Below are 57,671 nucleotides of genomic sequence, written 5' to 3' on the forward strand. Positions count from 1 at the left end.
CGAGGCCGAGCCGCCCGCGGCGCCCGCGGCGCCGTTCGCATTGCCGGAGCCGCCGCCCGCGCCGGTGCTGGCCGTGATGCCGCCGCCCGTGCCCGCTGCTCCGGCGCCGGCCGTGCCGGCGGCGCCGTTGGCGTTACCGGTGTTGGTGGCGACGTTGCCGATGTTCTGGATGGTGTTGCCGGAGACGCTGCCGCTCAGGTTCGCGGTGGCGTTGGCCGAGGAGGTGTTGAAGCTGTTCGAGAAGGTCGACGTGGCCGTGCCGCCGTTGTTCGCGGCAGTGCCGCCGATGGCGGAGGCCGTCGCGTTGCCGGAACTGTGGTTGCTGTTGTTCGTGCTCGTGCTGGTGCTCGTGTTGGTGCTGTTGTTGCTGCTGTCGTGCGTGCTGTTGTCGCTGTTGTCCGTGTTCGTCGTGGTAACGCTGTGGTCGCTGTTGTCGTGCGTGCTGTTGTCGTGCGTACTGTTGTCGTGTGTGCTGTTGTTGGTGTTCGTGGTCGTCGCGGTGCTGGTGTTGGTGGTGGTGTTCGTGCTGTTGTTGCTGTTGTCGTGCGTACTGTTATTGCTGTTGTCGTGGGTACTGTTGTCCGTCGAACGGGTCGTGGTCTGCGTGGCCGTGCTGCCGCCGCGCGCGAGGTTCGAGTCCTGCGCTTGTGCGCTCAACGAGAAAGCGAGCGAAATAGCAGTCACGAGCAAGGTCTTGTTCATTCGAGTTCCCCTCTGGGTTTGATGGTTGGTGATGGGTCGGCTGTGGCGCCGACATCCATCCCGTTGCACTTTCAGTGCCAGCCATACTGCAGAGTTCGCTAACCCATTGTTTTTGTTGACTTTGTGCGTATCTTCCTACACGTCTGTCAGAGAAAGTCCGGCACGATTTACCGAAAATATCGAAAAAGTGTTTCAGTTACGGTACAACTGTGTATCGCTGGGTACGGCAACGCACAAAAAAAAGTGGACACCTTGTCCACTTGTCCCCCACGCGGCCGGGCGCTCACGCGCGCATGCCGTGCTTGCTCAGCAAGCGGTACATCGTCGTGCGCGAGACGCCCAGGTCGCGCGCGGCCCGGCTCACGTTGTGGCCGCTGCGGTCGAGGCATTCGCGCAGGGCGCGCCGTTCCGAGCGCAGGCGCGTGTCGTCCAGCGCCGCGGGCGTCGGTGCGGCGATCCCGCGCGTCAGCCCCAGGTCTTCCGGCATGATCAGGCGCCCGTCCGACATGACGAGCGCGCGCCGCACCCGGTTGATCAATTCGCGCACATTGCCCGGCCAGTCGTGATCGAGGATCGCCTCGATCGCGCGGTTGGAAAACCCTTTCAGGCGCGGCGATTTTTCGCTCGCGTACACGTGGAAGAAGTGCTCGGCCAACGTGACGAGGTCGTCGCGCCGTTCGCGCAGCGGCGGCACCGTCACGGGCAGCACGGCGAGCCGGTAGTACAGGTCTTCGCGGAACGCGCCGCTCGCCACGGCCTGCTGCAGCTGCACGTGCGACGCGGCGATCACGCGCACGTCGACGCGGATGTTGCGCGTGCTGCCCAGGCGGCAGATCGTCTTCTCCTGCAAAAAGCGCAGCAGGTTCGCCTGCAGGTCCTTGGGCAGGTCGCCGATCTCGTCGAGGAACAGCGTGCCGCCGTCCGCCGATTCGATCAGGCCCGCCTTGCCGCGCGTGGCGCCCGTGAACGCGCCCCGTTCATAGCCGAACAGCTCGGAATGGATCAGGCTGGGCGCGATGGCGCCGCAGTTGATCGGCACGAACGGGCCGGCGGCGCGGTCCGACTGCGCGTGGATCGCCTGGGCCGTCAACTCCTTGCCGCTGCCGCTTTCGCCCCAGATCAGCACGGGCGCAGCGACCTTGGCCACGCGCGCGACCTGCGCCCGCAGGCGCGCGATCGCGTCGCAGGCGCCGATCAGCGGCGACGCCGGATCGTCCCCCGGCGCGTCGGCGTGGTTCGGGCGTCCGCGCAGCACCGCCCAGCCGTGCGCGTGGCCGAGGGTATGGGCCAGCCGCACCGGGTCGACGGGGGCCGTGTGGTAATCGCACAGGTGTTCCACGACGAGGTCGCGGCACGGACCGGATTCGAGGTCGCGCGGGTTGAACACGCCGACCCATTGCATGTGGCTGTGGCGGCGCAGGAAGGTGTCGACATCGGCCGGGCGGTGCTGCTCGCGGTCGTGCACGAGCAGGCCGACCAGGTAGCGGTCGTCGCGCAGTTCGCGCCCGGCGTCGCCGAGGTTGCAGAAACTGCGGATCTCCCAGTCGTGCATCGCCTCGTCCAGCAGGGCACGGGCGCCCTGGTCGTCCGGGGCAATGCACAGCAAGCGTTTTCGGGTCATCCATCCTCCTTCGGGCAGTCGGCCGGTTCACGCAGCGCGGCGGACGAACGGGAGAACCGGCAATCTTTACAAGTGTAACTATCCGCAAGAATTATGCCGCTCAGTAGCCTGTTGGCAATTTCTTACTATCAGTTGAACTTTGATCAACATTATGCCTCGTGCGAAACATTCGTGGCGGACGATACAAACTGGACGGCAGACGCATTCGAAGGGTGCGCACGACCGCGTGCGTGCCCGGCGCGCGTGTCGGCCGCGCGCACCGGCTCATGCAGCGGCCGTCCTATCCGACGCGGCAGTTTGTTACAGTGAGTTACAACTTTGTACTTTTCGGTTACATGTGTCAAGCTTGCCATAACGCCGCGTTGCTTTTTTGCGGCGCACAACAAGGCAGGATTCCACCCGAATACGGATTGGGATGCGTGCCGCCGGAAGGGCGGCAGCGTGAGGAGGATGGCGCGCCCGCTCGGCGGACGCGGCGGACCTTCAGGCGCGCGGCCGCTGGCGGTGGAACACGAGCGGGCTGTACGGAATGGCGGACGGCGGCGGCGAATTCAGGATGCCGGGCTTCATGGCGCCGACCACGTGCATCTCGCACGGCTTGCAATCGAATTTCAGCGTGTAGCGCTCGTCGCCGCTGACGAGGGTCATCGGCTCGGCGCGCACCTGGCCCTGCACGCCCTGTACGCCTTTCGCCTGCTTGGGGCACAGGTTGAACGAGAAGCGCAGGCAGTGCTTGGTGATCATCAGCGGCACTTCTCCCGGTTCCTCGTGCGATTCGTACGCGGCGGCGATCAGCTGCACGCCGTGCTTGTGATAGAACGCGCGCGCCTTTTCGTTGTACACATTGGCCAGGTAGCTCAAATGCGTTTCCGGATACGCGGCCGGCGGCTGCGCCGCTTGCGCGCGTTGCGGGCGCTGCCAGGCGGCCAGGCGCGCCGCTTCCTGGGCGGCGATGGCGTCGCGGCGCAGGCCGTTGATGGCGCTCGCGGGCACGAACCACGGTTGCGACAGCGCGACGTCGATCGCGCCCGCCTCGAACATCGTGTTCCCCAGCTTGCCCACGCTCGCGCGCAGGCCCGCCAGTGCCTGTTCGGCCTGCTGGGCCGGCTGCAGGGCCAGCGCCGCGTCGGTCGTCGTCGCGATGCCGTCCTCGTCCGTGACGGTCAGGCGCAGGCCGCCGGCGACGTCTTCCAGGCGCAGGTCCACGCGCACCTTGCGGTCCGACGATTTTTTCGACAGCGCGGCTTCCCACTGGTGGTCGCGGTTGCGGTGGACGACGGTGCCGACCTTCAGCCCCGGCAGCGTGGCGAGGCCCTCGTTCGGGAACACGCGCCAGCGCTGGCCGTCGCCATCCTCGCCGAGCTTTTGCACGGTATTGGCCTGGATGCCGACGGTGTCGCGCTTGTGCATGTAGTTCAGGCCGTCGCCGTTGGCCATCGCCTCGGTCGTGACGAGATCGAAATTGTCGCCGCCGATGCGCGCGACCGTGCCCAGTTCCACGCCGACGTATTTGGGCGAATCGAAGGCGCCGATGGCCTGCTGGCGGCCCTGGGCGAAATAATCCGTGTGGCCGCGGTGGAAATTCTTGTCGACGTCGGGCGTGAACATGACCTGCGTCCGGCCGCTCGACGCGCGCGCCAGTTCCGGGCGGCGCTCCAGGATCTCGTCCAGCAGCAGGCGGTAATGGGCCGTGATGTTCTTCACATAGCCCATGTCCTTGTAGCGGCCTTCGATCTTGAAGGAACGGATGCCGGCGTCGACGAGCGCTTCCAGGTTGCGGCTCTGGTCGTTGTCCTTCATCGACAGCAGGTGTTTTTCGTAGGCGACGACGCGGCCCTGGCCGTCGGACAGCGTGTACGGCAGGCGGCACGCCTGCGAGCAGTCGCCCCGGTTGGCGCTGCGGCCCGTGTCCGCGTGCGAGATATAGCACTGGCCGGAGAACGCGACGCACAGGGCGCCGTGGATGAAGTATTCGAGCGGCGTGTCGACCTGGGCGCGGATCGCCTTGATCTGCTCGATGGTCAGCTCGCGCGCCAGCACGAGTTGCGAGAACCCGACCTGCGACAGGAATTTCGCCTTTTCGACCGTGCGGATGTCGCACTGGGTGCTGGCGTGCAGCTGGATCGGCGGCAGGTCCAACTCGAACATGGCCATGTCCTGCACGATCAGCGCGTCGACGCCGGCGTCGTACAGTTGATGGATCTGGCTGCGCGCGGTCTCGAGTTCGGCATCGTGCAGGATCGTGTTCATCGTCACGAAAATACGCGCGCGGTAACGGTGCGCGAATTCGACGAGGGCCGCGATGTCTTCCAGCGTATTGCTCGCGTTGTGGCGCGCGCCGAACGCGGGGCCGCCGATGTAGACCGCGTCGGCGCCGTGCAGGATGGCTTCGCGGCCGATCTCGGCGGTTTTGGCGGGGGACAGCAGTTCGAGCTGGTGGGCGAGCAGTGACATGGCGGTTTCCTGGCGAGGCGCGAAAGGCGGAAATTATAGCCAGATCAACGGCTTATGTCACCGTTCCTCGTGCGCGACCCAGGCCGCGCCGTGCAGTGCCGCCTCGACGGCCGCGCGCAGGGCGTCGGGCGCCACCGGCCTGGGCAGGACGGGGATGTCGTCCGGCAATCCCATCGCCCGGATCGTCGTCGGATCGAGGCCGCTGATCACGACGATGGCCATGTCCCGGTATGCCTGGCTCGCGCGCAGCGTGCGGATCATGCGCAGGCCGTCCACGCCCGGCATGCTGAGGTCGCCGACGAGCAGGTTTGGCTGCGTCTCGCCGATGCGGATCAGCGCCTCGAAGCCGTTGCCGGCCCGGACGACGTCCAGCGGCAGATCGCCGCCCGAGAGCGTGGACTCATACAGCGCCAGCATCGCCGCGTCGTCGTCCACGAGCAGCACCTTGTAGCGGGCGGGCGCCGTGCGGTCGAGCATCGCCTGGCGGCGCCGCTCGACGTGGCGCTCGATCGACGCCACGGCGATGCGGCGGTGGCCCCCGGCAGTTTTCCACGCCGACAGCAGGCCGCTTTCCACCCACAATTGCACCGTCCGGTGCGACACGCCGAGCAGGGCTGCCGCCTGGCGGGTGGAGCAATAAGCGGCGGCGTCGAAATCTTGCTCGGGCGAGTTGGGGCTGAGTAGCGAGGTCATGGCTGTCGTATCACGTTATTATCGATTCCGCTGATGCACTCAGGAATCTATCAAATAATCACAACGTGTGACAGCAATATTTACGAGTTCGTCCACCGGGGCGCCCGCCGCAGCCCCGGAATGATGCCGCCAGTCAATGCAGCGGCCGCGCCGGACCGCCCGTGCGCTCGATGCGGATGGCGATCGATTTCGCCGCCGGCACCTTGCTTTCCTTGGCGTAATGCCAAAGCGGAATCAGCGGATTGCACTCCGGATAATAGCCGGCCACGCAGCCCGCCGGCACGCCGTATTCCTTCACGCTCAAACCTTCGACCTTGCGCTCGATGCCGTCGTCGACGGCCGTGCTGGCCGTCACGATGTCGCCGTCCGCGAGGCCCAGGCGGGCCATGTCGGCGCCGGCCATGAGGAGCACCTTGCGGTCGGTCGTGCCGCGGAAGCGGTCTTCCAGGCTGTAGATGGTGGTGTTGAACTGGCCGTCGCTGCGCACCGTGAAGAGGCGCAGGGCGTCGGCCGGCACCGGCATGTCCGGGTCGGTCGACAGGGTGTCCGGCACCGTGAAATTGGCCTTGCCGGTCGGCGTCTTCCATTCCCGCCTGGAGGCGGCCACCGGCTTGCGGAAGCCGCCCGGGGTCCACATACGGTCGTTGAAGTCGTGGAAGATCTTCGGATAGGTGGCGGCAATCGCGTCGCGCACCTTCGCGTAATCGGCCACCCAGCCGTCCCAGTCGACTTTCGGATTCGCATCCAGCGTCGCTTTCGCGATGCCGGCCACGATCGCCGGTTCGGACAGCAGCGTGTCCGCCACCGGCTCCGCGCGCCCGCGCGAGCCGTGCATGCAGCCGGTCGAATCCTCCATCGACACCGACTGCTCGCCGCCCGCCTGGCGGTCGATCTCGATGCGGCCCAGGCAAGGCAGGAGGTACGCCGTCCTGCCGTGCACGAGGTGGCTGCGGTTCAGCTTGGTCGAGATCTGCACGGTCAGCGGCAACGCGCGCCAGGCGGCGTCCATCACGCCGTGCTCCGGCACCGCGCGCACGAGGTTGCCGCCAAGGCTGATCAGGGCCTGTACCTTGCGGTCGCGGATCGCCTCGCAGGCCTCGACCGTGTTCATGCCCTTGTCGCGCGGCGGCTCGAAGCCGTACAGCTCCTGCAGCTTGTCGAGCGGCGCCAGCTCCGGTTTTTCCGTGATGCCGACGGTGCGCTGGCCCTGCACGTTCGAGTGGCCGCGCACGGGGCAGATGCCGGCGCCCGGCTTGCCGATATTCCCCCGCAGCAGCAGGAAATTGACGAGCATCTGCACGTTCTGCACGCCGTTGCGGTGCTGCGTGAGACCCATGCCGTACACGCCGATGACGCTTTTCGCGTGGATGTAGGTGCCTGCCGCCTGTTCGATCTGGGCGCGCGTGAGGCCGGCTTCGCGCTCGATCTCGTCCCAGCCGCAGGCGCGCGCGGCGGCCGCGAATTCGTCGAAGCCGTGGCAGTGCTCGGCGATGAACGCGGCGTCGACCGCGCGCGGACCGCCTTCCGCGACGGCGCGGTCGTCGGCCTCCAGCACGGCCTTGCACAGGCCCATCAGCGCGGCCGTGTCGCCGCCGGCCTTGACCTGGTGGTACTGGGTACTGATCACCGTCTCGTGGCCGGTGAGCATTTCGGTCGGCGATTGCGGGTTGACGAAGCTGACGAGGCCCCGCTCGCGCAGCGGATTGAACGTGACGATGGGCACGCCGCGCTTGCGGGCCTCCTGCAACTGGTGCAGCATGCGCGGGCTGTTCACGCCCACGTTCTGGCCGAAGAAGAAGATGCAATCGGTCTGGTCGAAGTCGTCCAGCACGACGGTCCCGATCGGCACGCCGATGGTCTTGGGCAGCGCGACCGACGTGCTCTCGTGGCACATGTTCGAGCTGTCCGGCAGGTTGTTGTTGCCGTACATGCGCGCCAGCAGCTGGTACATGTACGACGTTTCCAGCGATGCCCGGCCCGAGCTGTAGAACACGACGTTCTTCGGGTCCATCTTGCGCAGCTCGGCACCGATTTCGGCGAATGCCCGGTCCCAGGAGATCTCGACGTAGCGGTCGAGGGCGCCGTCGTAGCGCATGGGCACGGTCAGGCGGCCCGCTTCTTCCAGCTCGTGGTCGTGCCAGCCTTCGAGCTCGCGCAGCGTATGGCGCTTGAAGAAATCAGCGCCGATGTGCTTGCTCGTCACTTCCCACGCCGTCGCCTTGGCGCCGCTCTCGCAGAACTCGGCCGGGTGCGGATGCGCCGGCTTGGCCCAGGAACAGCTGACGCACATGAAGCCGTCCGGCTTGTTCTGGTGCATCAGCAACTGCGCGCCTTCGAACGGGACGCGCTCCCTGAACAGGATCGTGCCGACTTCCTTCAGCGAGCCCCAGCCGCCGGCCGGGACCTTGGGTTCATTGGGTTCGCCCGTCTTGCCGGGCTCCTTGCCGCCTTGCTTGCTCATGTCGGGACTCCGTGTCGGTCAAGAGACATATTGGCTCAATAGTTGTAGCTTGTGCCCAACCTTCGGGCTGTGTCTGTTCGACAGCGCACACGCGATTTCGGCAACGCGTCGTCGTGCGTACGGCCCTGCACAGAGCGCCGCAGGGAACCCGGCCATGATCTGCACATCATCATTCCAACCCAACCGGATCCCGCCATGAACCCGCCGATTCCTTACGAACCCGCCTTCGAGACCCCCGAGGACGACGAAGCGCAGACGGCCTTCGACCTGCAGACGACGATGCGCAGTATCTCCACGAAGACGTACGAGGATTCCGGCCGGGCGCTGCGCAGCGTGCACGCCAAGACGCACGGCCTGCTGCTGGGCGAGCTGACCGTGGAAGCCGGCCTGCCCGAGGCGTACGCGCAGGGCCTGTTCGCCGCGCCCGGCACGTATCCCGTCGTGATGCGCCTGTCGACGACGCCGGGCGACATCCTCGGCGACGACGTGTCCACGCCGCGCGGCATGGCGATCAAGATCGTCGGCGTGCCGGGCGCGCGGGTCGAGGGCAGCGAGAACGACGTCACGCAGGATTTCGTGCTCGTCAACGGCCCCGTGTTCAACGCGCCGACCGCGAAAAGATTCCTCGGCGGCGCCAGGCTGCTGGCCGCGACGACGGACAAGGCGCCGAACCTCAAGCGCCTGTTCTCGGCGGCGGCGCGCGGCACGGAGCACGCGCTGGAAGCCGTCGGCGCGGAAAGCGCAACGATCAAGGCGCTGGGCGGCCACCCGGAAACGCATCCGCTCGGCGACACCTATTACAGCCAGGCGCCGATCCTGTACGGCCGCTACATGGCGAAGGTGCAGGTGGCGCCCGTCGCGCCGGCGTTGACGGCGCTCGCGGGCAGCCCGGTCGACCTGGAGGACAGGCCGGACGGCCTGCGCGACGCCGTCGTGGGCCATTTCGCCGGCCAGGGCGGCGAATGGGAAGTGCGCGTGCAGCTGTGCACCGACCTGGATACGATGCCGATCGAGGACGCGTCCGTCGAATGGCCGCAGGCCGCGAGCCCCTACGTGACGGTGGCGCGCCTGCGCGCGCCGCCGCAGAAGGCGTACGGCGACACGCTGGCGCGCCGCATCGACGAGGGCATGCAGTTCAACCCGTGGCACGCACTGGCCGCGCACCGGCCGCTCGGGTCCATCATGCGCGTGCGCAAGGCCGTGTACGCGATGTCGAAGCGCTTCCGGGCCGAGCGCAACGGCATCGCGATCGCCGAGCCCCGCGACCTCGATGGGCTGCGCGAGGCGGGCGTCTGATATGATCGGCGCTCCCGTGTCGCGCATGGCTTGAACCGATGAATTCGCCCGATTACCCGCTGGAGCCCGCCCTCCCGCCGCCGGCACGCGCCCGCCGCGTGCTGCGCATGCGCGCGGGCGCGTGCGCGGAGGTGGACGACATGCTGGTCGACGAGGTGCCCGTCGCACTCGTCTACAACGGCATTTCACACGCCGTCATGATGGCGACGCCCGCCGACCTGGAAGAATTCGCGCTCGGCTTTTCGCTGTCCGAGGGCATCATCGCGGGGCCGGGCCAGTGCTACGGGATCGAGGTCGAGCCGGACGCCGGCGGCATCGCCGTGCAGATCGAGATCGCCGGCAGTGCCTTCATGGCGCTGAAGGAGCGCCGCCGCAGCCTGGCGGGGCGCACGGGCTGCGGCCTGTGCGGCGTCGACAGCCTGGACCAGGTCTGCCGCGCCTTGCCGGCGCTGCGGCCCGCGCAGGGCTTTAACGCGTCCGGCGTGCGCCGCGCGGTGGCCGCGATCGGCGCGGCGCAGACGCTCACCCGCCAGACCGGCGCCGCCCACGCGGCCGCCTGGTGCGGCATGGACGGCGCGGTGCGCATCGTGCGCGAGGACGTCGGCCGCCACAATGCGCTGGACAAGGTGATCGGCGCACTGGCGCGCGGCCAGGTGCACCCCGGCGACGGCTTCTTCCTGATCACGAGCCGGGTCAGTTTCGAAATGGCGCAGAAGGCGGCCATGGCGGGCGTTTCCGCGCTCGTCGGGATGTCCGCGCCGACGCTGGCGGCCGTCGACCTGGCCGACCGGGCGGGCATGACCTTGCTTGCGTTCGCGCGCGGGCCGGACTTCGTCTGCTATACCCACGCCGACCGGCTCGGGCTCGATCAGGGTCTATCCGACTGAAGGCCGGCGGCATCAATTTTTACGTCATTCCCGCGGAGGCGGGAACCCAAGTTCGAGAGGCCGCCCGCGCGACATCGGGTCCCCGTCAAGGAGGTCGGCTGGCCCCGAATCGATCAGCCCGAACCGATCAGCCCGAGACGAGCGCCAGCAACGCCGCCCGGTCGGCCGCCTGCTGGCGCTGGGCCGTCACGCGGTCCCACAGCAGGAACATCCCGTAGGCCCATTGCGCCACCAGTTCCGCCTCACCGGACGGACGCGCCGGCGCGCCGTGCACCAGCCGCTCGATTTCCGCGCGCGCGAGCGCCGTCACCTGGTCGTAGTTCCAGGCGCCTTTCGGCAGCATCTTCTGGCGCGCGCGGTAGCGGCGGGCCCGCTCCGCGTCGCTGAGCTTGTCGTCTTTCGGCGGACGGCCGCGCTTTTTCGCCTGCGCCGCGTCGAGCGGCAATTCGATCGTGCTGAGGTCTTCCGGTTGCTTCATGGTGCGGTCGGGAGTGGTCATGCCCCTATTATTCGTGACGCATTTCAATAAAGCAATAGACAGCAACCGATAGCAACCGATAGCAAATGCGGGATCGTTGCCGCCCCAGCCGGGAACCCGCCGCGCCGCCTCCTGCCTAACGGTGCGGGAGGAATGCGGGGCCGCGCCGACATGACGTCCGGGCGGCCGGATGCCGGTATGTCGGTTGCCAATGTGCGGCCGTCAAGGAGGTCATATGGCAACGAATCACATCGCAATCGCCTGCCAGGGCGGCGGCAGCCACGCCGCCTACACGGGCGGCGTCCTGCCCGTCCTGCTCGAACAATTCGACAACCTGCCGGCGGCGCATGCCGACGCCGGGGACGGGCCCGAGCGCACGGCGCTGGTCGCCATCAGCGGCACGTCGGGCGGCGCGATCAGCGCGCTGCTCGGCTGGTACGGCTTCATCACGGGCGGCGCAACGGACGCCGGGCGCCGGCTGGACGCCTTTTGGCAGGGCAATTCCGCGCTCGGCGTCGCGGAAGCGCCGGTCAACCGGTTCTGCCGCGGCCTGGCCGATATGGCCGCCATGGGCGGCTGGGACATCAAGTCGAGTCCCTACGTGCTGCCGCTGGCCGGACTGGAACTGCTGAACGCGACGGCCTGGCCGGCGCTCGCGCGCATGCTCGGCCCGGACAATCCGTGGATGCGCCCCGATTTCTTTTCGCTGCCCGCGCTGCTGCAACCCGGCGTGGACTGGCCGCTCGTCGCCTTGCTGGGCGAGTTCGCCAGCATTCCCGTCGAGGCGGAGCGCTGGCTGCGCAGCGACCTGGAAGCGGCCGTGTTCCCGGCCGGCGCGCCCTGCCAGGAGCGCTACCGCGCCGACCGCGGCGCGGTCGAAAGGCGGATCGCGGACAAGCTGGGCGCCGCCGACCGCCTGCGCGCGCGCATGGACCGGATCGGCGTCGGCGAGGGCAGCCTGCTGCACGCCGCGCTCACGGACTGGCATCCGCCGGCCGTCCGCTTCGACGCGGAGGCGCTGGGCGAACTGGCCACCGCCGTGCGGCGCGCGCTGCGGCCGATCCCGCGCCTGCTGCTGGGCGCCGTGGAGCTGCACGAGGGCGAGTTCGTCGCCTTTAGTTCAGAGCGGGCGCCGGGCGACGGCGGGATTTCGATCGATGCCGTGCTCGCGTCCGCCGCCGTGCCCTGGCTGTTCCGCGCCCACGAGATGGCGGGGACCGACGACCTGACCCTGGCGCAGCGGCCGCTGACGTTGTGGGACGGCCTGTTTTCGCAGAACCCGCCGATCCGCAACTTCCTGTCGGGCGTGACGGACGACGCGCGCAAACCGGACGAGATCTGGGTCGTGCAGATCAATCCGACCCAGGCGAAGGCCGAGGCGGACGGGCCGCACGCGCTGCCCCGCATCGCATTCTCCCGCGGCGAGATCTGGGACCTGCGCAATGCGCTGGCCGGCAACCTCGCGCTGAACCAGGAGCTCGGCTTCGTGGACGCCATCAACCGGCGCATGGAGGCCGCGCGCGGCGAGGACGAGGCGCCGGCCAGCGCGGCCGCGCAGCGCCGCGACAAGCTCGTGCAGGTCGACCGCATCGTCATGGACGGCACGGCCGTCGGGGCGGCGGCCGGCGTGCCGCTCGGGGCGAATTCGAAGCTGGACCGCGACCCTGGCCTGCGCGCCGCGCTGTGGGACCATGGCGCGCTGCAGGCGCGCCGCTACCTGGCGCTGCGGGGCCACGTGGACAGGCTGTTCGCCGGCCTGGACGGCACGCTGGCCGGCGCCTGCGCGTGCGCGGCGGGCCTGCCGCCCGACGGCGCTGGCGGCGGCTCCACCGGGACGGTCCGGCCGGACGGCGCGGCGCGCCTCGGCGAACTCGTCGTCTCCGGCGCCACCGTGCACGGCATCGCGCCGGATGTCCCGGACCTGCCGCAGGCGCTGGTGGAATGGCGCTCGGCCCACACGCGCATCAACGGCCGGCCCGTGCGCATCGAAGGCCGGTCCGAGCTCGCGGCCGGGGCCGGTGCGGGCACGGACTGGCGGCTGAAGGACGTGCGGATCACGGCCGTCGTGCCGACGGCGCCGGCGCAACCCGCGCCGACGCCGGCGCGCGTGAAGGCGCGGCGGCAGGCCGGGCAGGGCGTGCCCGCGCGGCCGCAGCCGGACGTGCGCCACTGAGTCCCGCCCGTAGGCATCCCGCGACGACACGGTTAGAATGACAAGCTTATATCTTCGCCAATTCTTGCTGGGGAGTCCGGGATCGTGGCATTACCATTCAAAAGGACGGCGGCGGCCGTGGTTGCGGCCTGCGCGCTCGTGGGCGGCACATGCGCGGCGGACGATGCCGGGCCGCAGAGTATCGTCGTCACGGGCCAGCGCGGCACGTCGCCGTGGATACGGGCCGAGAGCGCGCACGTGGTCGTCCTGTCGGACGCGCCGCGCGAGGACGTCGGCCGGCTCGTCGAGCATCTGGAGCGCCTCGACGGCCTGCTGCGCGTCTACACGGACGACTACCGCGCGGCGGGCCCCGGCGCGGAACCCAAGCTGAACCTCGTCTACCTGAACGACGTGCGGGACCTGGATCGCGTGGCGGCGGGCCGGCCGGCGGACGGCATCGCACTGTTCCGCGATTGCGCGGACGGTGCGCAGGGCTTCCTCGTGCGGACGGCGCCGCTGGCTGCGATCGCGGACGACCGGCTCGCCAAGGCGCCGCTGGACGAAGGGCTCTCGTACGTCTCGGAAGCGTACGCCCGTCACTTCCTGTACCGTCACACGGACGTGCGCGGCCCGTCGGCCTGGGTCGAGGGCTTCGCCAACTATTTTGCCGGCGTGCGTTTCGGCGCGAAGCAGATGGTGATCGGCCGGACGCCGCCCGGCGTGGGCCGCTACTTTGCCTTCCTCGACCAGGGCCATCGCTACAACCTCGACTACGACGACGTGCTGGGGCCGAACCCGCTGGGAGATCTCGGCGGCGCGCGGGCCGTGGCCGCGAGCGTGGAATTCGAGGCGCGGTCTTGGATCCTCGCGCACTACATCCTCGGCTCCAGCGCGCGCCGCCAGCGGCTCGGGACGTTCCTGAACGCCGTGTACAAGGGCGGCAATCCGGCCGCCGCGCTGCACGATGCGTTCGGGCTCAAGGTGGACGACGCGTCGTCCACGCTGTGGCGCTACCGGCTGCAGGCGGCCGAGGTGCTGCGCGTCGACCTGCCGCCGGGCGCGCCGCCGGAACCCGTGTTCTCGACCATGTCCGCGACGTCCGGCAGTTTCCTGCTGGCCGACGCCGCGCTCAAGGCCTGTCCCGCGCGGGCGCAGGGGGAAGCGCTGTTGCGCACGCTGACGGCGGATGCGGGCGCCGTGCCGAACGTCGACGCCGGACAGCTGGCGCTGAGCCGCGCCCGCGTCGACTGGGGCGATCCCGCCGCCGCGCTGCCGTGGCTGCAAGGCGCCGCGCGCCGCGCGGATGCCGGCGCCGACGTGCTCCTGTTGCTGGGCCGGGCCAACCTGAAACTGGCCGCCCGCGCGGCCCCCGGCGCGCGCGGGCCCTACCTCGACGCCGCCCGCGCCAGCCTCGCGCGGGCGCGCGAGCGCGACCCCGGTGCCGGCGCCGTCGCGCTGGCGCAGCTGGACCTGTCGCTGCTGGCGGACGGCGCGCCCAGCCGCGCGGCGCTGGACGGCGTCATTGCCGCCTGGCGCACGACGCGCGATTCGGGGCCGCTGGCGCGCGCGGCCGTGCTGGCGTACTGCTATCTCGTCGACGCGCCCCGGGCCGAGCACATCCTCCACATGCTCGTGACTGATCGGCGCGACCCGGCCACGGCAGCGTGGGCCGCGCAATTCCAGCGCCGCCTGGATGCCGGCCTGACCCTCGCCGCCATCGCCGCCGACATGCGGCTGGCGCAGGAAGGCGGCGGCAGCAGCGAATGGACCCTCGACCAGATCAGCATGATGCAGGACGTCGAATACAATGCCGGTCTGGAAGACGCCCAGGGCATCATCAACCAGCTGACGCAGAACCCGGATCCGGCGAAGGCGTTGACGAATGCGCCCGTGCGCAGATAGTTGGAACTTTAGCGGGTCGGCACGGGAATACTGAACTGGAGCGAAGCTGGCCGGCGCCCGTCGCGCGGCTCCGGACCTGTCTTGACATGCGATCAAGACGATGAGTGTTTGGAGCCGGCGTCATCCGCGCGCCCGCCGCCGCGTTACGTTCATGCACCCGGCATCTATCACAACCTGACTAACCGATGACTCATACCACGTTCGCCGCCCGAGACGGGCTGGCGCTGAAGGTCTTGCCCGCATTACTCCTGAGCTGTCTCGCCGCGCAACCGCTGCGTGCCCAGACCACGGCCCCCGAACCCGTTCGCGACAAACCGCCCGCCAGGTCGGCCTCGGCCGCGGCCCCGGCCAAGGCCGCGCCGGCCGGCGACGGTCAGGCTGCGCCTGGCGTCACGAGCGGCACGCAGCCCCCGGGCGCCGGCGCCGACGACGGTGTCGCCACCGTCGAAGTGGTGGCCGCGCGCCCGGCCAACAAGATCGACCGCGACGTCTACGACCTCAAGAACGACATCAGCGTCAGCAATGCGTCCGCGGCCGATATCCTGAACAACGTTCCGTCCGTTACGGTCGACCAGGACGGCAACGTGGCCCTGCGCGGCAACCAGAACGTGCAGATCATGGTCAACGGCAAGCGCGATGCGCAGTTCCAGGGCCAGAACCGGGGCGACGCGCTGAATGCGTTCCCGGCCGAGGCCATCGAATCCGTCGAGGTCATCAACGTGCCGGGCGCCGAGTTCGGCAACGAGGGCGGCAACGGGCCGATCATCAACCTGGTCCTCAAGCGCAACCGCAAGGCGGGTTCGCGCGCCAACCTGAGCGCCAACAAGGGCACCCAGGGCCGGGGCAACGCGTTCCTGAATGGCGAGCACGCGGAAGGTCCATATTCGATCAGCGGCAACGTCGGCGTGGCCGAGCGGGTGCGCAACGTCCACAGCGAATCGCAGCGCCAGGACCTCGATCCGGCCACGGGCGCCGTCACCGATGGCCAGAACACGGTGACCAACCGGCAGATCAAGTCGAAGTCGCTGAACATGTCGTCCACGTTCACGTACAACGTCGGCGAACGGGACCAGCTCGGGGCGACCGCCAGCTACTCGAAGATCCGGAGCGAGAGCGACGGCGCCGGCACGACGCAGCGCTATGCCGGCGATATGGACCCGCTGGCCGATTTCACGAACCGTTCGCAAAGCCGCTCGCCGGCCGAGAACTTCGGCATCGGCGCGTCGTACGATCACAAGAGCGGCCAGCCGGGCGAAGACCTCAAGTTCGACCTGCGCTACACGGGCCAGAACAACGATTCCGATTCGTCCGTGTTCTACGACTACCGGTTGCGTCCCACGCCGTTCGTCGCGAACAGCCTGCGCTCGTCCGACCGGCGCAACCGCATCCTCGACATCTCCGTCGACTACGAGCGCAACGTCTGGGATACGTGGCACCTGAAGGCCGGCGCCAAGGTCGCGGACAGCAGGAACAGCAACCCGGCGGACTACCTCGCCCAGGACCCCGTGACGGGCGAGTACGTGCCGGTGGCGAGCCGCACCAGCGATTTCGAATCGAACGACCGCAATGCTGCCGTCTACGGCATCCTGGGCACGACGCTGTTCAAGAACCTCAGCCTCCAGGGCGGCCTGCGCGGCGAATACACGGAACTCGACGTGCGCCAGCCGCTGCTGAACGAGGAGGACAAGTATTACTACATGAACTGGCTGCCGAGTTTCTACGTCACGCGCGACATCGGCGAAAACGGCTCGCTGCAGCTGCGCGCGTCGCGGCGCATCGCGCGGCCGAACGAGCGCGACCTGAATCCGAACCTCGTCTACCTGAGCGATTTCTATGCGCGCCAGGGCAATCCGCAACTGCAGCCGGTGAACAACGACAATTTCGAGCTGGCCTACCGCGACCGCATTGCCGGGGTCGACAGCAGCTTCGTGCTGTTCAAGCGACGCGAATCGCCCGTGATCGGCAACCGCAGCTATACATTGGCGTCCGATCCGAACGTGATCGTCACGTCGCCCATCAACTTCGGCGCGAACGATTCCGTCGGCATCGAGTTGAACTTCAACGTGCGCCAGCTGTTCCTGCGCGGCCTGTCGGCCAATCTGGGGGCGACGCTCGCCGACGAGAAGCGCCAGCGCATCTCGAACTTCGCCGCCGCCATGACGGGCGTCGAACAATCGAATCACCGGGAAAACATCAAGCTGCGGCTGGCGTACCAAGCCGGCATGGAATCGCTGCAGCTGAGCGTGAACCGCAATGGCGCGAGCCTGAACGGGCAGGGCACCAACAGCGCCTTCACGATGACGAATTTCACGTGGCGGCACAACATCAGCCAGCGCCTGTCGCTGAACCTGAACGTGAACAACGTGTTCCACACCGGGAATATGGAAAGCGACGTCGAGAACGAGGTGCTGCGCCTGCATACGCTCAACGTGAGCCAGCCGCGCATCGTCCAGATCGGCCTGCGCTACCAGTGGGGCGGCGTGCCGGGCGACGAGCGCATCCGCAATGGCGGCCGCGGCATGTTCCGCGGCGGCCCGGGCGGACGGGGCAATGGCGGCTTCGGGAACGGCGGATTCGGTGGCGGTGGCGGTGGTGGCGGCGGAGGCGGCGGCGGGGGAACCTGAGCCGGCGCTCACGGCGACGGGCGCAGCGCGATCCCGTGTTCGAACAGGCGTGGCAGCCAGGCCTGTTCGAAGATCCGGCGGAAGCCGAGGTTCGTCGGGTGCAGCTCGTTGGACCAGTAGTCGCGATACGTGCCGTCGCGCGGAAGGATGCCGCGGCTGTCGATGTAGACGACACCCGGCGTCGTCGCCGCCAGCGGCGCCAGCAGATCGTCGTTCAGCCGGTCGATGAGGATGCGCGCGATCTCGCCGCGCAGCGCCATGTCGTCCGGCACGCCGTGCCTGTCCAGCGCCGGCTTGAGCCAGGGGCCGGCGTGGATCAGCCCGAATTCGAATCCCCGGCCGTCCGGCACCGGATAATCGTAGCCGTGCACGAAGATCGGCGCCAGGCCGGGCGCGTCGCGCCCGGCGAAGCGGATGGCCGCGATCAGCCGGGTCAGCGCCTGGCGCAGCCGGAACAGCATGTCGTCCATTCCGCGGTCGTCGAACCAGCCGTCCGCATCCGTCCCGGGCGGGCGATGGTCGTGCAGCGCCATGTCGACGTCGACGGCGTCGTTGCCGGCCCCGCTGATGTAGAACTCGGAAAACCCTTCCACGAAGCCAGGGCGCAGGAAGTGCTCCACGGTGTCGGCAAACTTGCCTTCGCCGACATAATCCTTCAGGCGCGCCCCGTTGTAGCCCACGAGCTGGACGTTGCGATGGTCGTCGGACATGGCGCGGTGATTGATCATCGTGCCAAGGATATTGTTGTTGACGTACCAGAACCAGGAATCCCCGATGGCGAGCGCGGACGGAAAACCGATGTCGGCGTTGTCCCACCGTTCCTCAGGTTTATAGATGTGCGGCATCGTAGCCTCCGTAGGCAGTGGGCGAACAGGCAGATTTTTCGCTATTGTGCGCTGATCGACATCATGCCAAAGCATTGACGCCAAATAAAGCCTGGTTTGACAACAATTATCCGTGACGAGTCACGGAACACATCGGCGAAGGATGTCGACTTGACGCCGCCATGTGGAATTTGGCCAGGACCAGGGGAGTGACTTCCATGACAGCGGCGCAGAGTACACGCGCTTGCCTGCCAAGGTCTTGCCGCGCGCGGGCGCGGGAGCGGGGCGCTCGCCACCACGCGCCCGTCGCACGGCTCCCTGGCTGTTTTCTCAGGCAATGAGCCTCAAGGCGTCGTCGGGACCCAGCCGGCACCGTTGTTCCATGCCTGGAAGACCTCGGCCCGGGTATCGAGACCGGACAGGTCGATCCCGGTCGACGACACGTTCTGGTTGCGACCGCTCACGTTCAGCGTGTTGCCGCTGAGGTCCATGCTGCCCCGTTCGCGCCATCCCGCCGTGGCCGTGGGGGTCGCCGGTGTGGGCGCCGGGGTCGCCTGCCAGCCGGCCGTGCGGATATGGGTTCCCATCCTTGTGTTGATGTAGGCGAGGTTGTCGCACCCGAGGTTGGCGCTGCCGAGACCGCCCGTGGTCGTCTTGGTGGTGCAGTAGGTAGGCGGCGCCAGGCCGCCCGATCGGGCCAGCCAGGTGCTGCCGGCCGGGATCGCGGCATCCGCCGTCAGTTTGCTGTTCAGGACGACGAAGCCGGGGTAGCCGTATGCGGCCCGCGCCTGGAAGATGTAGCCGCCGGAACTGGCGTTGGTGCCGTCCACGATGGTGTGCAGCTCACTTTGCTCGAACAGGGCGGCATATGGGGAGCCCCAGATGAAATCCACGTCGCCCGAGATGTAGGACTTGTAGAACCAGCTCCAGCCCTTCAGCAGCAGGGTATCCTGGGCGCTCATGAAGTTCATCGAGAGGGCGCTCAGCCGGCTGCCGCCCAGCGCACTGCTGTTGAAATACATGGTCTCGGCCTGGTTGTCCCAGCCGCTGGTCTTGCGATGCGCATTCCACAAGGTGAAGTTAGTCAGCTTCAACAGGTCGGCATTCTCGGCCAGCAGCACGTTGCGACCGCCGCCCAGGTAACGGCGCGTGCCGACATTGGGCCCGGCGCTGACCAGCGTGTCGCCGGCCGCCGCGGTGCCGAAGCCGGTGCCGGGGTTGAACGAATCAGAATTGTCGTAGAAGACGATGACGCCGCTGCGGCTTTCGCCGGTGATCGTCAGATTGTTGACATTGCGTAGGAATAGCAGCTCCCTGTAGTTGCCGTTCTTGACCGTGATCGTCTTGGCTGCGCCCGCATAGGCGCACGTAACACAGCCGTTCTGCATAATCCAGTTGAGTGCGCCCTGGACGGTACGGAAATCGGCAGGGCCATCGTCGTCCACCGTCACCGAGGTGGGCGAGCCGGGCGTTGCCCTGGTTTTGAAGGTCCACGCATTGGTGCCGCTGACGCCCCTGAAGGAAGCACCTGCAACCTTGCCGTTCAAGACCCCGTCGTCGATATTCACGTAGTAGGCCGTGTTTGGCCGAAGCGCACCGTCGTGCAGCTTGATGCTGGCAGTGCTGCCGCTGATGACCACCGGCCGGTAGTAGACATAGCGCCACTGGGCCAGCGAGGGCACATTGCCGCCGAGCTTGTCGATTTCCGTGTTCCTCGCAGAAAACAATGTCTGCGTTTCGCCACTCATTTTTGAAACCGCATCGCTGACGTCGATTGTGTCGACGAGCGTGCCGTCTGTCGTGAAGACCTTGATCTTGCCTGTCGAGCCCAAAGAGGGCGCGGTATCGAAGGTAATCGCCAGGCGGGTGTCGCTATAGGCTGCCGTGTCGCCTGTGTCGGGAAGGAACGGACCGGCATGGGCGGCGGGAGACACCAACGTGGCGAGCGCAGCATTTACTACCAGAGTCGACAATTTCAGGGGCATGAACGTCTCCTACTTGGATCTTCGGTTGAGGGAATGAAAACTTCCTGCACGGAGTTGCGACGATGAGTGTAACAGTTTGGTCGGGCCGAAAGTATATTGGTCTAGCCAACATGTCGATCGGCGCTCGGATTGGCCTGAACGCACATCCTGACGGAGAAGGAACCCGGCAACTCGATCCGGGCGGTGCGCGTTTGAAGTTAAGCGCTGCCGCGCTGGGTCTGCCCGAGCGCCGGCCCAGGACACGCCGCTGCGGCAGCGACATCCATATTCCCGGCTCGACTGCGCCAAGCGGCGTGTGGACGTATGACTTCGTGCATGACCGGTTGGCTGACGGCGGGCCGCTACTGGTCACCAACCTAGTTTCATTTTGATAAAGCTGGTCAAACGATCGGCGTTCATCTTGTGCTGTATGAGGCGTGGGTGCTGGCTATACCCGGTGAACGGGAAGAAAACCGTATCGACACGGGCATCCTTGTCCTCGATTCGGATCCGGTCTACCGCACTTTTGACATAGCCGGGCCAGGGCGAACCGGTCCTGGTTGCATCCATGCTGCCCAGCGCACACACAATATATGCCTTCGGATAAAGTTGCCGGATGCGCTTTACGAATTTCATGTAACTCGCTACGCGCTGCTCGTCGTCGGGTTCAGGCTGCAGTTTATGAAGCTGACCGATCAGCGACGAATCGTTCTGCATGAGGTTGATGACAACCACGTCAGGTGTCCATGCCGAGAAATCCCAGCGACTGTCGTTGTTCCCCACAGCGTTCAACTGGTCGTAAAAGTCCCAGATCGTGAACGGGACATAGCTTGCCATGATGCCGATGCCGCTCTGCGAGGTCATATGAAGCTCCGCATTCAATGCCCGCGCGGTGATCGCGGCATAGGATAAGTAGCTGTTCTTTTCTCGTGCGAGAGCGTCCACGCCGTTGATTGGCGCTTCGTTGCCCATGCCACTGGTCACGGAGTCACCAAAGAATTCGATGCGACGCAACGGCCTTGGCGACGGTCGCAACAATTGGCCATCGTCCGCGAGCTCGACGCCTAGAAATACCGTCTCGCCTTCTTGGCCTTCGGTACGCTTGGTTATCAAAAAGCTGTGCTTTCCTGGAGCCAAACCGCTTGCAACCTCATATGTTTTGCTTCCTTGGCGGGCCCGGACAATTACGGGGTGGGTATCGTCACCGTCCAGAATGACGTTAAAGTAGTTGGCACCGCTCTTGTCGTCCAGAGTGATCGCCAGTGAGCTGCCGGTAAAGTTGGCCGCAACACTGGACTGTGGCCAGGACAGCACCGGTGCGGACGGTGACGCGAAGTCGATGCGCCCGGCATACTGGAGATGCCTGTCACTCGCAGGCACTTTAGTAGCCGCGCAGGCGAGATTGGCACTCAAGAAAAACGGCAGGGTTAGTAGCGTTAACGTCGAGACAAGGAGATTTCGTTTCATGGGATAAGCCTGAGGATCCAAATTCGGCGCGGATTTCAAATTGTTTTGGTAAGCGTGCCGGTCAGCGCAGACTTTGAAAGATGTGTGCGCTTGCGATCTCGTATGGCCGCTTTTCGTACCGTGCGACTTCGTCGAGGTGTGGTCGAGAACGAGCGTCATCGATGCCTTCAATCCCGCCAGCGACGCCTGGACGGACTCTAGTTGCCCCATTCCGTCCGGATAGTCTTCCTGCTCGACGATGATCCACTGGGTGCCGCCCGCCTCGCGCACGGCGCGCAGCAGTTCCGTCCAGTCGGCCCCGTCCTTGCCGATGATCGGCACGCTGGTCGGGCCTGCAGCCGGTTTGGCCTTGAAATGCATGGTCATGGTGCGGCCCGGATAGCGCCGTACGTACGCGGCGGGGTCCTTGCCCGCAGACAGAGTCCAGCCCACATCTTGTTGCAGGATCATTTCCCGAGGGGTGTTTTGGGCGATAACGTCCCATGGCGTACCGCCTACGGGACCGACCATCTCCGGCGCATGGTTGTGGTAGCCGATGCGCATGCCCAAGGCCGCCAGCTTCGCAGACAGTGCGGCAAGGTCGCCGGCCAGTTCCGCGCTTCGCGCCGTCGTGGCGCCGCGCGGGTCAGCCGCTACCACGAGGTTGGCGCAGCCCAGTGTCCGGTAGAAGTCCGTCGTCGCCACGAAATGTTGCTGCGCCAGCTGCGGCAGCATCACGTGCGCACCGGCGCATTGCAAGCCATTCTTGTCGAGGACAGCCTTCAATCCAGCTGGATTGCCCCGGTACGGGCCGAACTGGCCGGCGAATTCCACGCCCTGGAAGCCCAGCTTGGCGATCCGTTCGAGCATCCCGTCGAAATCTCGCCTGATCTCATCCTTGACAGACCACAATTGCAGGGCGAGGAGCGGTGTCGTTTGTGACGTCGCGGCAAGCGCCGGAACCCCGAACAGGGTGAGGAGCAGCGGTAGTACGGCTCGTGTCGTTCTCATATCATCTTCGTGCGCGAACATGGTTCATCATGGGTCTCTGACCTTGGCGATTGTGAAGATGGGGGCACTGCCCCGCACCGTCCGAACGGACGATGCCCTGACGGCCCGATCGACCGAATATGATCGAGGAAAAAGTCTCGGAAAGGACAAGCATGAAACTGGAAGCGATCGCGGGCTCGATGAAGGTAAGGGAATACAGGCACCGAAACAGGCTGGTCGTCTCGGCGTGCGTGGCGGCGTTGTATGCGGCGGGCGTCGCCCCGCTGCCGGCCATGGCGCAGGACGCGGACGACGTGTGGGCCGAATCGGTCCTGAAGCAGATGACGCTGGACGAAAAACTCGATCTCGTCCGTGGCAGCAACCCGTTCGCCGCGAAACCGAAGTTGTCCCGCGACGTTGCAAAGGGCGCGGGCTATGTGAAAGGCGTCCCGCGCCTGGGTGTGCCCTACCTGACGGAGAGCGACGCAAGCGTCGGCGTTGCCAACATGATGGGCGGGTTGCGGCCGGGCGACGTCGCCACTGCGCTGCCTTCGACCGTCCTGCTGGCGTCGACCTGGAATGCGCCGCTGGTGGAACGCGGCAGCGCCATGATCGGCGCGGAGGCGCGCGACAAGGGGTTCAACGTTCTTCTGGCGGGCGGCGTCAACCTGGCGCGCGAACCGAGGAACGGCCGCAATTTCGAATACTTCGGCGAAGATCCTCTGCTGGCGGGGACGCTGGCCGGACATGCCATCCGCGGGGTGCAGTCGAACCACGTCATGTCGACCATCAAGCACTTCGCCCTGAACACGCAGGAGACCGGTCGGACTATCCTCAGCGCGGACATGGAGGAGGGCCCCCTGCGCGAGAGCGACCTGCTGGCGTTCGAGATCGGCATCGAGATCGGCCAGCCGGGCTCCGTGATGTGTGCTTACAACAAGATCAACGGCACGTTCGGATGCGAGAACTCGTTCCTGCTGAACGACGTCCTGCGCCGCGACTGGGGATACAAGGGCTTCGTGATGTCCGACTGGGGTGCCGTGCATGGCCCGTCGATTCGCGCGGGCCTCGACCAGGAATCCGGCACCACGCCCGCCGACGCGGGATATTTCGGTTCACAGTTGCGCACGGCGCTGGCTGCCGGGACCGTCACGGAAGCAGACGTGGACCGGTCGGTGCGGCGCATCCTGCGCTCGATCCATGCCGTCGGCCTGGATACCCATCCGCCCGCGCACAGGGACATCGATTACGACGCGAACGGGCGCGTCGCCCAGGAGGTCGCGGAGGGCGGCATCGTCCTCCTGAAGAACGCGCGCAATCTGCTGCCCATCGCCGCGTCGGTACGCACCATCCTCGTCGTGGGCGGCCATGCCGACGTCGGCATCCTCGCGGGCGGCGGCGGGTCGTCGCAAGTGAATCCGGTGGGCGGCGCCGTGCTGAAGATCCCGGCCGCGTTCGGCCGTAAGCTGTACAGCAACTCGTCCCCGGTCGCCGCCCTGCGCAATGCCCTGCCGAAGGCGACGGTGTCCTTCGACGACGGCACCGATCCCCAACGTGCGGCGGATGCGGCCCGGAAGGCGGATCTCGTCGTCGTCATCGGTGAGCAGTTCACGACCGAGACCATGGACGTGAAGGACCTGAACTTGCCCGACAACCAGAACGACATGATCGCGGCGGTCGCCGCTGCGAATCCCGCGACGGTCGTCGTACTCGTCACGGGCGGCCCTGTCCTCATGCCGTGGCTGGACAAGGCCGGCGCCGTGCTCGAGGCCTGGTATCCGGGACAGCGGGGTGGCGAAGCGATTGCGCGGGTCCTGACGGGCGCAGTGAACCCGTCGGGCCACCTGGCGATGACGTTCCCGGCCAGCGAACGGCAGCTCCCGAATCCGACGATTCCCGGCTACGAGATGGCCGGGGAAACGGTACAGCGCGACCTCTACGGGCTGCCGAAGGACATGAAACCGTTTTCCGTGACCTATCCGGAGGGTGCGAATGCGGGCTACCGCTGGTTCGACAAGACCGGGGCGAAGCCGCTGTTCCCGTTCGGTCACGGACTCAGTTACACCCGCTTCTCGTACAAGAACCTGCGCGTGACCGGCGGCGCGACACCGCGCATGTCGTTCACGATTGCGAACACCGGCAAGCGCCCGGGCGCCGACGTCGCCCAGGTCTATGCCCGCGTGGACGGTGCCAAGCGCCTCGTCGGCTGGAGCCGCGTCGACCTGAAGCCGGGAGAAAGCCGGCAGGTGTCGGTCGACGTCGATCCGCGCGTGATCGCGCGCTTCGACGTCGCGGCGCGCAACTGGCACGTGGCGGAGGGCACCTACGACATCGAGGTTGGCGAAGATGCCGGCCAACCCGTCCTCAAGGCGAAGGTGCGCCTGGACGAGCAACGGATCAAACCCTGACGAGACTATGGAAACGACGAACGACAATCCCCAGTTCAGCGCATCGCGCCGGACGTTCCTGGCCGGTTCCATGGCCGTCACGACCATCGGCTTCGGCATGCCGGCCTTCGCCGCCATGCGGGCGCCCGCCACCGATCCGTTCATCGAGCGGCTGCTGAAGCGCATGACGATCGAGGAAAAGGCGGGCCAGCTGACGATGAACGGTGCGCTGGGCATCGGGCGCCTCGTGAATCCCACGACGGGACCGGAGCCCGCTCTGCAGACGACGCTCGACCAGATCGCGCAAGGTCGCCTCACCGGCCTGTTCAACGCCGACGACGTGAAGCTGGGCCGCACCATGCAGCAGATCGCGGTCGAGAAGTCCCGCCTCGGCATCCCGCTGATCTTTGCGGCCGACATCATCCACGGCCTGAAGACCGCGTTTCCCGTCCCGCTGGGCGAGTCGGCCAGCTTCGATGCCGGCCTGTGCGAACGCACGGCCAGGGCCACGGCCATCGAGGCGACGGCATTCGGCGTGCAGTGGACGTTCGCGCCCGCCGTCGACATCGCCCGTGACCAGCGCTGGGGCCGCGTCGTGGAAGGTGCGGGCGAGGATCCGTGGCTGGGCTGCCGCATCGCCGAGGCGCGCGTGCGCGGCTTCCAGGGCGCCGACCTGCGAGCGAACGATTCGCTGCTGGCCTGCCCGAAGCACTTTGCCGGCTACGGCGCCGTGCAGGGCGGCATGGACTACAACACGGCCGACATTCCGGAAACCACGCTGCGTGAAGTGCACCTGCCCCCGTTCAAGGCGTCGTTCGACGCGGGCGCGTTGACGACGATGGCCAGCTTCAACGACACGGGCGGCGTGCCGTCGACCGGCAACCACCACCTGCTCACCGACATCCTGCGCGGCGAATGGGCGTTCCGCGGCCTCGTCGTCTCGGACTTCAATTCGGAGAAGGAACTGGTCGACCACGGTTACGCGGCCGACGAGGCGGACGCCGTCCTCAAGGCCGTCACCGCCGGTTGCGACATGTCGATCCAGGGTGGCCTGTACCTCAAGCACATTCCGGCACTGGTCCAGTCGGGCCGGTTGAAGATGGCGGTCGTCGACGAGGCGGTGCGGCGCGTGCTGCGCGTGAAGAAGGCGCTGGGACTGTTCGAGAATCCCTACCGCTCGCTCGATCCGGCGCGCATGGGGACGGACATCCGCCGGCCGGAGGCCGTCGCCCTCGCGCGTGAAGCGGGGCGCAAGTCGATCGTCCTGCTGAAGAACGAGCGCAACGTCCTGCCGCTGCCGAAGTCGGGCAAGGCGCTCGCATTGATTGGCCCGTTCGTCACGGACAGGAACAATGCGCTGGGACCCTGGATGGTGTTCCCGGACATGAAGTCGGCCGTGACGTTCGAACAGGGTGTACGGGATGCCCTGGGCGCCGGTGCGGCTCTCGCTGTTGTTCCCGGCTGCGGCATCGAGAGGCCGCTCCACGGCGGCATCGACGCGGCGGTTGCCGCCGCCCGTGCCGCCGACGTGGTCGTGCTCTACGTGGGCGAGGCGACCAATATGTCCGGCGAAGGCGCGTCGCGCGCGGACATCACGATTCCGAAACCGCAGGTGGACCTGATCGATGCAGTCGCCGCGGTCGGCAAGCCGATGGTGATCCTGCTGAAACACGGCCGGGCGCTGGAACTGCCCAATTCGGTGAAGAACGCCCAGGCCATCGTGTGCACGTGGTTCCTCGGGTCGGAGTCGGGCAACGCGATCGCCGACGTGCTGTTCGGCGACCACGCACCGCAAGGCCGCTTGCCGGTGAGTTTTCCTCGCCGCGCCGGCCAGGAACCGTTCTACTACAACCACCGGTCGACCGGCCGGCCAAGCCTCGTGGAAGGGCCGCCCGTCGGTGCGCGCTACCGCGAGGTGTCGACCAGCGCACTGTATCCGTTCGGTCACGGACTCGGATATTCGACGGTCGCCTACGGTGCGACCGAGATCGGACGGCCGCGCATCCGCATGGGCGAGTCGCTGTCGGTCAAGGCGCGGATCACCAATACCGGGACGGCGAAGCATCATGAGGTCGCGCAGCTCTACATCCGGATCCGCGTGGCGGAGATCGTCCAGCCGATCCGCGCGCTGAAGGGTATCCGGCACGTCGACCTCGAGCCCGGCGCAAGCGCGGACGTCGAGTTCACGCTGACCGCACAGGATCTCGCTTACGTGCATGCAGATACGAGGACGCGGACCGATCCCGGCGCGTTCGAAGTCGTGATCGCGCCGAACTCGGCGGCGGGCACGCCGATACCTTTCCTGCTGGCCGCCGCGTAATCGATCATGCCGCGTCCGAAATCGCCGCCGCGCCTTGCCTCGGCGATTCCGAGGACGAACCGACCACGCCAGGTGTGGTTGTTTTTTTTGTCCTTCTCGATACGGGGCGGCGTGTTTACCGTCTGAACGGACGATGTCGCCGGAAAACAAAGCCAGCAAGATGGTGGTGCAGTCGCCGTGACCGGGCCTGCACCAGCACAACGCGGAATATTTGGAGACGAAATGAAAAGTAATAATCCTGTAATCAGGTTGACGGTTTGCGCTGCTGCGCTGGCGCTCGCATTTCCCGCCGTGGCCCAGCAGGCGGCACCCAAGGACGATGGCAAGATTCCCGAAGTCGTCGTGACAGCGTCCAAGCGCAAGGAGAGCATCCAGTCCGTGCCGATGTCCGTCGACGCAGTGACCGGCAACACCCTGCAGAAGATGAACATCCAGAAGTTCGAGGACGTCGAGAAGCTGGTGCCGGGCCTCGTGCTCGACCCGGCCGACGGCCGCGGCCAGACGGTGACGCTGCGCGGCATCAGCTTCGATCCGGACACGGGGACGAGCCCGACGGTCCAGATCTACTGGAACGAGACGCCGATCTCGGCATCGGATGCGTTCCGGGCCATGTTCGACCTGGGCCGCATCGAGGTCCTGCGCGGTCCGCAGGGCACCCTGCGCGGCCAGACGTCGCCGGCGGGTTCCATCACGATGGCGACCGAACGGCCGGACACCAGCGGTGTCGCCGGCCGCATCGTCCAGACGTTCGGATCGGATTCCCTCCGCAATACCCAGGCGGCGGTCAACGTGCCGTTGATCCCGAACGTCCTCGCCGTCCGCGTCGCCGGGCTGTACAACTACAGCGAGAACGGCGTGCACGACCTGTACACCGGTAAGCCCGACTACGACCGCGGCAAGGGCGCACGCATCTCGGTGCTTTACCAGCCGACCAAGACGCTCGAATTCCTTCTCGTGCACCAGCAGCTGAAGTCCGACATGGTCAATCCGCCGCTCGCGATCGACAGCCCATTCCCGGGCCTGAGCGGGCCGACGCTGAGTTACAACGACCGCAAGTCCGTCGTCGAAGGTCCCTACCAGTTCTACAACAAGAGCAAGCTGACGTCGCTGAACATCGGCTGGGACCTCGGCGGCCACAAGCTCAGCTACATCGGCGGCTTCCAGCAGAGCGCGGAAAACACCGATCGCGACACGGACATCTTCAACGTGATTCCGGGCTGGAGCAATCAGCAGACGGTCAGGTTCCACACGCTGCAGCGTACCCACGAACTGCGCTTCGAGTCGACCGGTGCCCGCCGCTGGAACTACATGGTCGGCGCGTACCATTCGTGGACTGGCGGACCGGCAGAATTCACGCAGAAATTCCCGTACTACTTCCCGACGCCGTTCACCCCGCCGCAGGAAGCGATCCTGAAAGGCTCGACGGCGCCCGGCGGGTACGGCGAAGGGTCTGCGCTGTTTACCGACCATCGTTTCGCGTTGACGGACGTCGACCAGCTGCAGCTCGGCCTGCGCGTGCAGAAGAACAAGGGCTACGGCCAGCAGTACCTCGAGGTCTTCGGGCAGAAGATCAACGCGCTGCCGGAAGACCGCGCGCATACGGATGAGAAGGCCTGGACCGGCTCGGCCAGCTTCCGTCACAACTTCACCAAGAACATCATGGGTTACGCCAGCGCGGGCACGGGCTTCCGTCCGGGCGGCACGACGGCGTTCGTGTCGGCGCCCGGCCTGACGGCCGACCTGATGACTTACCGTCCGGAGAAGTCGCGCGCCATCGAACTGGGTTTCAAGTCGACCCTGATGGATCGCCGTCTCGTGCTGAATGCCGATATCTTCCAGCAGAACATCAAGAACTATATCGGCCGCGCCAACGCGCTGCGTGTCCGCACGGCCGCCGTCCCCGGCGAGGCAGCCGGCCCCGGCCCGGGCGGCAGCTATGCGGCGGACGCGAGCGGCACGATCAACCTGAACACGAACGGCGACCTGGTGAGCCGCGGTATCGAGGCGACTGCGATCTGGAGCATCCTGCCGAACTGGCGCGCGCAGGCGTCGGCAAGCTACGTGAACTCGCATTATGCGAACGCGGCGTTGTATTGCAATGACGGGAACAACGACGGCCTGCCGGACAACGTCGGTGCGTTCGTCCAGCCGGGACGCCAGGTGTCGGTTTGCCGCTCCAGCCGCCCGTTGGCCGACCAGTTCGGGACCGAAACCGGCAAGTTCAACGCCACGGTGCAATCGGAATATTCGCGTCCGATCGGCAATGTGGACGGGTTCGTTCGTGGTCTCGTCCGCTACAACCCGTCGAAGTACAATGTCCCGTTCGACCAGCACATCGCCTCGTTCACACCGGTCGACGTTTTCGTCGGCGTGCGTGATCCGGGCCAGGATTGGGAAGTCAGCCTGTGGGCGCAGAACCTGTTCGACCGTTCGCCCGCGCCTTTCCTGATGGAAGGCGTGACCTACCAGGGTGTCGCGGGCGGCTATAGCGCGAGCGTGCCGCCGCCGCGCCGCAAGGTCGGTGTGACGGTACGCTACGAATTCTGATAGCCAGGTCGCTTTAACGTTGGGGCCAGGACTTCGTGTCCTGGCCTTTTCTTTTCGGAGTCGGAGAAATAACTGATGGCAATCAATTTGGACGACGACGCCAGGCAGCGCCTGCAGGCGTCCCTTCAGCGCTACTGTGCGGAGAATTTCGATGAAGAAGTCGGAGGTCTCAAGGCCGGCATGCTGCTCGACTTCTGCCTTCGCGAGATCGGTCCATGCGTGTACAACCAGGCGGTCAGGGACGCGCAAGCCGAGATGCGGGACAGGATCGATGCCGTCGACGTCGCCTGCTACGAAGAAGAGTTCGGATATTGGAGCCGGGGCGGGCGCGGGCGCTAGGCCAGCCTGTGGATGCCTGCGGCCCGGGGCCGCAGGCGATGATCGTCCGTTCAGAAGAGATAGGCGCCGAGCTTCACCTTCAGCACCACTGGACGGTCCGTGAAGTTCAGGCCGTAGTCGGTCTGGTCGCCATTCCATACGCGCGACATGACCCATTTGCCGTTCACGAAGCGGCCTTCCTCGACCCGTTCGAAGATTGCGGCACGGTCCTTCACGTTCTTGTTGACGCTGAACGTGAGGCGCGCGTTCCGGCCAGTGACCAGATATTCGTTGTCGCCCAGTTTCGCCAGCGCGACGCCGCCGCTGGGCACTTCCGATCCCTTCGGCAGGTCATCCTTCTTGCGCAGCCAGTACGTCTCGCCCATCTGCCATTGCCGGTAGCTGACTTTCGCCGCCCACGCCGGGCCGAGGTCGATGTCCTGGCTACGGTGATCGTCCGGCTCCGACACACCGTAGACCTCGGAGTCGAAGCTCAGCCGTGCCCATTCGCGGGCCATCGGCGCGAACAGGGAATACACGCCTGTGAACGGCTTGACGGCGTCCGGCCCCCAGTCCTTCGCGCCCAAGGGGTAGTTGCTGTAGCCCGTATAGTCGAAGCCGAACGGGTCGAACCCGATGCCGCCCTGGCCCAGGATCGTGAAGATGTAGCGCGCGTACACGTCCTTGCTGCCGCTTTCGGCGATGTAGAGGGCATTGTCGGGGCGGCGGTAATGCTTGACCTGCGCTTCGTAGATGTCGGACTCGGCCATGTACATGTCGGGGGACAGGAAGTCGATGTGCGGCGCCGCGACCTTGTAGATGTCGATGACGTTCCAGGTGGCGCCGCCGCTGCCGTAGAACAGGCCGGGCACCGATTTCTTCTTCGGGTCCGGATCGCGCGGCGAAGCGTTCAGGTAGGTCGGCAGCGGATAGATGGCCTTGCCGGCCGCGGCTACCTGCTCGATGTATGACGCGATCGACCAGGCGTGGAAGAATTCGTCCGCGTCGGCGCCGAACACATCCTCCCAGGAACCCGGCTGCTTGTTCAGGCGGGTCAGCAGCGCCTGCGGGACGGGCTGTGCGAACATGGCGTTGGCGGCTGGCGAATAGTCGCGAACGCTGCCGAACACGCCGGATTCGTTTTCCGGCTGTATCAGGATGACGGTATGGCGCTTGCCGTCGACTTCCTTCAGGTGCTTCATCAGGGCCGAATACGCCTTGATGTCCGCGTCGAGCGTCGTCTTCGCGTGCGGCGACAGGGCGTTGGACGTGCTGCCGTCTTTCTTGATCAGCCGTGGGAAGCGCTGGTTGTCGAGCTTGACCCACGCCGGCGCATAGTTGGGGTTCGTGTTCTTCCACGTGCCGAACCACAGCAGGCACAGGCGTACGTCGTTCTGCCGTGCCTGACGGATGAGTTCATCCACCCACCGGAAATCGAATTTGCCTTCGACAGGCTCGATCTGTTCCCAGGCCACGGGCATGGCCAGCGTGTTCGCCTTGAGGTCGCGGATCGCTGGCCAGACCTGCGGCAGCACGTCAGGGTAATTGCTCGAGTTATTCGCCTGGCCCCCGAGGATCAGGTAAGGCGCGCCGTCGACCATCAGGGCGAACTTTCCGTTTTTTTGCACCAGGTGCGGCATCTGGTCGGCAGCGGCATGCACGACGGGTGTGCACGCGAGGAGTACCGAGGCGACGAGAGAAGCGCAGCGTCGACGCTGCAGGGAAGCGACAGTCATGGTTGTCCTGGACTTAAGCAGACGGGGTGGCGCGATCGATCGCGTGCCGTCTGGTGATTTGGAAGAGTGCCGGGGACCGGCTGTTGCCAGTGTAATACAGCCGCGCGCGCCGTCAAAATAAATTTACGGTGCCGTATACTTTCTGAGATTTCTGTCGTATAGTGGCTTCACGCTGATCAGTTGCCGTACAAGCCGGCGGCGGATCGGACGAAGATTGCTGCCATTATTCCTAGTCTGGGGACACCTCATGAAACTCCGCAACATCTCGCTCGCTACCATGCTGTCCGTGATCGCCTGCACCGTCGCCGCGCAAGCACCAGCACCCGCTCCCGCCGCGCAACAAACGAGCGCCACCTGTGTCAAACAAAAACTGAGCTCCGAGTCGCTCGTGTCGGAACTGCTCGACGAGCCGGCCGCCAGGGAAGTGCTGTACAAGCATGTGCCTGCGCTGAAGGGCAGCGACCAGTTCGACATGGCGCGTTCGATGCCGCTGCGCGCCATTCAGCCGTATGCCGAAGAAACGTTCACGGACAAAGTTCTGGATGCTATCGACGCCGACCTGGCAAAACTGCCGGTTTGCAAATAACTCACGCTCGTCTCCTACGTGCCAGGCGTTCTCCTGGCCTTCCAGGGTGCCGCTAATGTGGCGCCCTTTTTTGCTATGATGCGACACATTTCCAATATGCATGCACGCATACTCCGGGACACATCCATTCATGACCGAAGCCCTGCCGTCTTCCGATAATTCCCAGCAGCCAAGCGCAGAGCGGCCGAAGCTGCGTGGCCGTCCGCGCAAGGAACACGCCGGGAACATCGATGCGGACATCCTCCGCGCGGCAATCGCACTCTTCGACGAGGTAGGGTTCGACGGCACCGCCATGGAAGCGGTCGCGGCCCGCGCCGGCATTTCGAAACGCACGCTGTACATGCGTTACCCGGACAAGAAAGCGCTGATCAAGGCGGTCATTACCTCGATCGTAGGCAGCGCGCGCAATCCCGATCCGCCTGCATTCATGGACATGCGCAGTTGCCTGATGTTCCACATCGAAAATTTCTTCATGATCTGTAACGATCCGGGGATGCGTGTGCTGATGGCGATGGGCGACAAGTCCTCCCAGGTCATGCGGGAGCTCGCTCCGATGGGGCAGGAAATGACGTACGAGCTGGGCGTCCGGCACATCGTACAGACCATCGTCGACACCGAGGGCAGGACGGGCATGCGCGTCGATGCCCCCGATTTCTACGCCGCGTCCCTGCTGGACCTGGCCATGGCCCACTACCAGCGTCTTCGCGCGCTGGGGACGACCGTCGGTATCGCGCCCGCGCAGGTGGCTTCCATCCGCATCGTCAATCTGTTATTGGCCGGCATGCAGGCGGATTGCGCCGCCGATCCCAACGCGTCATCCTGACGATCTCCCGCTAATTTCCCTCCCTCTGTAACGCCGCGTCAACCGCAGGCCGGATCATCCCGGCCCCGGCGCACGCGGCCGCCATGCCTCCGCCCGCGTGGTTTTCTGGATTTCCGTTGTTCAACAGCCAAAGTCGATTGCAATAATTAAACGCAGGTGTATACTTATTTTCGGCATCAAGAACAATTATCAGGAGACAAGCAATGAAAATGACCCGGCGTACGCTGCTGGCCACCACCGGTCTCGCCCTGGCACTACCGGCGCTGGGCGCGGCGCTTCCGACTTACCGGCGAGCCAGCGCGCCGGTCGCCGAACGCGTGCGCGACCTGCTCGGCCGCATGACGCTCGACGAGAAGGTCGCCCAGCTGTGTTCCATGTGGATGACCAAGGTGTCCATCGTGGACAGGGAAACCTTCGCTTTCTCGCCCGAGAAAGCGGCGAAAGCGATCCCGCACGGGATCGGACAAATTGCGCGCCCGTCGGATCTCGCGGGCAGTGGCCGTTTCCGGACGAAGTCGTTCCGCGAACCCGAGGACGCGGTTGCATTTGTCAACGCCGTCCAGCGTTATGCCGTCGAGAAGACCCGGCTCGGCATCCCGGTGCTGTTCCACGAAGAGACAGCGCACGGCTTGGCCGTCAAGGGCGCCACGTCGTTCCCGATCCCGCCCGCGCTGGGCAGCACGTGGGATCCGGCGCTGGTGGAACAGTGCTTCGTCGTCGCGGGGCGCCAGGCGCGCCGCCGCGGTGTGACGGTCGGCCTGAGCCCCGTACTCGATCTCGTGCGCGATCCGCGCTGGGGCCGCAGTGAAGAGTTTTTCGGCGAGGACCCGTACCATGTCGGCGTGATGGGGGCCGCGGCCGTGCGGGGCCTGCAAGGCCCGGTCCGGCCGATCGGCCCGGACAGCGTGTTCGCCACGCTCAAGCATTTCGTCCATGGGATGCCGCAGAACGGCCTGAATATCGGTCCGTCCGACATGTCGGAGCGCATGCTGCGCGAAACTTACCTGCCGCCGTTCAAGGCGGCCATCGGCGCGAAGGCCGCCATCGTGATGCCGTCGTATAACGAAGTGGGCGGCGTGCCGTCGCATGCGAATGAGCAGTTGTTGCAGCAGACGGGGCGCGGCCTGCTCGGCTTCCAGGGCGCCTATTTCAGCGACTACGGCGGCGTGGGCGAAATCGCGGAACTGCACGGCATGGCGGACGACGCCGATGGCGCCGCGATCCTGGCGATGCGTGCCGGGGTGGACGCCGACCTGCCGGAAGGCAGCACCTATCAGAAACTGGCAAAGCTCGTGCAGGCCGGCCGCGTACCGCAGGCAAGCGTCGATGCCGCCGTGGGCCGCATCCTGGCGCTGAAGTTCGAAGCGGGGCTGTTCGAGAACCCCTACGTCGATCCTCAGCGTGCCGCCGACGTGCTGAACGACCCGCAGGCGGTGGCGTTGGCGCGCACGGCCGCGCAGAAGGCAGTGGTCCTCCTGAAGAATGACGGCGTGCTGCCGCTGGATGCATCGAGCGGCATGCGTATCGCGCTGATCGGGCCGAACTCGGTGAAGCCCATGCTGGGCGGCTATTCGGGTTGGCCGAAGGCCGCGGTCGGGGTGCTGGAAGGCCTGCGCCAGGCCGGGGGCAACGTGTCCATCGAGCAGTCCGACGGCGTGTGGATCACGCCGCCTGTCGCGGAAGGCGTACGTCCGGAAGTGCCTGTCATCCGCAAGGTGCCCGCCGCCGACAACCAGGCGCGTATTGCCGCGGCGGTCGAGGTCGCGAAGCGCGCCGACCTCGTCGTCCTCGTCGTGGGCGACAACGAGCAGGTGACTCGCGAAGCGGTGGCGACGATCGTTCCCGGCGACCGCAATTCCCTCGACCTGTACGGCGACCAGGATGCGCTGGTCGAAGCCATGCTCGCCTGCGGCAAGCCGCTCGTGGCGGTCCTGCTGAACGGCCGTCCGCTGGCGGTCAACCGGCTCGCAGAGAAGTCCAATGCCCTCGTCGAAGGCTGGTACCTGGGCGAGCAGGGCGGCAACGCGATCGCCGACGTGTTGTTCGGCAAAGTGAACCCGGGTGGCAAGCTGGCGGTGAGCTTCCCCCGCTCGGTCGGCGAGGTGCCGGCCTTCTACAACCGGCATCCGTCCGCGGACCGGGTGCCGTACGTCGAGGGCAAGCGCACGCCGCTGTTTCCGTTCGGTTACGGCTTGAGCTACACGACGTTCGACGTGTCTGCTCCGCGCCTGTCGCAAGACCGGATCGGACGCAACGACACGTTTGCGGTCGAGGTCGAGGTTGCCAACACGGGCAAGCGCGACGGCGACGAGGTCGTGCAGATCTACGTGCGCGATACGGTGAGTTCGGTCCCGCGTCCGGTGCTGGAGCTGAAGGCATTCCGGCGCGTTTCGGTGCCAGCGGGCGGCCGGACGACGGTGCGGTTCGACCTCGGGCCGGACGCGCTGGCGTTCTGGGACCGCGCATTGAAGTGGGTGGTCGAACCAGGCACGTTCGTCATCAGTGCCGGCAACAGCTCGGACCGACTCAAATCGACAAAACTGGTCGTCGTCTGACGTCGTTGCCTGGAGGGTCATGATCATGGGTTCATTAGCTACTCCTTTCGCGCAAGTCCCGATGGATCGTCCGGGACTGATGAACGAGGTTATCCACGCGATCTACCAGTCCGTCCTGGAAGCCGAGCCATGGCGAGCGAGCATGGCATTGATTGCCGAGTACATCGGCTGCACCAGCGCGACCATCGTCGTCCGGCCGAGCAACGGGATCGACCTGGGTTACCTGGTGACCCATCCTGAGAACGGCAAAGAGTTCGAGGCCGCGTACAAGACGACGTGGTACAAGTCGGATCCGTTCGTGAGCCTGCCGCCTGAGCGCGTCGTCCTGATCGCGGACGTCATGTCGAACCGGGAGTGGCAGGACAGTGCGTATTTCAGGGAATTCCTGCAAGACGCCATGCCGGCGGACGCACATCACGGCATGGGCGTCGATATCGTTACCAGCGCCGGCGCGATTTGCCGGTTGCGCCTGTTCCGTTATCCGGAGTTGCCGCCGTTCGACGTCGAACACAAGGCCCGACTGGCCAACCTCGTCCCGCACATCAAGCAGGCGCTGACGCTCGCCGCGCAGGCGACGCGCAACGAGGCGGAGCGCGAGATTTACGAGGAGGGGCTGGACGGGCTGAACATCGGCGTCGTGGTGCTCGACGAGCGCGGCCAGCTTCTGAGGGCAAATCCGGTCGCTTGCCGCCTGTTGACGGCCGGCGATGGACTGCGCCGGTCCGGGCGCGAAGTGGAGGCGTGCACGCCGTCCGAAACGCGCGAGTTGCGGCGCCTCCTCAGCGACGCGACGGCTGATTCGGGCGGCGTGGCGGCCATGTCGCTGAGCCGGCCGTCGGGGCGCCGCAAGCTGGCGGCCGTCGTGCGCAGGATTCCGATGGTCGAGGAATCCGAAGGCAAGGCCCGGCCGGCGTGCGCCATCTTTCTGCGCGACCCGGATGCGCCTGCCCGGCCGGCCCAGGACATGGCCCGCCAGTTGTTCGACTTCACGCCGGCCGAGGCCAATTTCGCCGTCGAACTGGTGAATGGCCTGAGCCTGGACGAGGCGGCGATCAAGCTCGGCATCCGCCGCAACACGGCACGCGCGCATCTTCGCTCGATTTTCATGAAGGCCGACGTCACCCGGCAGAGTGAACTCGTCAGGGTGTTGCTGAGCGCCGTGCTGGGCCTGGACGTACAGCGCAACTGAACGACAACAAGGAAAACACTATGCAGAAACCATTTGCATGCGCGGCCGCGCTGGCGGCCGTGTGCCTGCACGCGTACGCCGCGCAGCTACCGGCCATCGAAAAACGCGGCAACGCGACCCAGTTGGTCGTCGATGGCAAACCCTTCCTCGTGCTGGGCGGCGAGCTCCATAACTCGAGCGCGTCGTCGGTCGAGTACATGGCGCCGATCTGGCCGCGCCTGAAACAGATGAACCTGAACACGGTGCTGAGCACGGTGAGCTGGGACATGGTCGAACCGGAGGAGGGCAAGTATGACTTCTCGAACGTCGACCGCCAGCTGGACGCCGCGCGCGCCCAGGGCCTGCGTCTGGGGATCGTCTGGTTCGGCGCCTACAAGAATGCGCGCTCGACGTACGCGCCAGGCTGGGTGCGGCGCGACACCGCCCGTTTCCCGCGCGCCGCCACGAGCGGCGCCAAGCCCGAATTCATGAGCTACCCGGGCGCGATGCCCCTGCCGGTGCTGTCGCCGTTCTCGACGCAGCTGCAGGCGGCGGAGCGGCGCGCGTTCGCCGCGTTCCTGGCGCACCTGAAGGCCGCCGATCCGGATCACACCGTCATCATGCTGCAGGTCGATAACGAAGTGGGGCTGCTCGGTGACAGCCGCGATCGTTCGAAGGTCGCGCAGGCCGCGTGGGATGCGCAGGTGCCCGCGCAGTTGATGGCTTACCTCGAGCGCCACCGCGCTTCCCTTCGCCCCGAGCTGCTGGACGTGTGGGGACGCCAGAAGTTCCGTCGCGCCGGGACCTGGGAACAGGTGTTCGGCAGGGATGCGCTGGCCGAGGAAATCTTCATGGCCTGGGCCTACGGCACCTATGTCGAAACTGTTGCGCAGGCCGCGAACAAGACCCTGCCGCTTCCGATGTACGTGAATGCCTGGCTCGGACCCCAGCCGGGCCAGCCGCAGCCGGGCGACTATCCCAGCGGCGGTCCGGCGGCACGCATGATGGACGTGTGGAAGGCGGCGGCGCCGTCGATCGCCCTGCTCGCGCCGGACATCTACGTCGACGACGTCAAGGGCACGCTGGCCGATTTCAATCGCGCCGACAACCCCGTTTTCGTTCCGGAGTCGCGCTTCAAGACCGTGAACCTGTTCCGCGCCATCGGCGAATACAACGCGCTGGGCTGGTCCGTCTTCGGCATCGAGGATCTGGCGTCGACCAAGCAGCTGCCGCAGGCCTATGATGTCCTCGGCTCGATGGCCGATGTGATCCTGCGCGCGCGGGAACGCGGTACGTTGCATACCGTCCTCCTCGAACGCGACGATCCGGTGCCCGCGACGCTTGCCGGCTATTCGATGACGATCCGCGGCATGATGGGCCAGCTCAAGAAGATGATGTTCGACGCGGGTGTCGCAGGGCCCGGGGGCGGCGCGGGCGCGAGCGACAAGCCGGCTGCGCCGAAGAAGGATCCGACGTCGTTCGGTTTCGTCATTGCGGGCGGACCGGGCGAATTCTACCTGGTCGGCCAGGATTTCATGGTGGACTTCGCGCGCAACGGCAAGCTCGCCGAGGTCGACTTCGTGGAAGAGGGGCGATTCAAGGATGGCCGGTGGATTCCGGGACGCCGTCTCAACGGCGACGAACTCGTGACGCTGCTCCCCGCTTCGGGCATCGGCGTCGTCCGCGTGAAACTGCTGGAGCCTGGCTCGTCTAGTCCGCATTAACGATGTCAACGTCAACCCGGTCTTCATAATGCTTGAAACAGGGTTGACGAGGACATCCATGAACATCCATTTGCAAGATCCCCTTGCATGCTTTCCGAGCGGCGTCGTGCTGCTGACTGCCGGGCACGGCGATGACCGGATCTGCGCGCCGGCACGGACCTTCGGCGTCCTGTCGCCGGAAGGCGCGCTGGTGATGTGGTCCATCAGCCGGCACGTCCCTTGTGCGACGGAGCTTGAACAGGCGACGGACTGGGCCGCTCACGTGCTGGGGTATAACCAGGCGGCGCTGGCGTCGCGCGCCGGGGCCACGGCCGACGACGTCCGCGTATGCGCGGGCGCCGACGGCATTCCCATGCTGGCAGGCAGCGCGGCCACCCTGTCTTGCAGGCGCGTCACGTCGTTCACGTGCGCGGACAGCCTGATCGTCGTCGGGCATGTGACCGGCTTCGCGCGCAGCGACATACCGCCATTGATCAGGCACGACGGCACCGAGGCCGTGGGCATCGACATCAATGGGAGGCCCGTGGACGGCGCAGGACCCACGACGGCCACCTCGCTCGGTTACCTGTTGGGGACGGCATTCTTTTACCTCTACGGCAAAATGCGCGACGTCGGCGGCCGGCTCGGTTACGACAACATCGAGATGTTCGTGCTGACGGCGCTCGGCGAACGGGGCGGGCGCACGCGTGTCGAGATCGAGACCCTGCTGGCCTACAGCGCGCATCCCACCAGCCTCGAAGCGATGGACGACCTGGAGGCGCGAGGCCTGATCGTGTCGCGCGAGCCTGTCAACGGCATCGTCTCGGACACGACGTTCGATCTTACCGAAGCCGGCCGGGATGTCGTTGAACAGTTCAGCCGTGCAGGCTTGCAGGTGCAAACAGGCATGGAGAACCTGCTGGGAGCGCCGGAGACGGTAGCCCTGCGCGCGCTGCTCTACCGGTTCGCCGAAAAGATCGACACCGGCTCACCGGCTGCGTGGCTCTAGGTTCCACGTGTGGGGATCGATAAAACAGGGCGCCGAGGACAGGCGGTACCCCTGGGCCTCGTCGACGTTCGCGGCATTACGGCCGACGTCCAGGAGCGCAGCGGGCGTTGGTGCCGCCGATGTCGGCCAACAGGCGCCGGCAGTCGTGGTGCGGCGCGCATGGCGGGGACGGAGTTTGTGTTCCGATCATTGTTGGATGAACGTCGTCGTCAAGGTTGCCCTGGAGTCTGTCCCGACCCACACGTCGAACGTGCTGGCCTCGTTGACCCAGTCGTGCGCGGATGCGCTCCAGTATCGAAGCTCGTCGGGACCGAGTGTGAAACGGACCGTCTTTTTCTCGGCAGGGCGCAGGGTGACGCGTTCGAATCCCTTGAGCTCGCGTACGGGACGCGAGGCGCTGCCGTACCGTTGATGGAGGTAGAGCTGGACGACCTGGTCGGCAGTCACCGGACCTGTGTTCTCGACGACGGCCGTCGCCTCAATCGATTCCCCGGCGTGGATCCTTGTTTTGCTCAGGTGCAGCTCGCCGACCTTGAATGTCGAATAGCTCAGCCCATACCCGAACGGGAATAATGGACTGCCCGGTTCGTTCCAGTAGCGCCGGTCCTGTTCGGACGGATCCTGCGTCAGGTTGTGTCCGTAGTAGAGCGGAACCTGTCCCACGTTGCGTGGCCAGGTGAACGGCAGCTTTCCGCCCGGACTCGCCGCGCCGAACAGCAGGTTCGCTGCCGCGGTGCCGCCCTGTGCGCCGGGGTACCACAGTTCCAGGATCGCGGGCACGTGCGCATGGGCCCAGCCGATGTCGAGCGGCCGGCCGTTCACCAGCAGGAGCACCACTGGCTTGCCCAACGCGACCACACGTTCCATGAGCCGTTGCTGGTCGCCGGGCAGCGCGAGCGTCGAGCGGGAAGCGGATTCGCCGATCATGTCCTGTTTTTCGCCGAGCGCGAGGACGACGAGATCCGCTTTGCCCGCCATCGCCAGCGCTTTCTCGAATTCTTCGCCGGCATGGGCGGCATCCCAGACGGGCGGCGTCTTCTCCTTGAAAATCGATTCGAATGGCGACGGCGTCGTCCTGCGAATCTGGACGCCGGGCGCGACGTCGAGTGTCTGGCCGGCGCCGAGCCTGGTGCGCAGCCCCTGCGCGATGGTGACGGTGTCGTCCAGATCGTGGGCGAATACCCATGGGCCCAGCGTATCCTGGCGCGAGTCCGCCAACGGACCGATGAGCGCGATGCGCTTGTAGGCCGCAGGGTCGAGCGGCAGCAGGTTGCCTTCGTTGCGCAGCAGCACCGCCGACCGCTCCGCCGCGAGACGCGCTTCGGCCTGGTATTCCGGCGCGCGTTGTACCGCCGCGCGCGCCTTCGCTTCGTCGACGTAGGGGTGCTCAAAAAGACCCAGCTGGAACTTCGTGGCGAGGATGGGGCGCACTGCGGCGTCCACTTCCGCCGCATCGATGGCGTGCTGGTCGAAGGCTTCGCGCAGGGTGGCATAGGCGTTGGAATAGCTGGCCATTTCCATGTTGACGCCGGACTTGAACGCGCGGAGCGCGGCATCGCGCCTGTCGCTCGCATACCCGTGCGGCACAAGGTCGTTCACGGCGTTGTTGTCGCTGACGACGAACCCTTTGAAACCCCATTGGCCGCGCAGGACGTCGCGCAGCAGCCAGCGGTTGCCGGTGGCCGGGACGTCGTTCAGGTCCATGTACGCGCTCATGATGGTGCCCGCGCCGGCCCGGATCGCCGCCCGGAACGGCGGCAGGTAGACGTTTTGCAGCTGGGCGTCCGACAGGTTGGCCGCGTCGTGATCACGGCCGCCTTCGCTCGCGCCATAGCCGGCGAAGTGCTTGACGGTCGCCAGCAGCCGGCCCGGCGTGCCCAGGCTGGGTCCCTGGATACCGCGAACCTGCGCGGTCGCCATCGCGGCATTGAGGTAAGGGTCTTCCCCGGCACCTTCCACGATGCGGCCCCAGCGCGGGTCTCGCGCGACGTCGACCATCGGTGCGAACGTCCAGCCGATACCGCCGGCACGGGCCTCGATCGCGCCGATCGCGCTGGCGCGTTCGACGAGGGCGGGATCCCAGGAGGCGGCCAGTGCGATGGGTACCGGGAAGATGGTCCGATAGCCGTGCACCACGTCGCTGCCGAACAGGAGCGGGATGCCGAAGCGCGATCCTTCGACGGCCAGGTGCTGCAGGCGGTTGATCTCCGCCGGGTCCGTCACGAACAGCACTGACCCGAGCTTACCTTCGCGCACCATGCCGTCGAGCTTGGACGACTTCCGGAACTGGAACAGCTGGCTGAGCTGTCCCAGTTTTTCGTCGACCGTCATCTTGCGCAGGAGGGTGTCGGTGCGTGCCAGCGACTCGGCCGAAAAAATCGCGGGGGCGTCGGGCCCTGTGGCGGGCCGAACTACGGCTGCGCTTGCCGGGCCGGCGGCCAGCGCACCTGCGATGGACCAACAGGCGACGTTGGCCAGCGACCTGCGCAGCGCATGGTTGCCATGGTGGTCGTTCAAGGAAGCGAACATGATTCAGGCCTTATGTGGATTGGAACGGCGATGGCCATGCCGATGCGGAAACCCGAACCGCTCATGCCGATGAACTGCTCGGCCGGGATGTTCGATGCGATCGGCAAGGACGTATTCGTGCGGGGCCGACGAGCCCGCGGCGGATTTCTTGCGCCGATACGCCCACAGGCCGTAGTCGGCGGCGACGCTGAAGCGGATGCGGAAGACGAGCGAATCCAGGGAGGAGAACAGAGTCATGTGAATGCAAAGGCAGTAGGGCGACGAGCGGGCGGATGACGAGAGCCGCATGGGCATGTTGCCTGGTTTTCCGCGCGAGCTCATCGTCCGTTCAGACGTTACGGCCGCCCGCGTTACGCGCCACACTGCCGTCATGTACTCCGATGATCCGGTTCAGACTGTCCGCATGTGGCGCATCTATGTTTGCGCCTGGGTTGCATTCCTGCTGCTCATGGGGATCGCCCTGCAGGTCGACGACCTGCGCCAGGGAAGATTCGATACGCGGGTCGTAGCCGCAATACTGAAGAGCACGCCGCACGCCGTTTTCCTTGCCTTGTTGTGGCCATTGAGCGGTTGCCTGGAGCATCGGCGTCCGCCGGCGTGGGCCGTCGTCCTGATTCACGCCTGCGGTGCGCTGCTGTACGGCGTCATGTGCTACTCGTTGTTGTGGTTCCTGATCGGCGTGCGGCAGCCGCTGGCATGGTATTTCTGGCCGCTCCTCTATGCGCTGATGACCTACTGTGTCGTCGCCGCCATTTTCCACATCGTCCGCATGGATCACGCCAGGCGGCGCCAGGCCGAGGCGGCGCGGCTGGCGCACCACCTGCTGGTCACGTCGGAAATGAGCGCGCTGCGCAACAAGCTGAATCCGCATTTCCTGTTCAACACGCTGCACTCGATCATCGCGCTGATGCGCCACAGTCCGGCGGCAGCCGAAGCGGCGCTGTTTCAATGCTCGGACATGCTGCGTTACGTGCTCCGGACCGAAAAGAATGGGGTCGACCTGGTGACACTGGACGACGAATTGCAGTTCGTGCGCGATTACCTCGACCTCGAAAGCCTGCGTCTCGGCCCCCGGCTGCAGGTCGACTGGGAACTGGACGAGAAGGCCGGACATTGCCCGTTGCCGGCGCTGTCGTTGCAGCCGCTCGTCGAAAACAGTATCAAGCATGCGATCAATCCATATCGCCGGCCGGGCCGGATCCTGATCCGCACGAGCCTCGACGAACGGGCCGGGACGCTGACGCTGACGGTGGGCGACAACGGCCCGGGCGCAGACCCCGATGCATTCAAGGCGTCGCGCGGACTGGGAATTCGCACACTGGTACGCCGGCTGGAACTCCAGCATGGCGTGCGCGGTACCTTGAGCGTCCGGACGGCGCCCGGCGCGGGATTTGTCGTCACGATGTCGATTCCGCTCGCGGAAGAGGAATTCAAACTGATCAAGGAATGAGAATGCATCAAGTCAGAAACGCATTGTTCGCCGTCGTCATCGGTGCTTCCGTGACGTTACCGGCCGTCGCACGCGACCGGTTCGCCACATATGCGAACCCGGTGGACCTGCCTTATCGATACCAGTTCCGGTCCCTGCGGGAGGCGGCCGATCCGACCGTCGTCCGGTTCAAGGACCGGTACTGGCTGTTCGCGTCGCATTCGAAAGGATATTGGTGGTCGCACGATCTGCAGAACTGGGAGTTCGTGGAGCCGACCGGCTATCCCGTGAACCGGTACGCGCCGACCGCCCTCGTCATGAACGGCAAGCTGTACATGACGTCGAGCGAGAACACGCCGGACGTGTGGACGACGGACGATCCATTGGCGGGCATCTGGACGAAAGCCGCCGACATCCGGCCCGGCTACAACGATCCGTGCCTGTTCCTCGACGACGACGGCCGGCTTTACATGTACGAGGGACTGAGCGGCACGGATACGTTGCGGGTCTTCGAGCTCGATCCGGCCACATTCCAGCCCTTGCGCAGGGCTGACGTGCCGGCGTCGCGTGACAAGGCGAACCGCGGCTGGGAAGTCGTCGGCGACAACAACGAGATCGAGCGTGCCGAGAGCTTCGTGGAGGGCTCGTGGATGACGAAGCACAAGGGTATCTACTACCTCCAATATGCATCGCCCGGGACCGAATACAAGACGTATGCGGACGGCGTGCTGACCTCGACGAACCCGATGGGCCCTTTCAAGTACGCACCATACAGTCCGTTTTCGTTCAAGCCGACGGGCTTCGTGGCAGGCGCCGGACACAGCAGCACCTTTCAGGGAGTCGACGGCCAGTGGTGGCACATGGGGACCATGACGATCTCGAAGCGCTTCAAGTTCGAGCGTCGTCTCGGCCTTTTTCCGGCCGCATTTTCGAACGACGGCGCGCTGATGGTCGACACTTACCTGGGTGACTATCCACGTTACCTCGACGGCAAGCGTGAGCTGACGGGCTGGATGCTGCTGTCGCGCCGCAAGGCCGTCACGGTCTCGTCGACGCTGGCTGGTTACCCGGCCGGGAACGCGGCGGACGAAGACATCCGGACGTGGTGGTCCGCGCAGACGGGGGAGGCGACGGAATGGCTGAAGATGGACCTCGGCGCTATCAAGACGATCGAGGCGGTCCAGCTCAATTTCGCCGACCAGGACAGTGTGGGCAAGGGCATCAGCCGCGACGTGTATCGCTACGTCGTGGAAGGCTCGGATGACGACTCGAACTGGCGGACCTTCGTCGATCGGTCCACCGGCGGGCGCGACGCGCCGCACGACTACCGTGTTCTGGCCCGGCCCGAGCGTGCACGCTACGTCCGTGTGCGGAACATCCACATGCCGGACAACGGCAAGTTCTCCCTGTACGACCTGCGTGTGTTCGGACACGGATCGGGCCCGCGCCCCGGTGCGGTGACCGGGGTGACGGCCGCGCGCCGGCATGGCGATGCACGGCGCGCGACGATTTCCTGGAAGCCTGCCGGCAACGCCGATTTTTACATCGTGCGGCTCGGCGTACGCCCCGAGCTCATGAACCAGAATTTCCAGGTCCATGACGGCGTCCATTCGGCGGATGTAGGGAGCCTGAACGTCGGGCAGAAGTATTACGTGGCGGTGGATGCCGTCAACGAACAGGGCGTGACAAAAGGGCGTGCCCAGATCCTGGTTCGTTGAAACAGCGGACCCGTCTCCGGCGACGGCCGTTTCCCGGCAACCTCGCACCGTTCACGCCGGAGCATCTGGCTGGCGCCGCGTTCCATGAACGATCGATATCCACCATCCCGAACGAATACGGAAGGTTCGACGCTCGTATCGTGCCGGACGATCCGATGAGGCGCCGGGCCGAAGCGCGGCGACGTTGAATCGCGGTGCCGACGGCCGTTTCGGCGCGCCGGCACCCGCCCGGTCACGGTGTGGGCCGGCGCTGCTTGCGTACCAGTTTCACCGGCCCCAGCAAACCCGCAGGCTGCGGCTTCAGGTTCTTCAGGCCAGGCTTCTTCGAATCGATCATTGCATTGTTGGGACTGTTGAAGATGCCGATCTGCAGCTGGTTCAGTCCCGGACGCAGCATGGTCGTGATGTCGGCCTCGAACGGAGGCGCAATGAGCGTGAGCTGTTGCTTGCCACGCACCGTCACGATCGCCATGTCGTGTACTGCGCCAAGATCGAGCACGACCTTGTTGCCGGGCTCGAGCCACGTGGCGGGCAGAGTCACCTCGATGCGATAGGTGGCGTGGCCGGAGACGTCGGCAAGCGCGGGAACGGCCTGCCAGTCGCGCAGGCGATCGAGCGTCATCTGGTGGCGTACTACGCGTCCGTGCTGGCCATGGCCATCAACGTCCAGCGTCCATCGTCCGGCGGTCAGGTCGATCGCATCCGTCCGTATCCAGGACGCGGCCGCGGGCAGGCGATGGTCGGCGAAGACGACCAGGGCGGCGGCGCCGGCTGCGAGATCGACCTGGATCTCGCTTTCTCCCTTCCTGCTCCTTGTGTGTAATCCGGTCCGTTCACCGGTGTACGCGTTCCACAGTTCCGGATAGCCGGACGCGCGGGTAGTGAAACTGACGGTCCGCGCTTCCGCCTTCGGATTGTGCAGGAAATACGCGGTGCGGCCATCCAGCGCTTTTTCGATGAACAGGCAGGGCGCGCTGGTAAACGTCAGGTTGGCCCGGACCCGCGCCTGGCGTAGCGTGTCGGCAAGCGCGTCGGTGCGGGTAATGCGCGCGCCAGCATTCAATGCGGCCTGCACGGCGTCCCTGACGATGCGGTCTTGCGCCGCGTGGTCGAAATAGCCTGCCGCGTGCGATGGTGGCCGATCGATGAAAAAGATTGGCAGTCCGGCCTCGGCAAATCGCACAAGTTTGGCCGCTGACGTCGCCGTCAACGCAGGCCGCGCGGGCAGGATGAGCGCCGCATATTTGGCGCCGCCCGGCGTCACGAGGGCGCGACCGGCCACGTGGCTCTTCGCAATGCTGTCGTCATTGATCCGGTCGTAGTCGTAACCGATGCCCAGCACATGCTCCAGCAACGCATCGGTCGTGTCGGGTTCGATACCGTGGAAATAAGTGCTGTCGGCCAGGTACACGGCCAGTGGGACGACGTTGACGCCGTTTTGCAGGATCGCCTGCATGCTGCTGATGTAGCGATTGAGTGTGCCGATCGCATTCCAGAGAGGATTCGCTTCGTTGATCATGCTGCTGAACCCCGGCAGGAAGGGACTGGGCGCGAACGGATACCAGCCTGGCCAGGTATCCCTGTGCAGTGCATACGGAAAGCCGTGCATGACGATCGCGTTGACACCGCTTGCGAACAAGAGGTTCACGCGCGCTTGCCATTGGGCTGGCGTGATCTCGAACGACTTCAGGGGCCAACACAGGCTTTCGCAACTCACCAGTTTGCGCCCGTACAGGTTTGCGGCAGCACGCGCCATCCGCAGGAAATGCGGGTTCCCGGTGCCCTCAAGGTCCTCGGTCTCCGGAATGTCGGCCAGACCGTACGTCTTCAGCAGGTCCGCGGGCGCACCGTGTGCCTGGACTCGTGCCAGCAGGCCGTGGCGGTGGTTCCACTCAACGAAAGGCTGGTAGAAGTTTTCGATGATCAGTTCGGAGAGGGTAAGGCGGTAGTCCGCCCGGATCCGGTCACCCGTATCGCCAGCATCGAAATAAGGTAAAGACACGTGCGGATTCCACGACTCCATCCAGCCGGGCTGCAGCAGATGGGGCAGGTAGGGAGTGACGTCGTAGCCGCGCCGTGCCGCGAACTGGGCCAGCAGGTCTTCGGACCAGTACAGATCTGGCATGAGTTCCAGGCTGTCGATGAACGTTGCACGCAGTGCGTGCCGCGGCCTGCCGTCCGGCGCCAGCGGGTCGCCGACGCGGCGCGCGTGCGCCTCGAAGGCGGCACGCTTGAAATGGTCGAGGACCAGTTGCGGCCCTTCGCCCACGCCGGCCAATACGGGGCTGTCCACGACGAACTGCTTGAACACGACGATCTGCCATTCGCCGTCGCTCGGCGGGACCCAGTCGAGAATGCCGTCCGGCCGCAGTTTCTCGGTCACGACGATGCCTTCGACGTTGCCGTCGACGACCTTGCCGGCCGCCTTGACTACGGATGCACGGAAGGTCTTGTCGTTCTCGAGGACCGGCGCGCCGCTCCGGATGGCAACGACGGCTATGAGCTTTTCGCGTGCTGCGATGCGGTCGCGCCAGTCCTGTGCGCGGGGATCCTTTGCGCGCGCATCGAGCGGCGAAAGCGCGCCCATCTTGCGGGTGTTTCCCGGGATCCTGACCCGGATTGGAGCGGCAAGCGGCGTCTGCACGCTCGTAACGGCCGGCGTCAGTTCGAGCAGCGCGAGCTCAGGGGTAATCGCGAAGCCGCCGCCCGACGGCCAGGCCGAACCGAACGTCAGATCAATGCGCAGGCCTTGTCGATCCGCCTCGTCGGCACACGTGTCCACGTGGGAGAAAAATGCGGCGTTGGCGTAGTCATTGACGTGTGCACGTTCGTCCTTGCTCAGACCGGGAATGCCGGGATTGAAAGCCTGGATTTCCGCACCGCCGAAGCCGGCCAGATTCAAGAGCTTGATCTCGCGGCGCAGTTCGCCGTCCTCGACAGCGCCGCCTGGCCACCACCAGCGCACCCATGGCTTCGCAAGCACCGGTGGATGTGCAAACAACCGTCGATAAGTTTTGCCGGCGTCAGCCGTCCTCGCCACGCCCAACGGCAGCGCTGACGCTCCGGCCATGGCCGTCAGCGATGATAGGAAGTTTCGGCGAGTCAAAGCCATCTGGGTCTCCGGTGGAATGGGTTGGCCGGATTCGCGACAGCCGGGAGGCGTACCCGCAACATCCGAAATTCCATTGTGGACGACTCGGGCATGGGCAGGCATCGTCCGTTCGGACGGGCTGTCGCCGGTCCGGTAACGGGTGGTTCGCAAACGGTGTAGTCGGGGGTGCCGTTGCGTAATTTTGCTATCGTTACAGTGCAAGGAGAGCCAATGCCTGCTGCGCCAGCAGAACGCAATTCTGCGTCGGCGGTTCACCATCGACGCAGAACATTTGCCGGTGGCGCAGATCCGCCTCCAGACGCTTCAGCCGCAACTACTCAGTTGGTGTAAAGCACACCCCGGCCGTTACCAGCGACATAGACGCGACCATAGGTGTTCCAGTCGCCCGCCATCATGCCCATGCCGCCGAACTGGTGCGCGTCGTCATTGAAGCGCGCCCAGCTTGCGCCGCCATCGTCAGAGTGGTACAGGCCCCACACGCCGTTGATCGTGCCCACCACGTAGACCGCGGCCGAGTAGGTGGCACCGGGCGCCGCCTTGCCCAGCGCGACCGTCTTCGCGCCATGCAGGGTAGGCTGGTTCAGGTCGCCCACCGAAGCAAAGTTGTTGAGCTTGGTCCAGGTCGCGCCCGAATCGAGCGAGTGGAACAGGGAGTTGCCGTCGGCCAGCCAGATGTCGCCCTCGGCGTTGGGGTTGACCTCCATCGAGGAGTTAAACGGGGCGTTGGCGTGCATATTCGCCGCCACCGAGCCCTGGCTCAATGTGAAGTTGTGGCCGCCATCGGTCGATACGTACACCTTGCCCGCGCTGCCCCACCATTGGGCGCCGTTGTCATAGGCATAGACCTTGTTCGGGTTCTTGCGGTCCGCCTTCAGCTTGTAGGCGTGAACCCACCCGTTCACATTCGACACGGCAGGCAGATTGGTCGCGGTCCAGCTTGCGCCATTGTTGGTGGTATAGGACGGCACCGAATCGCCTGGCGCCCAGACCACGTTGTTGCGCGCAGTGACGATCAGGTTGGACGGGTCGCCCGGGTTGGCCGCGGCGCCGGGAGGCAGCGTTGCGAACGCCGCCCAGGTGGTGCCGCCGTCGCCGGACCAAAAGCCCTTGCCGACGTGGGGGAGGGGGGCATTGTCTTGCACCGAGGTGGCGATGTAGAGCGGGTCGGACCACGCCATGTCGGCCGAAGTGCCATTGCTGAATGTGGACATGGGGCCCTTGGTCGCCTTCGTCGTGAGGTCCGTATAGACCCAGGCGCCGATGTCGCCGCCGCTATCGATCAGCTTGTACGGCGCGCCGGCTGGCGGGGTAGAGAGGGCCAGGGTGGCGGTTTCTTCCATGCCGGGAACCAGGTTGTTCCACCACGGCGTGGCCGACGAGGCGCTCCAGGTCTCGACGATGCCGGAGCCGCCGAGGTGGGCGATGTGGTCGCGGTTGAACGGATCGATCTCGATGTCGTCGTTCCAGCCTCTCGTATCGTTGGCGGTTGGGGTATGTCCCATGCCGAACTCGATTTCGCGCCAGGTGGCGCCGTTGTCGTCGGACAGCTGGATTTCCTGGGTCGTGTTCGCCCAGCCGGTTATGGCGAGCGCGATGCGGGTGGTCGACCCGCTTCCGTAGATGGACACGCCGCCGAATCCGCCGCTGGTTGAGCTATTGAGCTGGGTCCAGGTGCCGTTGAAGGGCACGTACCTGTAAAGATAGCTGGGGCCGGTGACACCCTCGCCGGCATTCTGGTTGAATGCCAGGTAGTAAGTGCCGTCGGTGGAACGCACCATGTGCGGGATGTAGTAGCCGGTCGCTGGGGTCGGGACCGTGACCGGGGTCCACGAGAAACCGCCATTCGTCGACTTGTACAGGCTCGACGTCAGGCCCGCCGCGTTGGCGTAGTCCGGGGCGACGGCGGCATAGATGATCCAGGTGGTCTGGCCGCCACCCACGTTCGAGTTGTCGAAGATGACTTTCTCGACGCCGATCGCGCTGCCGCTCATCGTCACGCTGCCCAGGTTGAGCCGGGACCAGGTGTGGCCCGAGTCCGCGCTCTTCCACAGGCCGGCAGTGCGCGACCCGTAAAACATCGTCGACGGATTGGTGGGGTCCAGTTGCAGGCGTTCGCCCATGGCCCTGCCGCCGCCGTTGCCCATCACCGGGAATGGCAGGGCGACCCAAGTCCAGTGGTTACCGCGATCGCTGGAAATATAGATACGGCCGTTCTTGTCAGACTTGTTACCGGCGACCAGGTAGAGCAGCTGGTCGTTGGTCGGGTCGACGGCGAGGCTCTCCACGGCGTGGAAATTCGTATCGTTCTCCTCGAAACCCAGGCCGTCGGTGATCGGCGTCCACGACGATGTGGCCGGGTCCCAGCGGTAGGCGCCGCCCACGTCGGTGCGGGCGTAGCGGAGGTTCGGGGTCGTCGGATGGTAGAGGATGCCGGTGACGTAGCCGCCGCCCCCCCACTTCACGGCGCTCCAGCCGGTGGCCACGGCGGTGCTGGTGGCGAGGTAAGTCGGCGCAGGACCCTGCGCGACGTCGTTATTGGAACCGCCGCTACAGCCGGCAGCAAGACCAGCGAGCAACACCGGCATGAGGAACTTGATATTCCGAAGCAACTTCTTGCATGGATCGTTCATTGCACATCTCCGTTATTGTTTATGGGTCTTGTGAAAAGGCGGCGATCGCCGATGCCGCATGCCGCACCGCGGCGGGCGCGGGGCAGCATGCGTCAGTAGACGCAGACAATCTTTATGAAACTTACTGTCGTTGAGGGCAAGCTTGCATAAAGCCCAACGCGACCGGGGTACACGGGCGCGCGCGTCCGTTCGGCCGGGGTACTTCAGGCCGCCAGGGAGTGGCCTGGGAAACGGCCGGATTGCTCAGGATGGCGTCGGCCTCGAAGACGAAGGCGGTCGCGGCAACTGCCACGGCCAGCGATGGTGGCGAGCACGCAAGCTTGCAACGGCATCGGGGCGCCGGCGAGCTGCGCGTCGCGCAGGAAGAAATAGCCGCGTTATCGCGTCCATTATTGTTGACCATCGCAATGTCTCCTTTGCCGACGATATCGGCTGGCTTCGGATCTATCGAAATATCACCAGCTGATGTGTATATTGCGCGCTGCAGCACGGCGGCGATACATCCAAATCACCAAAAAAGGGAATCTCATTTCGTGGTCGACGGCGGCCCTGGGGGCGAAACGGTATGCGGGATTTCCTTGATGTCGTCAACGATTTTCCACGAGACCTACTAGCGAAAGCTCGCTCGACCATGCCCTGCATATCGCTGTCGCTGCCGAAGTCCGACAAAGCAAAGTCCCGCGACAGGCGATAGAGTTCGGCAACCATATGCCGATCCGATGCCTCCGCGCATTCGTCGAACGGCTTGGGCGCGGTGGCAGGGGTCTTGACAGCGGCGCTGGCCACGGTCTCTACCGTTGGCGGAGGTGCGGGCGCTGCCGGCGCCCGGATCGCGTCGGACACGACATCGATTTCAACAGCAAGGGGTAAAAGAGAAAACAATCGAAAAATCACACCGCGATGCGCGGTGCGTGCGCCTTGCTTACGCACGGCAATTCGTCAACACATTCCTGTGTCGCATGAGATTGCCGCGCGGCGCACCCAGCCGCTTATTTCCGGCGACGGCGCGCCAGGGCACCGACCACCAGGCCGCCCAACAGCAGGGGCAGGGTTCCCGGCAGGGGAACGGCGGCGCTCGCAGCTCCCACGGACAGGTTGTCGATTTCGTTGTAGGTGCCGGAACCCAGGCGCAGCTCGGTGATGCCGTTCAGCGCCGTGCTCCAGCTGTCGTAGCCTTCGAGGTGGGCGGTCAGCAGGCCGTTGATCGACATGTCCATCCCGTCCGTGTAGAAATCGAAGCCGAGCAGATTGAAGACGCCGCCGCCCACCTTGCTGACGGTCAGGTACGAACCGATACCGTTTTCGAAGCCGTCGTGCCAGTTGTAGGTCTGCGGATCATACGTGCCGTCGCCGATATGGGCCGCGTCGGACGCCGCGTTCGGCGCGTGCAGGGTGACCTGGAAGCCCGACTCCACATAGGTCAGGTCCTTGCCGCTGTAGGCCATGCCGGCCGCCAGCGGGTAACCGTCGCCGTACATGAAGTTGGTCAGGTTGTCGAAGGTCAGGACGGCGGCACTGGCGCTGCCGGCGAAGCACAGGACGACAGCGGCGATGATGGTTCTAAATTTCATGTAATGCTCCAAATAGGGTGTAATTGATGAAGTACAGCCTGGGCGCCAGAGCCGTGGCTCTGGCGCTCGGGACGGGCGCTTAGTAACTGAACAGGACGCCGCGGCCGCTGCCGGCCATGTACAAGCGCCCAGGCACGCTCTGGTCGGCCGCCAGTTGGGCAATACCGCCGTACTGGTGCTTGTCATCGTTGAAACGGCGCCAGGTCACGCCGCCATCGTCGGAGGCGTACACGCCCCACACGCCGTTGACCACGCCCACCACATACACCGAGGCCGACGACTTCGAACCAAGCGGTGCCTTGCCCAGCGCGATCGAGGTGGCGCCCCACAATTCGGGGTACGACCATGTCGCGTTGGCGCCCCAGAATGGCGCGAAGGTGCTCAGCTTGGTCCAGGTCACGCCACCGTCGAGCGAGTGCATGACGGCCCGCCCGTCGGCGACCCAGATATCGCCTTCCGCGTTCGGATTGACCGCGATCGACACGCTGGGGAGGTCGGTCACATAATCGCTGGCGAGCTTGAACGCGGCGCTTTCGGTGAAGGTATGGCCGCCGTCGGTGGAGGCGTAGAAGTGCTGCGTCTCGGACCCTTTCGCCCACCATGCGCCGCCCGGATTGTAGGCATACACCTTGTTCGGATTCTTGCGATCGGCCACGACCTTGTAACCGCGGTATATCCACGGCGTCGGATCGACAGCCGGCAGGTCGGTCATGGTCCAGGTCGTTCCGTTGTCGGTGCTATAGGCCGGCACCGCATTGTTCGGGGTCCAGATGATGTTGCCCGGTTTGGTGACCGCGACGTTCGACAGATCGCTCTGATTGGTCAATCCTTGCGGATGGTGGCCCGCGAACGGTGTCCAGGTCACTCCCGAATCGGTGGAATAGGCGCCGCCCACGGTGGGGTGGTCCCAGGTGCTGGTGCCGATCGCGGCGATGTAGCTTGGCGTGGACCAGGCCATGTCGGCGCTCATGCCGTTGTTCATCAAGCCAACCGGTCCCAGTGTGGGCGTCTTGTTGAGTTCCGTATAGACCTTCATGCCGATGTCGCCCGAGCTGTTGAGCAGACGGTAGGAGGCGCCCGGCGGAGCGGCCATCAGCGACAGCGTGGCGGTTTCCTCCATGCCGTCGACCTTTCTGGTCCAGCTTGGCTTGGCCGCCGACGCATTCTTCGTTTCCCACACGCCACCGCCGTTCACGTGCATGATGTGCTCGGGATCGTTGGGGTCGATCTCGACGTCGTCCGTCCAGCCGGCCCACATTTCGGTACCCGTGTGCGGAGCCATGGCGGAAATCTCGCGCCAGGTGGCGCCGGCATCGTCGGACAATTGCACAACAGGCTGGCCATCCCAGTTGCCCCAGGAATTGGTGACACCGAGCGCGATGCGGGTGGTGGCGCCAGTTCCCGACACCGACAGGCCGCCCATGCCGAAGTTGACCCATTGCTCGGCATCATACTTCTTCAGCAAAGTCCAGTTGGTACCGTCGAATTTGTACAGCCTGGACGGGCCGGCGGCGCCGGGGCCGGTGTCCTTCGTGAAGGCGACGTACATCATGCCGTCCTTGTTGCGCACCATGTGGGGGACGTACATGCCGGCCGTGTCGGCAGGGGTGGCGATGCCGTTCCAGGTCGCGCCGCCATCGGTGGTCTTGTACATGCTGAAGGTCATCCCGGCCACCGATGCATAGTCCGGGGCCACGGCCGTGTAGATAGTCTGGGTGGCGCTGCCGGTACCCTTGGTCGAGGTGTCGAAGATCACCTGCGCGACGCCGACCACGCCGCTCCAGTGCACCGCGCTGATCTGGTCCTGGGTCATCTTGGTCGACGACAGCGAGCTCACCTGCTGCCAGGTCTGGCCGCGGTCGGCGCTCTTCCACAGGCCCTGGGTGCGCGTGCCGTAGAACAGGATCGTCGGATCGTTGGGATCGACCATCAGGCGCTCGCCGACGGCGCGGCCAGGGCTGTTGCTGCCGGCCGAGAACGGCAGGTTAACGTAGGTCCAGTTGTCACCGCGGTCGGTGGAAATATAGAGGCGCGCGTCGGCCTTGTCCGACACGTACATGCCTGCGCTCATGTAGACGCGCTGGTCGTCGTTCGGATCGAGGGCCATGCTCTCGCTGCCATGGTAAAACCCGTCGCGCACGTGCAAGCCGTCGGTGATCGGCAGCCAGGTCGCGGTGGCGGCGTCCCAACGGTAGGCGCCGCCCACGTCCGTGCGCGCGTAAAGGACGTCCGGGCTGGTCGGATGGTAGATCAGCCCGGGCACGTAGCCGCCGCCCCCGTATTTCACGTTCATCCATCGGGCTTGCGTTGCCGTCTTGATGGTGGCCGCCAAAACCGGTGCCTGCGCTGCCGGCGAGGCATTGTCGGCGCCGCCGCAGCCGGCCAGCAGGGTTGCCAGGATACTGCTCATGGCGATTAGGTGAATCTTGTTGTTTTGCTTTTTGTACATACTTGTCTCCAGAAGGATGATGAATCGGGTCTTGTAGGTGTGGCGGCAGGAGGCCGCTCTTTTCAGTGCTCGCTTGGCCGGAAGCCGGCAAGTCGCGCTGTCGCATGGGCAATTCAGAAAAGCGCCAATGCGGGCGTGCGTCCTTTCGACCTGGCACTTCAGGCCGTCAAGGGCTCGGCCAAGGACACGCCCGGATTGTTCAGGATGGTGTCGGCCTCGACGACGAAAATGGTCGCGGCAATTCCCACCGCCAGTGCGGTTGCCGAGCACCTGGTCTTGGAACGGCATCGGGAAGCCGGCGGGCTGCGCGTCGCGCAGGAAGAACAGGCGCTTTGGCGCGTCCTTTATTGTTGACCATCGCAATGCCTCCTTCGCTGACGATATCGGCTGGCTTCGAATCTATCGGAATGTATCCAGCTGATGCGCATATTGCACGCTACGCCGCGGCGGCGATACTTCCAGATCACCAACAATGCGAATCAAATTTCATGGTCGACGGCGGCCCTGAGGACGAACGGTATGCCGGTAGCGGCGCTGCACCTGCTTGACCGGTTTGTTGGCCCCGCCGGCCGAAAAATGACCGGGCGCATTGGTGATTTGGAGAATTGCGGCACGCACGGGGAGTGCGCAGAATGGAGTACCAACCGTTGGATACCATTCGTGCGACCTCGCACCATCCCAGGCGTGCTCTTACAGGCCCTGGGCCTGGCTGCTGCTGCGGCGGCTCGCCCGCCAGTGTCCTCGCTCTCCGGCCGGTGCGCCGGTCGTCACCCAGGATCCCGGCGCTCGCCCGCGATCTGGCAAAAGCACGTCCCAATGCACCTCGCAGATTGATATATGAAGACCATGTGAGCGCAATCGGGAAGACAGCAAACGCTCACGGCGCAACTGCCCCCTTATTGCGCGTTTGCGGCAGGGGAAGTCGCGCTACGCCGCGTCTGAAGCATGGGCTGTCCATCACGGGCAACGATATCGCCGGCAAGCGAAGTTCTTGCAAACCGCCGGATTTGCAAGCAATGCCAGCCACGGTGAAAATCGGCGGTTCGCCCGTGGTGTGTAGGCTGAGCGGTGAGGACGAGCCGGATCGGGTTGCCTGGTTGGACCATTTTTCGCCCTCCATGACTACGCAATGTTTTAGTTTAGGCAATAACTCGCTCAAGAACAGATTTTTATGAGACAGCACGACTAGCACCCCGCCGGAGTTAGCTCGGTCCGCCGCAAAAATACTGGGACCGTACATATCTCGCCTGTTATGATTCTGGGACCGTACCAGTCAAGCCGCGCGGCCCCCGAGATAGTTCAATAAGTATCTATATGCAAGAGTTCTTTAAAAAGGCGCTGCTGGCGCTGATTTTCCTGCTCGTCGTGGACGCGCTGCTGGCGGTTTTTTTTGTTTACATGGCCTTCCCGACAAAGACGTTGCGGCAGGCGCATAAAGATGGCTCCGGCTGGCGTTACGGAACGTATTCCAATGTGGTAATTGGCGGCGTGCCGTCAGTGCGCTTGCACGACATGTCGGATGACCGGCTGCGCTTCGACTTCAAGCTGGAGGACGTGGTCGCGTATCCGATTTCCGCCGGCGACCTGAAACTCCAGGACGGCAAAGGACGGCTTATCCAGGAGGATTGGTCGAAGTTCCATACCATTTCCTTCGTTGCCAAATGTTCGCTGGCCACTGCCTTGTCGTTCGAGGTGTCCGTCTTCGATGAAAAATTCTCCAAGCTAAACAAGTTCGAGACTTACATTCCACCTAGAACGTATTTTTCGTGCAATGAACAAGGCATGGCGGTGACGCTCGACCTGGACCGGCTGCTTATTCCCGAATGGTGGTATGCATCGATGAAGGAGGACTTGGGGCGTCAGGTCGTTAAACTGGACAAGGTCGGGAAAATCATGTTTGGCGCCACCGCTGCTACGCCACGCGATGTCGATATCTCTATTGAAATCAGCGAATTGACTTTGCATGGCCGCGATTACCGCTATTTGGCCGTGCTGGTGGTCATGATCCTGGGTGGCTGGGTGGCATTTGGTGTTTGGTTTTTTCGGGCCCATTCCCGCGCACTGTTGGCCAGTGTCGACAAAAAAATGAAAACGAATTTGCCCTTGGTGGCCTATCGCCAGTTAACCGTCGAACCGTACAAGGACAAGGAGAAGGCGTCGGTCTTGCGGTATATCGGCAACTCTTATACCGATCCCAAGCTGGACCTGGACACGGTGGTGCAAGGGACCGGCGCGACCCGCTATAAAATCAATGATGTGCTGAAATCCGAACTCGGCATGACATTCACCGGTTACCTGAATAAACTGCGGCTGACTGAAGCATCCAGGATGCTGATTGAGAAAAGCGGCGCCGCCGTGTCGGAAATCGCGTATTTCGTTGGCTACTCGAGTGTTCCTTATTTTAATAAGCTGTTCAAGGAAGAATTCGGTTGCTCGCCGAAGCAATTCCGGATGCTTGCCGCCCAGCAGCAGCATGAGCAGCCCGCCGACAGCGCGCCGTCAGAATCACCCGCCTGAACCGCCCCATCCCAACCTTCTGCCTGATCTCGCTCGCTCCAACCACTCAGCCTGATCCGGCTCGCCCCCA

General features: G+C 65.3%; 35 protein-coding genes and 1 pseudogene. 20 read left to right on the forward strand and 16 right to left on the reverse strand.

The features are described from left to right. Window positions 1-985: 985 nt before the first annotated feature. From ASC93_RS20310 to ASC93_RS20325, 4 genes are all read right to left on the reverse strand, one after another. Entirely contained in the window at window positions 986-2,323 is a 1,338-nt protein-coding gene (locus ASC93_RS20310) for a sigma-54 dependent transcriptional regulator (RefSeq protein ID WP_056446607.1), read from the reverse strand. Window positions 2,324-2,806: 483 nt separating this feature from the next. Next, entirely contained in the window at window positions 2,807-4,777 is a 1,971-nt protein-coding gene (locus ASC93_RS20315; protein ID WP_056446609.1) for a U32 family peptidase, read from the reverse strand. A 57-nt stretch (window positions 4,778-4,834) separates the two neighbouring features. Then, on the reverse strand, window positions 4,835-5,470 hold the full coding sequence (locus ASC93_RS20320) for a response regulator (RefSeq protein WP_056446612.1): 636 nt from the start codon (window positions 5,468-5,470) through the stop codon (window positions 4,835-4,837). 133 nt (window positions 5,471-5,603) lie between these two features. Then, on the reverse strand, window positions 5,604-7,931 hold the full coding sequence (locus ASC93_RS20325; RefSeq protein ID WP_082548194.1) for an FdhF/YdeP family oxidoreductase: 2,328 nt from the start codon (window positions 7,929-7,931) through the stop codon (window positions 5,604-5,606). A gap of 195 nt (window positions 7,932-8,126) precedes the next feature. On the opposite strand from ASC93_RS20325, the gene ASC93_RS20330 reads away from it, so the two are divergent. Further along, window positions 8,127-9,227 carry a catalase family protein gene (locus ASC93_RS20330; protein ID WP_056446615.1) on the forward strand — a complete coding sequence of 367 codons (1,101 nt, stop codon included), beginning with the start codon at window positions 8,127-8,129 and terminating at the stop codon, window positions 9,225-9,227. A gap of 38 nt (window positions 9,228-9,265) precedes the next feature. Continuing rightward, complete coding sequence (fdhD, locus tag ASC93_RS20335; RefSeq protein ID WP_056446618.1) at window positions 9,266-10,114, forward strand: formate dehydrogenase accessory sulfurtransferase FdhD; 849 nt, start codon at window positions 9,266-9,268, stop codon at window positions 10,112-10,114. 127 nt (window positions 10,115-10,241) lie between these two features. On the opposite strand, the gene ASC93_RS20340 is transcribed toward fdhD, so the two are convergent. Beyond that, window positions 10,242-10,613 carry a hypothetical protein gene (locus tag ASC93_RS20340; protein ID WP_056446622.1) on the reverse strand — a complete coding sequence of 124 codons (372 nt, stop codon included), beginning with the start codon at window positions 10,611-10,613 and terminating at the stop codon, window positions 10,242-10,244. Between the two features lie 214 nt (window positions 10,614-10,827). On the opposite strand from ASC93_RS20340, the gene ASC93_RS20345 reads away from it, so the two are divergent. The 3 genes from ASC93_RS20345 to ASC93_RS20355 all read left to right on the forward strand — a co-directional run bounded on the left by ASC93_RS20345 (window position 10,828) and on the right by ASC93_RS20355 (window position 17,270). After that, entirely contained in the window at window positions 10,828-12,765 is a 1,938-nt protein-coding gene (locus tag ASC93_RS20345; RefSeq protein ID WP_056446625.1) for a hypothetical protein, read from the forward strand. 84 nt (window positions 12,766-12,849) lie between these two features. Beyond that, window positions 12,850-14,646: a hypothetical protein gene (locus ASC93_RS20350; protein WP_157202035.1), complete on the forward strand. Its 1,797-nt coding sequence runs from the start codon at window positions 12,850-12,852 to the stop codon at window positions 14,644-14,646. Window positions 14,647-14,831: 185 nt separating this feature from the next. After that, window positions 14,832-17,270, forward strand: a complete 2,439-nt coding sequence (locus ASC93_RS20355; protein ID WP_056446631.1) for a TonB-dependent receptor — start codon at window positions 14,832-14,834, stop codon at window positions 17,268-17,270. Window positions 17,271-17,278: 8 nt separating this feature from the next. On the opposite strand, the gene ASC93_RS20360 is transcribed toward ASC93_RS20355, so the two are convergent. Together ASC93_RS20360 and ASC93_RS20365 are read right to left on the reverse strand one after the other, a co-directional pair. After that, a complete protein-coding gene (locus tag ASC93_RS20360; RefSeq protein WP_056446634.1) occupies window positions 17,279-18,115 on the reverse strand; it encodes a hypothetical protein in 837 nt (278 codons plus the stop codon). 323 nt (window positions 18,116-18,438) lie between these two features. After that, complete coding sequence (locus ASC93_RS20365) at window positions 18,439-20,079, reverse strand: pectate lyase (RefSeq protein WP_200958371.1); 1,641 nt, start codon at window positions 20,077-20,079, stop codon at window positions 18,439-18,441. Between the two features lie 212 nt (window positions 20,080-20,291). Between ASC93_RS20365 and ASC93_RS32305 the strand changes: the two are divergent. After that, a pseudogene (locus ASC93_RS32305) lies at window positions 20,292-20,414 on the forward strand (IS3 family transposase); the annotation flags it as partial. Between the two features lie 13 nt (window positions 20,415-20,427). Here the strand turns inward: ASC93_RS32305 and ASC93_RS31760 are convergent. Further along, window positions 20,428-22,536 (reverse strand): TIM barrel protein, encoded by a 2,109-nt coding sequence (locus tag ASC93_RS31760; protein WP_200958372.1) that lies wholly within the window; start codon window positions 22,534-22,536, stop codon window positions 20,428-20,430. A gap of 131 nt (window positions 22,537-22,667) precedes the next feature. On the opposite strand from ASC93_RS31760, the gene ASC93_RS20375 reads away from it, so the two are divergent. From ASC93_RS20375 to ASC93_RS20390, 4 genes are all read left to right on the forward strand, one after another. Beyond that, complete coding sequence (locus tag ASC93_RS20375; protein WP_162251932.1) at window positions 22,668-24,902, forward strand: beta-glucosidase; 2,235 nt, start codon at window positions 22,668-22,670, stop codon at window positions 24,900-24,902. Between the two features lie 7 nt (window positions 24,903-24,909). After that, window positions 24,910-27,201, forward strand: coding sequence for a glycoside hydrolase family 3 N-terminal domain-containing protein (locus ASC93_RS20380; RefSeq protein ID WP_157202037.1), 2,292 nt, complete (start codon window positions 24,910-24,912; stop codon window positions 27,199-27,201). Between the two features lie 222 nt (window positions 27,202-27,423). Further along, window positions 27,424-29,748 (forward strand): TonB-dependent receptor, encoded by a 2,325-nt coding sequence (locus ASC93_RS20385; RefSeq protein WP_082548195.1) that lies wholly within the window; start codon window positions 27,424-27,426, stop codon window positions 29,746-29,748. A gap of 75 nt (window positions 29,749-29,823) precedes the next feature. Continuing rightward, complete coding sequence (locus tag ASC93_RS20390; protein ID WP_056446640.1) at window positions 29,824-30,087, forward strand: DUF2164 domain-containing protein; 264 nt, start codon at window positions 29,824-29,826, stop codon at window positions 30,085-30,087. Window positions 30,088-30,137: 50 nt separating this feature from the next. On the opposite strand, the gene ASC93_RS20395 is transcribed toward ASC93_RS20390, so the two are convergent. Then, a complete protein-coding gene (locus tag ASC93_RS20395) occupies window positions 30,138-31,802 on the reverse strand; it encodes a DUF5597 domain-containing protein (RefSeq protein ID WP_056446643.1) in 1,665 nt (554 codons plus the stop codon). Window positions 31,803-32,049: 247 nt separating this feature from the next. Here ASC93_RS20395 and ASC93_RS20400 point away from each other — a divergent pair, with 247 nt between their 5' ends. The 6 genes from ASC93_RS20400 (at window position 32,050) to ASC93_RS20425 (ending at window position 39,646) form a co-directional block, all read left to right on the forward strand. Next, the gene (locus tag ASC93_RS20400; RefSeq protein ID WP_082548196.1) at window positions 32,050-32,388 is read left to right on the forward strand and encodes a hypothetical protein; all 339 of its coding nucleotides are present in this window, start codon (window positions 32,050-32,052) and stop codon (window positions 32,386-32,388) included. Between the two features lie 130 nt (window positions 32,389-32,518). After that, window positions 32,519-33,211 (forward strand): helix-turn-helix domain-containing protein, encoded by a 693-nt coding sequence (locus ASC93_RS20405; RefSeq protein ID WP_056446649.1) that lies wholly within the window; start codon window positions 32,519-32,521, stop codon window positions 33,209-33,211. Between the two features lie 203 nt (window positions 33,212-33,414). Further along, window positions 33,415-35,766, forward strand: a complete 2,352-nt coding sequence (locus ASC93_RS20410) for a glycoside hydrolase family 3 N-terminal domain-containing protein (RefSeq protein WP_056446652.1) — start codon at window positions 33,415-33,417, stop codon at window positions 35,764-35,766. Window positions 35,767-35,785: 19 nt separating this feature from the next. Further along, window positions 35,786-36,955: a helix-turn-helix transcriptional regulator gene (locus tag ASC93_RS20415; RefSeq protein WP_157202038.1), complete on the forward strand. Its 1,170-nt coding sequence runs from the start codon at window positions 35,786-35,788 to the stop codon at window positions 36,953-36,955. A gap of 20 nt (window positions 36,956-36,975) precedes the next feature. Then, window positions 36,976-38,658, forward strand: coding sequence for a DUF5597 domain-containing protein (locus ASC93_RS20420; protein WP_082548198.1), 1,683 nt, complete (start codon window positions 36,976-36,978; stop codon window positions 38,656-38,658). Window positions 38,659-38,716: 58 nt separating this feature from the next. After that, a complete protein-coding gene (locus tag ASC93_RS20425; RefSeq protein ID WP_056446657.1) occupies window positions 38,717-39,646 on the forward strand; it encodes a flavin reductase in 930 nt (309 codons plus the stop codon). Window positions 39,647-39,832: 186 nt separating this feature from the next. On the opposite strand, the gene bglX is transcribed toward ASC93_RS20425, so the two are convergent. After that, window positions 39,833-42,175 (reverse strand): beta-glucosidase BglX, encoded by a 2,343-nt coding sequence (gene bglX, locus ASC93_RS20430; RefSeq protein WP_157202039.1) that lies wholly within the window; start codon window positions 42,173-42,175, stop codon window positions 39,833-39,835. A 3-nt stretch (window positions 42,176-42,178) separates the two neighbouring features. After that, a complete protein-coding gene (locus ASC93_RS30080) occupies window positions 42,179-42,412 on the reverse strand; it encodes a hypothetical protein (protein WP_229412809.1) in 234 nt (77 codons plus the stop codon). A 49-nt stretch (window positions 42,413-42,461) separates the two neighbouring features. On the opposite strand from ASC93_RS30080, the gene ASC93_RS20435 reads away from it, so the two are divergent. Further along, window positions 42,462-43,625, forward strand: coding sequence for a sensor histidine kinase (locus ASC93_RS20435; RefSeq protein WP_229412810.1), 1,164 nt, complete (start codon window positions 42,462-42,464; stop codon window positions 43,623-43,625). A 23-nt stretch (window positions 43,626-43,648) separates the two neighbouring features. Next, the gene (locus ASC93_RS20440; RefSeq protein WP_056446661.1) at window positions 43,649-45,322 is read left to right on the forward strand and encodes a family 43 glycosylhydrolase; all 1,674 of its coding nucleotides are present in this window, start codon (window positions 43,649-43,651) and stop codon (window positions 45,320-45,322) included. A 232-nt stretch (window positions 45,323-45,554) separates the two neighbouring features. Here the strand turns inward: ASC93_RS20440 and ASC93_RS20445 are convergent, their stop codons facing one another. The 5 genes from ASC93_RS20445 to ASC93_RS20460 form a co-directional block, all read right to left on the reverse strand. Next, window positions 45,555-48,434, reverse strand: coding sequence for a glycosyl hydrolase (locus ASC93_RS20445; protein WP_162251933.1), 2,880 nt, complete (start codon window positions 48,432-48,434; stop codon window positions 45,555-45,557). A gap of 317 nt (window positions 48,435-48,751) precedes the next feature. Continuing rightward, window positions 48,752-51,064, reverse strand: coding sequence for a dockerin (locus ASC93_RS20450; protein WP_200958373.1), 2,313 nt, complete (start codon window positions 51,062-51,064; stop codon window positions 48,752-48,754). Window positions 51,065-51,508: 444 nt separating this feature from the next. Then, window positions 51,509-51,994, reverse strand: a complete 486-nt coding sequence (locus ASC93_RS30995) for a hypothetical protein (protein WP_157202040.1) — start codon at window positions 51,992-51,994, stop codon at window positions 51,509-51,511. Between the two features lie 59 nt (window positions 51,995-52,053). Further along, a complete protein-coding gene (locus tag ASC93_RS20455) occupies window positions 52,054-52,635 on the reverse strand; it encodes a hypothetical protein (protein ID WP_056446665.1) in 582 nt (193 codons plus the stop codon). Between the two features lie 79 nt (window positions 52,636-52,714). Continuing rightward, complete coding sequence (locus tag ASC93_RS20460; RefSeq protein WP_229412811.1) at window positions 52,715-55,045, reverse strand: sialidase family protein; 2,331 nt, start codon at window positions 55,043-55,045, stop codon at window positions 52,715-52,717. Window positions 55,046-55,054: 9 nt separating this feature from the next. Here ASC93_RS20460 and ASC93_RS31490 point away from each other — a divergent pair, with 9 nt between their 5' ends. Further along, window positions 55,055-55,438, forward strand: coding sequence for a hypothetical protein (locus tag ASC93_RS31490; RefSeq protein WP_162251925.1), 384 nt, complete (start codon window positions 55,055-55,057; stop codon window positions 55,436-55,438). A 960-nt stretch (window positions 55,439-56,398) separates the two neighbouring features. Next, window positions 56,399-57,601 (forward strand): AraC family transcriptional regulator, encoded by a 1,203-nt coding sequence (locus ASC93_RS20470; protein WP_056446671.1) that lies wholly within the window; start codon window positions 56,399-56,401, stop codon window positions 57,599-57,601. The last annotated feature ends 70 nt before the right edge of the window (window positions 57,602-57,671 follow it).

The organism is Massilia sp. Root335 (genome assembly GCF_001425685.1).
Classification (GTDB): domain Bacteria; phylum Pseudomonadota; class Gammaproteobacteria; order Burkholderiales; family Burkholderiaceae_D; genus Telluria; species Telluria luteola.

Coding starts and splice junctions, on each gene's coding strand:
- ASC93_RS20310 (WP_056446607.1), bottom strand. CDS start 2,323: ATGACCCGAAAACGCTTGCTGTGCATTGCCCCGGACGACCAGGGCGCC.
- ASC93_RS20315 (WP_056446609.1), bottom strand. CDS start 4,777: ATGTCACTGCTCGCCCACCAGCTCGAACTGCTGTCCCCCGCCAAAACC.
- ASC93_RS20320 (WP_056446612.1), bottom strand. CDS start 5,470: ATGACCTCGCTACTCAGCCCCAACTCGCCCGAGCAAGATTTCGACGCC.
- ASC93_RS20325 (WP_082548194.1), bottom strand. CDS start 7,931: ATGAGCAAGCAAGGCGGCAAGGAGCCCGGCAAGACGGGCGAACCCAAT.
- ASC93_RS20330 (WP_056446615.1), top strand. CDS start 8,127: ATGAACCCGCCGATTCCTTACGAACCCGCCTTCGAGACCCCCGAGGAC.
- fdhD (WP_056446618.1), top strand. CDS start 9,266: ATGAATTCGCCCGATTACCCGCTGGAGCCCGCCCTCCCGCCGCCGGCA.
- ASC93_RS20340 (WP_056446622.1), bottom strand. CDS start 10,613: ATGACCACTCCCGACCGCACCATGAAGCAACCGGAAGACCTCAGCACG.
- ASC93_RS20345 (WP_056446625.1), top strand. CDS start 10,828: ATGGCAACGAATCACATCGCAATCGCCTGCCAGGGCGGCGGCAGCCAC.
- ASC93_RS20355 (WP_056446631.1), top strand. CDS start 14,832: ATGACTCATACCACGTTCGCCGCCCGAGACGGGCTGGCGCTGAAGGTC.
- ASC93_RS20360 (WP_056446634.1), bottom strand. CDS start 18,115: ATGCCGCACATCTATAAACCTGAGGAACGGTGGGACAACGCCGACATC.
- ASC93_RS20365 (WP_200958371.1), bottom strand. CDS start 20,079: ATGCCCCTGAAATTGTCGACTCTGGTAGTAAATGCTGCGCTCGCCACG.
- ASC93_RS31760 (WP_200958372.1), bottom strand. CDS start 22,536: ATGTTCGCGCACGAAGATGATATGAGAACGACACGAGCCGTACTACCG.
- ASC93_RS20375 (WP_162251932.1), top strand. CDS start 22,668: ATGAAACTGGAAGCGATCGCGGGCTCGATGAAGGTAAGGGAATACAGG.
- ASC93_RS20380 (WP_157202037.1), top strand. CDS start 24,910: ATGGAAACGACGAACGACAATCCCCAGTTCAGCGCATCGCGCCGGACG.
- ASC93_RS20385 (WP_082548195.1), top strand. CDS start 27,424: ATGAAAAGTAATAATCCTGTAATCAGGTTGACGGTTTGCGCTGCTGCG.
- ASC93_RS20390 (WP_056446640.1), top strand. CDS start 29,824: ATGGCAATCAATTTGGACGACGACGCCAGGCAGCGCCTGCAGGCGTCC.
- ASC93_RS20395 (WP_056446643.1), bottom strand. CDS start 31,802: ATGACTGTCGCTTCCCTGCAGCGTCGACGCTGCGCTTCTCTCGTCGCC.
- ASC93_RS20400 (WP_082548196.1), top strand. CDS start 32,050: ATGAAACTCCGCAACATCTCGCTCGCTACCATGCTGTCCGTGATCGCC.
- ASC93_RS20405 (WP_056446649.1), top strand. CDS start 32,519: ATGACCGAAGCCCTGCCGTCTTCCGATAATTCCCAGCAGCCAAGCGCA.
- ASC93_RS20410 (WP_056446652.1), top strand. CDS start 33,415: ATGAAAATGACCCGGCGTACGCTGCTGGCCACCACCGGTCTCGCCCTG.
- ASC93_RS20415 (WP_157202038.1), top strand. CDS start 35,786: ATGATCATGGGTTCATTAGCTACTCCTTTCGCGCAAGTCCCGATGGAT.
- ASC93_RS20420 (WP_082548198.1), top strand. CDS start 36,976: ATGCAGAAACCATTTGCATGCGCGGCCGCGCTGGCGGCCGTGTGCCTG.
- ASC93_RS20425 (WP_056446657.1), top strand. CDS start 38,717: ATGAACATCCATTTGCAAGATCCCCTTGCATGCTTTCCGAGCGGCGTC.
- bglX (WP_157202039.1), bottom strand. CDS start 42,175: ATGTTCGCTTCCTTGAACGACCACCATGGCAACCATGCGCTGCGCAGG.
- ASC93_RS30080 (WP_229412809.1), bottom strand. CDS start 42,412: ATGACTCTGTTCTCCTCCCTGGATTCGCTCGTCTTCCGCATCCGCTTC.
- ASC93_RS20435 (WP_229412810.1), top strand. CDS start 42,462: ATGGGCATGTTGCCTGGTTTTCCGCGCGAGCTCATCGTCCGTTCAGAC.
- ASC93_RS20445 (WP_162251933.1), bottom strand. CDS start 48,434: ATGGCTTTGACTCGCCGAAACTTCCTATCATCGCTGACGGCCATGGCC.
- ASC93_RS20450 (WP_200958373.1), bottom strand. CDS start 51,064: ATGAACGATCCATGCAAGAAGTTGCTTCGGAATATCAAGTTCCTCATG.
- ASC93_RS20455 (WP_056446665.1), bottom strand. CDS start 52,635: ATGAAATTTAGAACCATCATCGCCGCTGTCGTCCTGTGCTTCGCCGGC.
- ASC93_RS20460 (WP_229412811.1), bottom strand. CDS start 55,045: ATGAGCAGTATCCTGGCAACCCTGCTGGCCGGCTGCGGCGGCGCCGAC.
- ASC93_RS20470 (WP_056446671.1), top strand. CDS start 56,399: ATGCAAGAGTTCTTTAAAAAGGCGCTGCTGGCGCTGATTTTCCTGCTC.